Annotated in this window: 44 protein-coding genes and 1 pseudogene (1 of these 45 only partly in view); 23 read left to right on the plus strand and 22 right to left on the minus strand. The window is 67.6% G+C overall.

The window, feature by feature from the left end; translation table 11 throughout:
• The 3 genes in view from ACLARN_RS34310 to ACLARN_RS34320 are tightly spaced (each overlapping or abutting the next) and all read right to left on the minus strand, a layout consistent with a single transcriptional unit that may run on beyond the window.
• Nucleotides 1-146, minus strand: partial view of an ABC transporter permease gene (locus ACLARN_RS34310; protein ID WP_409495622.1) — the beginning only. It extends 601 nt beyond the left edge of the window; only the first 146 of its 747 coding nucleotides appear in the window; the start codon lies at nucleotides 144-146; its stop codon lies off the left edge, out of view.
• A complete protein-coding gene (locus tag ACLARN_RS34315; protein WP_409495623.1) occupies nucleotides 143-1,177 on the minus strand; it encodes an alpha/beta hydrolase family protein in 1,035 nt (344 codons plus the stop codon). Before ACLARN_RS34315 ends, ACLARN_RS34310 begins: the two co-directional genes overlap by 4 nt.
• A complete protein-coding gene (locus ACLARN_RS34320) occupies nucleotides 1,174-2,091 on the minus strand; it encodes an ATP-binding cassette domain-containing protein (protein ID WP_409495624.1) in 918 nt (305 codons plus the stop codon). Before ACLARN_RS34320 ends, ACLARN_RS34315 begins: the two co-directional genes overlap by 4 nt.
• A gap of 135 nt (nucleotides 2,092-2,226) precedes the next feature.
• Here ACLARN_RS34320 and ACLARN_RS34325 point away from each other — a divergent pair, with 135 nt between their 5' ends.
• Nucleotides 2,227-3,015, plus strand: coding sequence for an ion transporter (locus ACLARN_RS34325; RefSeq protein WP_409495625.1), 789 nt, complete (start codon nucleotides 2,227-2,229; stop codon nucleotides 3,013-3,015).
• 4 nt (nucleotides 3,016-3,019) lie between these two features.
• On the opposite strand, the gene hrpB is transcribed toward ACLARN_RS34325, so the two are convergent.
• Together hrpB and ACLARN_RS34335 are read right to left on the minus strand one after the other, a co-directional pair.
• Nucleotides 3,020-5,416: an ATP-dependent helicase HrpB gene (gene hrpB, locus ACLARN_RS34330; RefSeq protein ID WP_409495626.1), complete on the minus strand. Its 2,397-nt coding sequence runs from the start codon at nucleotides 5,414-5,416 to the stop codon at nucleotides 3,020-3,022.
• Nucleotides 5,413-6,240 (minus strand): glutamate ABC transporter substrate-binding protein, encoded by an 828-nt coding sequence (locus ACLARN_RS34335; RefSeq protein ID WP_409495627.1) that lies wholly within the window; start codon nucleotides 6,238-6,240, stop codon nucleotides 5,413-5,415. The genes hrpB and ACLARN_RS34335 overlap by 4 nt, the downstream gene beginning before the upstream one ends.
• Before the next feature lie 91 nt (nucleotides 6,241-6,331).
• On the opposite strand from ACLARN_RS34335, the gene ACLARN_RS34340 reads away from it, so the two are divergent.
• Together ACLARN_RS34340 and ACLARN_RS34345 are read left to right on the plus strand one after the other, a co-directional pair.
• Nucleotides 6,332-6,820 (plus strand): MauE/DoxX family redox-associated membrane protein, encoded by a 489-nt coding sequence (locus ACLARN_RS34340; RefSeq protein ID WP_409495669.1) that lies wholly within the window; start codon nucleotides 6,332-6,334, stop codon nucleotides 6,818-6,820.
• 2 nt (nucleotides 6,821-6,822) lie between these two features.
• A complete protein-coding gene (locus tag ACLARN_RS34345; protein ID WP_409495628.1) occupies nucleotides 6,823-7,617 on the plus strand; it encodes a thioredoxin domain-containing protein in 795 nt (264 codons plus the stop codon).
• 286 nt (nucleotides 7,618-7,903) lie between these two features.
• Here the strand turns inward: ACLARN_RS34345 and ACLARN_RS34350 are convergent, their stop codons facing one another.
• The 3 genes from ACLARN_RS34350 to ACLARN_RS34360 form a co-directional block, all read right to left on the minus strand.
• A complete protein-coding gene (locus tag ACLARN_RS34350) occupies nucleotides 7,904-8,788 on the minus strand; it encodes a LysR family transcriptional regulator (RefSeq protein WP_409495629.1) in 885 nt (294 codons plus the stop codon).
• Nucleotides 8,789-8,877: 89 nt separating this feature from the next.
• A complete protein-coding gene (locus ACLARN_RS34355) occupies nucleotides 8,878-9,585 on the minus strand; it encodes an RraA family protein (RefSeq protein ID WP_409495630.1) in 708 nt (235 codons plus the stop codon).
• Between the two features lie 9 nt (nucleotides 9,586-9,594).
• Nucleotides 9,595-10,542 (minus strand): hypothetical protein, encoded by a 948-nt coding sequence (locus ACLARN_RS34360; protein ID WP_409495631.1) that lies wholly within the window; start codon nucleotides 10,540-10,542, stop codon nucleotides 9,595-9,597.
• A 181-nt stretch (nucleotides 10,543-10,723) separates the two neighbouring features.
• Between ACLARN_RS34360 and ACLARN_RS34365 the strand changes: the two genes are divergently transcribed.
• The 5 genes from ACLARN_RS34365 to ACLARN_RS34385 are packed head-to-tail and all read left to right on the plus strand — an operon-like array spanning nucleotide 10,724 to nucleotide 15,303.
• Entirely contained in the window at nucleotides 10,724-11,917 is a 1,194-nt protein-coding gene (locus tag ACLARN_RS34365; protein WP_409495632.1) for a lipid-transfer protein, read from the plus strand.
• Nucleotides 11,918-11,937: 20 nt separating this feature from the next.
• A complete protein-coding gene (locus ACLARN_RS34370) occupies nucleotides 11,938-12,369 on the plus strand; it encodes an SRPBCC family protein (RefSeq protein ID WP_409495633.1) in 432 nt (143 codons plus the stop codon).
• Nucleotides 12,366-13,211, plus strand: a complete 846-nt coding sequence (locus ACLARN_RS34375; protein ID WP_409495634.1) for a MaoC/PaaZ C-terminal domain-containing protein — start codon at nucleotides 12,366-12,368, stop codon at nucleotides 13,209-13,211. The genes ACLARN_RS34370 and ACLARN_RS34375 overlap by 4 nt, the downstream gene beginning before the upstream one ends.
• 11 nt (nucleotides 13,212-13,222) lie before the next feature.
• The gene (locus ACLARN_RS34380; protein WP_409495635.1) at nucleotides 13,223-14,092 is read left to right on the plus strand and encodes an SDR family oxidoreductase; all 870 of its coding nucleotides are present in this window, start codon (nucleotides 13,223-13,225) and stop codon (nucleotides 14,090-14,092) included.
• Nucleotides 14,089-15,303 carry an acyl-CoA dehydrogenase family protein gene (locus tag ACLARN_RS34385; protein ID WP_409495636.1) on the plus strand — a complete coding sequence of 405 codons (1,215 nt, stop codon included), beginning with the start codon at nucleotides 14,089-14,091 and terminating at the stop codon, nucleotides 15,301-15,303. Before ACLARN_RS34380 ends, ACLARN_RS34385 begins: the two co-directional genes overlap by 4 nt.
• A 597-nt stretch (nucleotides 15,304-15,900) precedes the next feature.
• Here ACLARN_RS34385 and ACLARN_RS34390 read toward each other — a convergent pair.
• From ACLARN_RS34390 to ACLARN_RS34400, 3 genes and pseudogenes are all read right to left on the minus strand, one after another.
• Nucleotides 15,901-16,778 (minus strand): annotated as a pseudogene (locus ACLARN_RS34390) (IS5 family transposase).
• 114 nt (nucleotides 16,779-16,892) lie between these two features.
• Complete coding sequence (locus ACLARN_RS34395) at nucleotides 16,893-19,379, minus strand: DNA topoisomerase (ATP-hydrolyzing) subunit A (protein ID WP_409495637.1); 2,487 nt, start codon at nucleotides 19,377-19,379, stop codon at nucleotides 16,893-16,895.
• Between the two features lie 29 nt (nucleotides 19,380-19,408).
• On the minus strand, nucleotides 19,409-21,460 hold the full coding sequence (locus ACLARN_RS34400; RefSeq protein ID WP_409495638.1) for a type IIA DNA topoisomerase subunit B: 2,052 nt from the start codon (nucleotides 21,458-21,460) through the stop codon (nucleotides 19,409-19,411).
• Between the two features lie 278 nt (nucleotides 21,461-21,738).
• Here ACLARN_RS34400 and ACLARN_RS34405 point away from each other — a divergent pair, with 278 nt between their 5' ends.
• Nucleotides 21,739-22,632: a hypothetical protein gene (locus tag ACLARN_RS34405; protein WP_409495639.1), complete on the plus strand. Its 894-nt coding sequence runs from the start codon at nucleotides 21,739-21,741 to the stop codon at nucleotides 22,630-22,632.
• Here the strand turns inward: ACLARN_RS34405 and ACLARN_RS34410 are convergent.
• Nucleotides 22,616-24,040 (minus strand): glycoside hydrolase family 76 protein, encoded by a 1,425-nt coding sequence (locus tag ACLARN_RS34410; protein ID WP_409495640.1) that lies wholly within the window; start codon nucleotides 24,038-24,040, stop codon nucleotides 22,616-22,618. The two genes, ACLARN_RS34405 and ACLARN_RS34410, sit on opposite strands and share 17 nt — an antisense overlap.
• 135 nt (nucleotides 24,041-24,175) lie before the next feature.
• Here ACLARN_RS34410 and ACLARN_RS34415 point away from each other — a divergent pair, with 135 nt between their 5' ends.
• Entirely contained in the window at nucleotides 24,176-25,255 is a 1,080-nt protein-coding gene (locus ACLARN_RS34415; protein WP_409495641.1) for an LLM class flavin-dependent oxidoreductase, read from the plus strand.
• Nucleotides 25,252-25,839 carry an FMN reductase gene (locus ACLARN_RS34420; protein WP_409495642.1) on the plus strand — a complete coding sequence of 196 codons (588 nt, stop codon included), beginning with the start codon at nucleotides 25,252-25,254 and terminating at the stop codon, nucleotides 25,837-25,839. The genes ACLARN_RS34415 and ACLARN_RS34420 overlap by 4 nt, the downstream gene beginning before the upstream one ends.
• A 487-nt stretch (nucleotides 25,840-26,326) precedes the next feature.
• Here ACLARN_RS34420 and ACLARN_RS34425 read toward each other — a convergent pair whose 3' ends face one another.
• The 3 genes from ACLARN_RS34425 to ACLARN_RS34435 all read right to left on the minus strand — a co-directional run bounded on the left by ACLARN_RS34425 (nucleotide 26,327) and on the right by ACLARN_RS34435 (nucleotide 28,793).
• On the minus strand, nucleotides 26,327-26,668 hold the full coding sequence (locus ACLARN_RS34425; protein WP_409495643.1) for a YciI family protein: 342 nt from the start codon (nucleotides 26,666-26,668) through the stop codon (nucleotides 26,327-26,329).
• Nucleotides 26,668-27,897: an MFS transporter gene (locus ACLARN_RS34430; protein ID WP_409495644.1), complete on the minus strand. Its 1,230-nt coding sequence runs from the start codon at nucleotides 27,895-27,897 to the stop codon at nucleotides 26,668-26,670. Before ACLARN_RS34430 ends, ACLARN_RS34425 begins: the two co-directional genes overlap by 1 nt.
• Before the next feature lie 68 nt (nucleotides 27,898-27,965).
• Complete coding sequence (locus tag ACLARN_RS34435; RefSeq protein ID WP_409495645.1) at nucleotides 27,966-28,793, minus strand: NmrA/HSCARG family protein; 828 nt, start codon at nucleotides 28,791-28,793, stop codon at nucleotides 27,966-27,968.
• A gap of 86 nt (nucleotides 28,794-28,879) precedes the next feature.
• Here ACLARN_RS34435 and ACLARN_RS34440 point away from each other — a divergent pair, with 86 nt between their 5' ends.
• The 4 genes from ACLARN_RS34440 to ACLARN_RS34455 all read left to right on the plus strand — a co-directional run bounded on the left by ACLARN_RS34440 (nucleotide 28,880) and on the right by ACLARN_RS34455 (nucleotide 31,678).
• Entirely contained in the window at nucleotides 28,880-29,518 is a 639-nt protein-coding gene (locus ACLARN_RS34440; RefSeq protein WP_409495646.1) for a TetR/AcrR family transcriptional regulator, read from the plus strand.
• Between the two features lie 89 nt (nucleotides 29,519-29,607).
• Nucleotides 29,608-30,021 (plus strand): PGPGW domain-containing protein, encoded by a 414-nt coding sequence (locus ACLARN_RS34445; RefSeq protein WP_409495670.1) that lies wholly within the window; start codon nucleotides 29,608-29,610, stop codon nucleotides 30,019-30,021.
• Between the two features lie 29 nt (nucleotides 30,022-30,050).
• Nucleotides 30,051-30,734: a TetR family transcriptional regulator gene (locus ACLARN_RS34450; RefSeq protein ID WP_409495647.1), complete on the plus strand. Its 684-nt coding sequence runs from the start codon at nucleotides 30,051-30,053 to the stop codon at nucleotides 30,732-30,734.
• An 86-nt stretch (nucleotides 30,735-30,820) separates the two neighbouring features.
• Nucleotides 30,821-31,678, plus strand: a complete 858-nt coding sequence (locus ACLARN_RS34455; RefSeq protein ID WP_409495648.1) for an oxidoreductase — start codon at nucleotides 30,821-30,823, stop codon at nucleotides 31,676-31,678.
• A gap of 59 nt (nucleotides 31,679-31,737) precedes the next feature.
• Here ACLARN_RS34455 and ACLARN_RS34460 read toward each other — a convergent pair whose 3' ends face one another.
• The gene (locus ACLARN_RS34460) at nucleotides 31,738-32,562 is read right to left on the minus strand and encodes an ABC transporter permease (RefSeq protein WP_409495649.1); all 825 of its coding nucleotides are present in this window, start codon (nucleotides 32,560-32,562) and stop codon (nucleotides 31,738-31,740) included.
• Nucleotides 32,552-33,448: an ABC transporter ATP-binding protein gene (locus ACLARN_RS34465; RefSeq protein WP_409495650.1), complete on the minus strand. Its 897-nt coding sequence runs from the start codon at nucleotides 33,446-33,448 to the stop codon at nucleotides 32,552-32,554. Before ACLARN_RS34465 ends, ACLARN_RS34460 begins: the two co-directional genes overlap by 11 nt.
• 154 nt (nucleotides 33,449-33,602) lie before the next feature.
• Between ACLARN_RS34465 and ACLARN_RS34470 the strand changes: the two genes are divergently transcribed.
• Nucleotides 33,603-34,061 (plus strand): hypothetical protein, encoded by a 459-nt coding sequence (locus ACLARN_RS34470; protein ID WP_409495651.1) that lies wholly within the window; start codon nucleotides 33,603-33,605, stop codon nucleotides 34,059-34,061.
• 84 nt (nucleotides 34,062-34,145) lie between these two features.
• Here the strand turns inward: ACLARN_RS34470 and ACLARN_RS34475 are convergent, their stop codons facing one another.
• Nucleotides 34,146-34,610 (minus strand): hypothetical protein, encoded by a 465-nt coding sequence (locus tag ACLARN_RS34475; protein ID WP_409495652.1) that lies wholly within the window; start codon nucleotides 34,608-34,610, stop codon nucleotides 34,146-34,148.
• Nucleotides 34,513-35,163 (minus strand): hypothetical protein, encoded by a 651-nt coding sequence (locus ACLARN_RS34480; RefSeq protein ID WP_409495653.1) that lies wholly within the window; start codon nucleotides 35,161-35,163, stop codon nucleotides 34,513-34,515. Before ACLARN_RS34480 ends, ACLARN_RS34475 begins: the two co-directional genes overlap by 98 nt.
• A gap of 391 nt (nucleotides 35,164-35,554) precedes the next feature.
• Here ACLARN_RS34480 and ACLARN_RS34485 point away from each other — a divergent pair, with 391 nt between their 5' ends.
• The 5 genes from ACLARN_RS34485 to ACLARN_RS34505 all read left to right on the plus strand — a co-directional run bounded on the left by ACLARN_RS34485 (nucleotide 35,555) and on the right by ACLARN_RS34505 (nucleotide 41,481).
• A complete protein-coding gene (locus ACLARN_RS34485; protein ID WP_409495654.1) occupies nucleotides 35,555-35,728 on the plus strand; it encodes a hypothetical protein in 174 nt (57 codons plus the stop codon).
• Nucleotides 35,729-35,818: 90 nt separating this feature from the next.
• The gene (locus ACLARN_RS34490) at nucleotides 35,819-38,431 is read left to right on the plus strand and encodes a CHAT domain-containing protein (protein WP_409495655.1); all 2,613 of its coding nucleotides are present in this window, start codon (nucleotides 35,819-35,821) and stop codon (nucleotides 38,429-38,431) included.
• A gap of 227 nt (nucleotides 38,432-38,658) precedes the next feature.
• Nucleotides 38,659-39,174 carry a lytic polysaccharide monooxygenase auxiliary activity family 9 protein gene (locus tag ACLARN_RS34495; protein WP_409495656.1) on the plus strand — a complete coding sequence of 172 codons (516 nt, stop codon included), beginning with the start codon at nucleotides 38,659-38,661 and terminating at the stop codon, nucleotides 39,172-39,174.
• 140 nt (nucleotides 39,175-39,314) lie between these two features.
• Nucleotides 39,315-40,262: a DNA polymerase domain-containing protein gene (locus ACLARN_RS34500; RefSeq protein ID WP_409495657.1), complete on the plus strand. Its 948-nt coding sequence runs from the start codon at nucleotides 39,315-39,317 to the stop codon at nucleotides 40,260-40,262.
• A gap of 64 nt (nucleotides 40,263-40,326) precedes the next feature.
• Complete coding sequence (locus ACLARN_RS34505) at nucleotides 40,327-41,481, plus strand: 4-hydroxybenzoate 3-monooxygenase (protein WP_409495658.1); 1,155 nt, start codon at nucleotides 40,327-40,329, stop codon at nucleotides 41,479-41,481.
• On the opposite strand, the gene ACLARN_RS34510 is transcribed toward ACLARN_RS34505, so the two are convergent.
• The 3 genes from ACLARN_RS34510 to ACLARN_RS34520 all read right to left on the minus strand — a co-directional run bounded on the left by ACLARN_RS34510 (nucleotide 41,401) and on the right by ACLARN_RS34520 (nucleotide 44,218).
• Entirely contained in the window at nucleotides 41,401-42,060 is a 660-nt protein-coding gene (locus ACLARN_RS34510; RefSeq protein ID WP_409495659.1) for an AAA family ATPase, read from the minus strand. The genes ACLARN_RS34505 and ACLARN_RS34510 overlap by 81 nt on opposite strands.
• A 66-nt stretch (nucleotides 42,061-42,126) precedes the next feature.
• A complete protein-coding gene (locus ACLARN_RS34515; protein WP_409495660.1) occupies nucleotides 42,127-42,792 on the minus strand; it encodes a DUF998 domain-containing protein in 666 nt (221 codons plus the stop codon).
• Nucleotides 42,793-43,066: 274 nt separating this feature from the next.
• The gene (locus ACLARN_RS34520) at nucleotides 43,067-44,218 is read right to left on the minus strand and encodes a beta-ketoacyl synthase N-terminal-like domain-containing protein (protein WP_409495661.1); all 1,152 of its coding nucleotides are present in this window, start codon (nucleotides 44,216-44,218) and stop codon (nucleotides 43,067-43,069) included.
• A 134-nt stretch (nucleotides 44,219-44,352) separates the two neighbouring features.
• Here ACLARN_RS34520 and ACLARN_RS34525 point away from each other — a divergent pair, with 134 nt between their 5' ends.
• The gene (locus tag ACLARN_RS34525; protein WP_409495662.1) at nucleotides 44,353-46,944 is read left to right on the plus strand and encodes an EAL domain-containing protein; all 2,592 of its coding nucleotides are present in this window, start codon (nucleotides 44,353-44,355) and stop codon (nucleotides 46,942-46,944) included.
• Between the two features lie 130 nt (nucleotides 46,945-47,074).
• The gene (locus tag ACLARN_RS34530) at nucleotides 47,075-47,659 is read left to right on the plus strand and encodes a hypothetical protein (RefSeq protein WP_409495663.1); all 585 of its coding nucleotides are present in this window, start codon (nucleotides 47,075-47,077) and stop codon (nucleotides 47,657-47,659) included.
• Nucleotides 47,660-48,033: the final 374 nt, after the last annotated feature.

Raw genomic sequence — 48,033 nt, forward strand, 5'->3', positions numbered from 1 at the left:
GGAGCCATCGAGCGTTCGACGCCCGCGTTCGCGGCCAGGCCCAGCGCGCCGGAGTAGGCGAGCATCAGGACGACCCCGATGCTCAGGCACCACCAGGTCGAGCGGACCGACCAGAACTTGGTCCATTCCGAAGAGATCGCGTTCATCGTGCGCTCCACTGCTTGAAGAAACCGGTCAGCCGGTCACGGAAGAAGTCCAGCGCCTTCCGCGAGTCGATCGAGCCGTACTGGTTCTCGACCTCGGCAGGCGGAACGTGCGGTCGCAGCCCCAACTGGTCGACCAGGATCGCCGCGTCCGTCACCGACGAATGGCCGCTGTCCTTGACCAGGAACTGCTCCTTGGGCCCGGTGAGCCGCGGCCAGGTCTCGTTCCAGCTCTCGCGGTAGTACTTCTCGCCGGTCGGGCTGGTCAGCAGCAGGAACGGCCGGTCGAGAGAAACGGCGCCGAAGAAGGGACCGTCGACGTTCACGCCCGCTTTGATCCGCCGGTCGGCGACCATCGTGGCGGCGGTGGCCGAACCCCCGGCGGAGTGACCGGCCATCCCGATCTTCCTGGCGTCGATCGACCAGCGCCGGTCCTTCAGCAGGGTGTCGATGACGAACGACGTGTCGATCGCGCGGTTCGCGATCGCGGCGGGCCAAGGGTCGTTCGGTCGTGTACAAGCGACGCACTGGCGCAGCCCGTCGGGGAACTCCGTCGCCCAGGCTTCGTAGGCGTGGTCGATTCCGGCGACCACGAAACCTTGCGCGGCAAGATGTTCCGCCACCGAGGTGAGGGTGATCCGGTTGTTGCCCGCACCCGGCGACAACAGCACCAGCGGGCGACGTCCGGGCAGCGAAGGCGCGTTCTCCCTCGAGTGAACCCGGACCTTGCTCAGCGTGTCCGGCGGCAGGTCGAGCTTCCGCGCGGCGACCGCCGCCGCCGACTCCGCGTGCGTCATGTACAGCGGCGCCCGCCCGACCGGGACGGCCGGGTACCAGACGTTGACCATCAGCTCGCGCCGCTTCTCGGGCACCCAAGGATCGGCTCGCTGCTGGTCGGTGAGGTGCAGCGTGCGCAACCCGATCGGGAGCGGGCCACCCGGCGCGGGCAGCGACAGATTCGGTGCCGCCGACGCGGCCGCCGGCACCCCCAGCAGGCCGGCGATCACCGCCACCATGACCATGAGTGACTTCATGCCGCGACTCCCGTTCCGTATTCGACCGACGATGCGGTCAGTTCCATGTAGGCCTGTTCCAGCGACGCTGTCCGTTCGGTCAGCCCGTGCACGCGGATCCCGAGTTCGTGCACCGCGTCGCCGACGTGGTGCACGGACAGGTCGTGCACGATCAGTTCGTCCCGATCGGATTCCGTGGTCGCGCCCAGCGTGCGCAGACGCTGGTCGAGTGCGCGCAGTTCGGCGGGAACGGGCACCCGCACCGCGACCGACGTCCGCGAATTGCCCGCGATGAACTCGTCGACCGGGGCGTCGGCGAGCAGCTTTCCCTTGCCGATGACGACCAGCCGGTCCGCGGTCAGTTGCATCTCGCTCATCAGGTGGCTCGAAACGAACACCGTGCGGCCCTCCGCCGCCAGCGACCGCATCAGGTGCCGCACCCAGCGGACGCCGTCGGGGTCGAGGCCGTTGACCGGTTCGTCGAACATCAGCACACCCGGGTCACCCAGCAGTGCGCCGGCGATGCCCAGCCGTTGCCCCATGCCGAGCGAGAAAGTCCCGGCTCGTTTGCCCGCGACGTCGGTGAGACCGACCGTCGCGAGTACCTCGTCCACCCGGCTCGCCGGGAGCCCGTTGCTGCGCGCCATCGCCAGGAGGTGCTTGCCCGCGCTCCGCCCGGGGTGCAGTGCCTTGGCCTCCAGCAACGCGCCGACCTCACGCAGCGGATACCGCAGGTCCGCGTACTTCTCGCCGCCGATGTGGACCTCGCCGCCGCTCGGCGTGTCGAGGCCGAGCGTCATCCGCATGGTCGTCGACTTGCCCGCGCCGTTGGGACCGAGGAAACCGGTCACCTTGCCCGGCTCGACGGCGAAGGTCAGTCCGTCGACCACCGTCTTCTCGCCGTAGCGCTTCGTGAGTCCTCGAAGCGTGATCATCCGCGCCCTCCTTCGTGTACCGCTAGTTTCCGACGCGGGGATACATCGGGACAGTGCTCCGAAGTCATCGGTCATCCCTTACTTTCGACAGGTGCCGCTCGGCACGAGTCACCGCGGAAAGGCAGAATCGGCGCCATGACCACCCGCGAACAACGGCGCGTGAATCCGCTCGACCTGGTGATGCTCGTCCTCGCCGTGTTCTCCGTCGGGCTGCTCGTCTACGTGACGTTCTTCCCGCATTCGGACGAGACGGCGCACACCGTGTTCATCATCGACACGACGGTGTGCGGGATCTTCGCGCTGGAATTCCTGTGGCGGTGGCGGCGCAACGGCTGGGAGAAGTGGTTCCCGCTCCGCAATTGGTACGAAATCCTCGGCATGATCCCGATCGCGCATCCGGCGCTGCGCGGGTTCCGGCTGCTGCGGATCCTGGTCGTGCTCGTCCGGCTCGCGCGCACGGCCGACCGCGCGTTCGGGGAGCGGTTCACCCAGCGGCTGGTCGAACGGCTTTCGCGGCCGATCGTGCTGGCGATCAAGAAGCCGATCACGATCGCGGTGCTCGACGAGGTCGTCAAGGTGCTGGAAACCGGGAACTACCCGCAGAACCTCGCGCGGTCACTGGGTGACAACCAGTCGCTGCTGCGGGGGATCATCGCCGAGAAGCTGAAGAACGACCCGCAGGCGGGACGGCTTTCGAAGCTGCCGTTCCACGACGAGGTGGTGCGTTCGGTGATCGACACCGCGATGCGAGTGATCCTCGAAGTGCTCACGGATCCGCGGATCGACGAATTCTTCGCGCATGTCGTGCGGGAGAACCGGGAGCAGATCCGGAGCGCGGTGCAACTCGGGCTGAACGAGAAAGAGGACGACGAGGAGCTGGCGGCGCAACTGCCGACCCGGCCGCAGCACCAGATGATGGACTGACCGCTCAGGACGACCCGCCGCCGCGGCGCGCGACCCGCCGGGTCGGAGCGGCGCTCAGCGGGTCTTCCGGCCAAGGATGCTTCGGGTAGCGACCACGGAGATCGGCGCGCACGGCCGCGTAACCGTTGCGCCAGAAAGATTCCAGATCGGCGGTGACCGCCGCGGGCCGTCCGGTGGGCGAAAGCAGGTGCAGGACGACGGGGACGCCCGCCAGTTCCGGCGTCGCGAGCCACCCGAAGGTCTCCTGCAGCTTCACGGCCAGTACCGGCTGCTCACCCGAGTAGTCGACCCGGATCCGCGAGCCCGACGGCACCTCCAGCCGATCCGGCGCCAGGTCGTCCAAACGCGACGCTTCGGGCCAGGGCATCAGCCCGCGCAGCGCCGCGCCCGCGTCCAGGGAAGCCAAGTCCGACCGGCGGCGGGCCGACCCGAGGTCGAGCCAAGAGTCCAAAGTGGACAAAAGGGCGGCTTCATCGACCGCGGGCCAAGGTGAGCCCAGCACTCGATGCAGGAAGGACAGCCGTTCGCGCAGGCGTCGACCGTCCTCCGACCACTTCAGCAGACCGAGTCCTTCGGTGCGTAGGCCGTCCAGCAGCGCGGCGCGGATCGCGTCTGGAGCGGGGGAGCGCAACGGCTTCTCCGACAGCACGATCGCTCCGAGCCGCCGCATCGAACGCGCCACCACGTCCCCGTCGGCCCAGTGCACTTCGTCCACCGTCGTCACCAGATTCGGCGCCGCGCGCACGGCGAGGGCCTCGTCTGCGGGCGCGGCCAGCCGGATGATCCCCTGCGCGCGGCCGGGATCGCGGGTCGCTTCGGCCACCGCCAGCCATTCGACGTCCGCCAGCCCGCTGCCGCGCGGCAGTTCCGCCGCCGTGCCACCGGCCATCAGATAGACCGGCGTACCCGTGGAACGCCGTCGCGCGAGCCGTTCGGGATGCGCCAGCGCCACGACCAGTGCCGGATCGGACACGTTGCCGCCGTCGGGCACCAGTTTGGAAAGCCTTCGCACGTCGGACTTCCAGCGTCCGTCGTCCCGCACACGCCGCAGTTCGGCTTCGAGATCGGTCAGCGTGCCGCCGCTGTCCAGCAGTGCGACGACCTCGGCCGCCGAACGCGCGTTGGTCCGCGCCGCGCCGTCCAGCAACGCCCGCGCCAACCGCGGATGCAGGCCGAGCCCGGCCATCTTCCGGCCGCGTTCGGTCACCGTCCCGTCCTCCGCGGTCGCCCCGAGCGTGGTCAGCAACGCGCGGCCGGCGGCCAGCGCGCCTTCACCCGGCGGATCCCACCAGGAGAGGCCGGAACCGTCCGGAGTGGACCAGCACGCGAGTTCGAGCGCGAACCGCGCCAGTTCCGCCGTCCGGATCTCGGGCTCGGGATAGGCGGGCAGGGAACCCTGTTCGTGCGCCGCCCAGCACCGGTAAGCGCGCCCCGGCGCCTCACGTCCGGCCCGGCCGGCGCGCTGTTCCGCGACCGCGGCCGAAACCCGGACCGTCGCCAGCCCCGGCAGGCCACGCCGGTGATCGACGCGGGGCACCCGGGACAGCCCGCAGTCCACCACCGCGCGCACGCCCGGCACGGTCAGGCTGGACTCGGCGACTGACGTCGAGAGCACCACCCGGCGGCGGGCGCGCGGGCGCAGCGCGTCGTCCTGGCTCGCCACCGAGAGCCGCCCGTGCAGCGGCAGCACGTCGGCGTCCAGGCCGTTGAGCATGCCGCTCACTCTGGCGATCTCGCCCGCGCCGGGCAGGAACGCGAGGACGTCTCCGTCCCCTTCGGACAGTGCTTTGTGGATCGTGCGGACCACGGTCGCCTCGACCCGCTCGCCGCGCGCGGGCGGGGAATACGAGACGTCGACCGGATATGTCCTCGCGTGCGCGGTGATCACCGGCGCGTCCCCGAGCAGCGCGGCCAGCCGTCCGGCCGCCACGGTGGCGGACGTCGCGAGTAGACGCAGGTCGTCTCGCAGCCCGGCGCGCACGTCCAGCAGCAACGCGAGCAACAGGTCTGCGTCGAGGTGGCGCTCGTGGCATTCGTCGAGCAGGACGGTCGAAACCCCGGTCAGTTCAGGATCACCTTGCACCCGCCGGACCAGCAACCCGGAGGTGACCACTTCGATTCGCGTCGAAGAAGACACCTTCCGGTCGCCGCGCACCGAATAACCGACCGTCTCACCGACCCGTTCACCCAGCAGGGATGCCATTCGCGCCGCCGCGGCCCGCGCGGCCAGTCTCCTCGGTTCGGCGACGATCACCCGGCCTTCACCGTTGTCCAGCGCGAGCGGGACCAGGGTGGTCTTGCCGGTCCCCGGGGGCGCGACGAGCACGGCGGTGCCATGGGCGTCGAGAGCGGCTTGGAGTTCGGGTAGGACGGCGCGGACCGGCAGATCGGGAAGGATCACTGTTCGGTGACCTGCGGAGGAGGCGGGATCCGGTAACCGGACGGTCCGATGTTGCGGTTCAGCGATGCGAGCCATTCGCCCGACGAGATCATCTTCTGGATGGCCCTGGCCACCGCCGCCCGCCCCTCGTCGTCACCCTTGCGCAGGCCTACACCGTATTTCTCGGCGGAGAACGGCTTGCCGACGACCCTCAGCAACTCCGGGTTCTGCGCCACGTAGCCGGCCAGGATGACGTCGTCGGTGGTCACCGCGTCGACCTGCTGCGCGAGCAACGCCGTGACGCAGTCCTGGTAGCGCGGGTACTCGACGAGCTGGACGGCCTGAGCGAACTTGTCGCGCACCTGCTCGGCCGAGGTGGTGCCGCCCACCGCGCACAGCTTGCGGCCGTTGAGGTTCTCGGGACCGGTGATGTCGGTCGACCGGAGCCGGACCAGCAGATCCTGGCCGGTGTTGAAATAGGGTCCGGCGAAGGCGACGACTTGTTTGCGTTTCTCGGTGATCGAATAGCTCGCCACCATCAAATCCGCGGTCCCCGATGTTATGTCGGTCTCACGGGACGACGGTTTGGAGTCGTGCCAGGTGATGTGATCCTCGTCGACGCCCAATTCGGCCGCGACGTACTTCGCCACGTCGACGTCGAAGCCGACGTACCGGCCGTCGACCGTCCGCTTGGAGAGTCCCGGCTGGTCGAAGCGGATGCCGATGGTGAGCTTGTTCGATCCGACGGCCCGCGCGACGAGGGAATCGGCCGGACCGGTCTCCTGGCTGCAAGCCGTCGCTGTGACCAGCATCAAGCAGGCTGTCAGCAGGGTGCGTCCCCTCATCGGGTGCCTCCGTCCGCCGCCTCACATTGTTCTCAGGGTGGACGGCTAGCCTAGGCCCGTGCGTAGACCGCCCCAAGTCGTGCTCGACGCCGTGGGCACCCTCGCCCGGCTCGGACTGGCCGCAGTCTGGTTGATTTCCGGAGCGCTGAAGATCAGCGATCCGGGGCAGACCTATATCGCCGTGCAGGCGTTCGACGTCCTGCCGGACGGGCTCGTCCGCCCGGTGGCGATCGGGATGCCGATCGTCGAACTGGCGCTCGGCCTGCTCCTGCTCGCCGGGTTCGTGACCCGCTGGGTGTCGGTGCTGTCGGTGCTGCTGCTCGCGGTGCTCATCGCCGCCATCGCCCAATCGTGGGCGCGTGGCCTGAGCATCGATTGCGGCTGCTTCGGCGGTGGCGGTCAGATCGCCGCGGATCAGACGCAGTATCCGCAGGAGATCGCCAGGGACCTCGGGTTCGCCCTGCTGGGTGTCTGGCTGATCGTGCGGCCGCGGACCTGGCTGGCGGTGGACGGCTGGCTCGGGAACTCCGGGGCCCCCGCCGACGACGACTATGTGGGTATCGCTGAAGGGAACGAATAATCGTGGGTGGAGCTGAGCGCAACGCTCGGAAACGCAAGCAGCAGCAGACGGCGGCGCGTTCGGTGGCACAGGCCAGGGGCGTCGCCGGCGGCGACAAGAAGAAGGTCGTCGTGATCACCGTCGCGGTGATCGTGCTCGCCGCGCTGGTGATCGGGGGCGTCGTCTGGTCGACGTCCAGCAAGGACAGCACTGAGGGCAAGGTGATCGCGGCGCAGGCGGGTACCTGGGGGCCAGGTGTCGTCGAGAAGCGCGACGGCGTTGTGGTGAGCGCCGGCAAGCCCGAGGCGAAGAAGTCCATCGACGTCTACGCCGACTTCTTGTGCCCGGTCTGCAAGCAGTTCGAGGAGACGTTCAAGGAGCAGATCCACGAGCAGGTCAACAACGGGACCCTGCAAGTCCGCTACCACATGTTGCCGATGCTCAACCAGCGCTCCGACCCGCCGGGCTACTCGCTGGACTCGGCCAACGCCGCACTGGCCGCGGCCGACGCGGGCAAGTTCCTCGCCTTCCACGACGCGCTGTTCAAGGACCAGCCGGCGGAGGGCGCGCGCGGGTTCGACAAGGCGCAGCTGATCAAGCTCGGCCAGGACGTCGGCATCACCGACCCGGCCTTCGCCACGTCGATCAACACCGGCGTCTACGAGCAGCAGATCCAGGACGAGTACAAGAAGACCTCCACGGATCCGTCGTTGCAGCAGGACTTCGGCAACGGTCCGGGCTTCGGCACGCCGACGGTGGCGTCGAACGGGCAGGTCGTGAAGCTCGACGAAGGCTGGCTTCAGAAGGTCATCGGCTAGTTTTCGGATGGTGCCGTGAAGGCCCCCTTCCCTCGGCTGAGCCGAGGGAAGGGGGCCTTCACGCTGTTCGGGGGCGGTGATAGCAAAGGTCCCTTGCTCCCTTCAGCGGTGACCGTGTGGATTTCGGGACATCTGACGTCAGCATCGCTACGCCGAGTGCGGGGTGTGTGGAAATAGGGACACTCAACGTCCCTATTTCCACACACCCCCTGCCGCCCGCGATAGCAAAGGTCCCTTGCTCCCTTCCTCGGCGACTACCGCATTTAGAGGACGAAATGCGGGGTGGTCAGGGGCGCGAAGGGGAGGCGACGGCCGCGAAGGCCTGTACGCGGGCTGTCTCGGCGGAGCGCGGCCAGACGAGGCCCCACTCGACGTCGGGGGAGCCCGCGAAGGGCACGAAGCGGATCCGGGGATGCGAGAAGTACTCCTGCGCGTGCGCGGCGAGCGGGCAGATCCCGGCACCGGTGGCGATCGCGGCGAGCAGTTCCTGAAACGTCGCGAAGGGCTTCCCTCGGGTCACCGGGTGCCCGGCGGGCGTCAGCCATTGCTTCGGCTCCTCGACCCAGTACGGCTCCGGCGGATGCGCCGCGCGCAGGACGGTGTCGCGGGCGAGGTCGTCCAAGGTGGCTGACTTCCGTCGTGCGAAAGGGTGTTTCGAGGACACCGCGAGCACCATCGGTTCGGAGTACACGGCCGGTCCAGTGGTGAGATCGGTTTCGTCAGCCGGAAGCAGGGTCACCAGGACGTCGATCTCACCCGATCGCAGCATCGCGAACGGGTCGGCGAACTCGGCCTCCCGGATGAGCAGTTCCGTTTCCGGGTATCGCTGCCGGAAGCGGTCCAGCAGGTCTTCGGTCAGATCCGCGACGCCAGGTGCCTCGAAGCCCAGCCGCAGTACGCCGCCGATCCCGCGTCCGGCCGCGACCGCGCGTTCGACGCCTTCGTGCAGCGCGCGGTAGGCCGGGCCGAGGTCGGCCCGCAGCCGCTCTCCGATCGCCGTGAGCTGGACCCGCCTGCTCGTGCGGGCGAACAGCGGAGCGCCGATCCGGCGCTCCACTTGTTTGATCGTCTGGCTCACCCGTGCCTGCGAGACGTGCAGCCGTTCCGCGGTGCGGCCGAAATGCAGTTCGTCGGCCAGCGCCAGGAAGATCTCGATGTCCCGCAGTTCCATAATCCCCAGGTTATCGATTTACGGCGGTGCCGGTTGTCGGGAACCGCATTCCCCTGGTCAGGCCGTCGGGTGATAGCAAAGGTCCCTTGCTACTCCTCGATGGCGCCGCCCACCGCCCGCAGGTGCTCGCGGAACGTCAGCGAAGGCGTCTTCGCGCGCTCCGCGAGGAAGTCGGCGAAGCGCACCTGCTCGCGAAGGGACTCTCCGGCGCGGATCCGGTCTGCTTGCAATCGTTCGGTGTCGCGGATGGCCTCCGCGCGGTCCAGGACCTCGTCGGCGCGGTCGACCGCGACGAACAGGACGCCGTCCTCGTCGCCGAACACGAGGTCCGCGCGGCTCACGGTCCACTCGCCGACGACGGCCGATTCCAGCGCGCCGTCGGGGCGGGCGGCGACCGAGAGCGGACCGGTCGGGATCGAGCCGAGGCTGAACACCGGCAGGCCGATCTTCACGATGTCGGCGGTGTCGCGGTGCAGACCCCAGATGACGACGCCCCCCAGCCCGGCCGACTGCGCTTCGAGGACCGCGAGGTCTCCGACGCAGCTTTCGTCGAGCCTGCCGCCGTTGTCGACGACGAGGATGTCACCGGGGTTCGCGGCTTCGTACGCCTCCAGGAAGACGTCGACACTGCCGACGTGCCGGGCGGGGGAGACCCGCCCGGCCAGCCTGCTACCGGGAACGACCGCGCGCGTCCCGGCGGGCGCGCACCGGACCGGGACGCCGGCGCGGACGCAGCCGTCGGTCAGATGCGCGGTGGTCAGCAGTTCGAACCGCTGCCGAAGCTCCTCGAGATCCATGCCCCGACTTTAGCCACGGCGCCATACGACGAGCTTGTCGTAGTACTCGTCGTCCTGGAGAGTGCCCATGATTTCACCGTTCGCGCCCGCGATGGCGCCGCAACCGCTGGACGGCGCGGGAAGCGTCTCGACCGGGCCGCCCAGCGACCACACCGCGGGAATCGTTTCGGTCCCCATGGTCCGCAGGCAGCCCGTGACGAGTCCCGACCCGTTGAGCGCGGTCGCCGTCATGCCATCCGGCACCGGAACCGAGGTGTCGTAGGCCGTCCACACCCGGGCGCCGCCTTCGACGTCGGCCAGCACCTTGCCGTCCCGGATCGCGAGGGCGCGGGATTCGCGGATGCCCTCGGGGAGGACGAGCTCCTGCGCCACGCCGTCCTTCCACAGCCAGGTGCCGCCGAACTGTTCCTGCATCAGGATCGTGCCGTCGTGGTCGATGTCCACCGGCTTGAGCAGCGGCGGGGAGTCCAAGACCACCGGGTGCGCACGGTCGCCGCCCGGCCAGAACGCCGCCCAAGAGCCGAACCGCGGATCGTTGTACACGTGGCCGACGATGTCGCCCCGATCGTTTATGCCGGTGACGACCGTTTGGGAGTACCCCGGCGCCTTCTCCAGTAGCTGGAATCCGCCGTTCTCGAAGACGAACGAACGGCGGGTGTTCGTCGAGATCGCGTGGCCGTTCGCGAGAACCGCCTTCGACGCGTTCTGGTCCACGGCTTCGACCGTGTTGTAGCCCGCCGGGATGCCGTGGTTCCACACCCGCCAGCCCGACCAGGTGAGCAGGCCCCCGTCGAAGTGTCCCGCGTAGTTTCCGGCCCCGTCGGTGGCCACCACCCGGATGGCGTCGCCACCCGGCGGCCGTAGGTAGCTCATCGTCCATCCGGTCGCCGACGCGGTGCCCGCCGACAGCAATCCCGCGGCGACGGTGGCCACCAGGACCAGGCTCGTACGTTTCATCGAAACCCCCTGTGAGTCGTGTTCTCCCTGTTTAACGGGGGTGCGAGCCGTCTGTCTGCGTCACCTGACACTCACCGCGCCGGAAGTAACATCCGTGCAGACCTGTATGTAAGGGGTTGATAAATACAGACCTGTCTGTATCTTCAGGATCAACAGCGACCCGGCAACGACAAGGAGCGTCGTGGTGGCGAACAAGGTGTACGTCGTCGGCGTGGGCATGACGAAGTTCGAGAAGCCCGGACGCCGCGAGGACTGGGACTACCCTCAGATGGCCAAGGAGTCCGGGACGAAGGCGCTCTCCGATGCCGGGATCTCGTTCGACGAGGTGCGGCAGGCCTACGTCGGCTACGTCTACGGCGAGTCGACCTCGGGGCAGCGCGCGGTCTACGAACTGGGCATGACCGGCATTCCGGTGGTCAACGTCAACAACAACTGCTCGACCGGCTCGACCGCGTTGTACCTGGCCGCGGAGGCGATCCGGGGCGGGCGTGCAGACTGCGTGCTCGCGCTCGGGTTCGAGAAGATGCAGCCCGGCTCACTCGGCTCGACCTACGATGACCGCGAGCAGCCGATGGGCAAACACCTCCAGGCGCTCGCGGAGATCTCCGAGGTGCTCTTCCCGCCCGCGCCGTGGATGTTCGGCGCGGCGGGCCGCGAGCACATGAAGACCTATGGCACGACAGCCGAGCACTTCGCCAAGATCGGCGAGAAGAACCACCGGCACTCGGTGAACAACCCGTACGCGCAGTTCCAGGAAAGCTATTCGCTGCAAGACATCCTGGACTCGCGGATGATCTACGACCCGCTCACGAAGCTCCAGTGCTCGCCGACCTCGGACGGTTCGGGTGCGGCGATCCTGGTCAGCGAGTCCTTTGTGGACTCTCATGGGCTGGCGGGACAGGCCGTCGAGATCGTCGGGCAGGCGATGACCACCGACTTCGCCAGCACCTTCGACGGTACCGCGAAGAACATCATCGGCTACGACATGAACGTCCAGGCCGCGCGCCAGGTGTACGACCAGGCCGGGCTCGGCGCGGAGGACTTCCAGGTCATCGAGCTGCACGATTGCTTCTCCGCCAACGAACTTCTGCTCTACGAAGCACTCGGCCTTTGCGCCGAAGGGGACGCCGGGAAGCTCGTCGACTCCGGCGACACCACCTACGGCGGCAAATGGGTCGTCAATCCGTCCGGTGGGCTGATCTCCAAGGGGCATCCGCTCGGCGCCACCGGTCTCGCGCAATGCGCCGAACTGACCTGGCAACTGCGCGGGACCGCGGACAAACGCCAGGTCGACGGCGTCGAAGCCGCGCTACAGCACAACATCGGACTCGGCGGCGCCGCCGTCGTCACCGCATACCAGCGCGCCGAGCGCTGATCTCACCGAAAGGACGAACCATGGGCAAGATCAGTGCCTCCGTCGAACTCCCCGCCGCTCCCGGCAAGGTCTGGGCGGAGTTCTCCAACCCCAACAACTTCGAGAAGTGGCTGACCATCCACACCAAGTGGAAGGGCGAGGTCCCGGCCGAGTTCTCCAAGGGGGCGCAGGCTTCCGAGATTGTCACGATGCTCGGGATGCCGAACACGATCACCTGGACCGTCGACGAGTTCGAGGCACCGTCGAAGCTGGCGATCTCCGGGACCGGGATGGCCGGGGTAAAGGTCAAGTTCGAGCTGTCCGTCGAGGCGTCCGGAACGGGCTCGCTCGCCAGCATCGACGCGGAGTTCGCGGGTCAGATGATCGTCGGCGCGCTCGGCAAGGCCGTCGAGAAGGACGGCAAGAAGAACCTGGACGCGTCGCTGGAGAACTTCAAGGCGCTGGTCGCGTGACGGACGAGCGGTTCGATCCCGGCGGACTCGGCAAGTGGACCGACGAGTCCCGGTTCGAGGTGACCCGCGAGCGGCTGATCGAGTACGCCAAGGCCACCAACGACCCGATCCCGGCGCATCTCGCCGGAGACGTCGCGGGCCCGGTGTTCGCGATCGTGCCGGTGTTCGAGTCGCTGATGGAACCCGCGCTGGAGGTCGTGCCGGTCGGGTTGTTCGGCCGGATCGTGCACGGGGAACAGGAATTCCGGTTCCACCGGCCGATCCGCCCCGGCGACAAGCTCGTTTCGCGGGCGCGGATGACCGGCTACGAAGGCCTGCCGAACGGCACCCGCGGCACCATCCACCTCGAATGCCGCACCGAAGACGGCGAACTCGTCAACGAGCAATACGTGACGTTGTTCGTGCGCGGATTCGACACCGGTGAGACGCGGGGCGAACTCGGGCCGGAGCACAAGTTCGAAGACTCGCTGCGCTCGCAGGCGCCGGTGGCGGAGGTGCGTCAGCACGTCGACAACGACCAGACGTACCGATATGCGCCCGCGGCGGGTGACCCGATGCCGATCCACCTCGACGAAGAGGTCGCCAAGGATTCGGGATTGCCGGGCATCATCGCGCACGGTCTGTGCACCATGGCGTTCACGTCGTGGGCGCTGCTGACCGAGGTCGCCGGGTCCGATGTGGACAGACTGAAGCGGCTCGCCGTCCGGTTCGCCAAACCGGTATTGCCCGGCCAGGACCTGACGACACGTGTCTGGCACGCGGGCGCAGGGAGCTACGCGTTCGAAACCACCGTCGGCGAGACCGTCGTGATCAAAGACGGTCTCGCGGAATTCGCGGAGTAGGAGCAAAAGCCATGGGAGCACTCGACGGGCGGGTCGCCGTCATCACCGGCGCCGGCCGCGGGATCGGCCGCGAGCACGCGCTGCTGTTCGCGCGGGAAGGCGCGAGCGTCGTGGTCAACGACCTCGGCGGGGCGAACGACGGCAGCGGTGCCGACGTCGGCCCGGCACAGGAGGTCGCCGACGAGATCCGGGCGGCGGGCGGGAAAGCCGTGGCGAACACGGCCAACGTCGCCGACTGGGCGGGCGCCGCCGAACTGGTCGCGCAGGCGGTGGACGAGTTCGGCAGGCTCGACGTCGTCGTGAACAACGCGGGCATCCTGCGCGACGCGTTCATCGCCGGACTCGAGGAGTCCCAGTGGGATTCCGTGATCGCGGTGCACCTCAAGGGGCACGCGGCGGTGCTGCGGCACGCGGCCGCGTACTGGAAGACGGCGAGCAAGGCCGGTGACCGGGTCGCCGGTTCGGTGATCAACACCGCCTCGGCGTCCGGAGTCACACTGCCGAACGCGGGGCAGGCGAACTACGGCGCGGCGAAAGCGGGGATCGCCGCGCTGACCCTGGTCGCCGCCGAGGAACTGGAACGGTACGGCGTACGGGTCAACGCGATCGCGCCGATCGCGCGCACGCGGCTCACGCTGGCGACGCCGGGCATGGGCGTGATCTTCGCGCAGGAGGTCGAAGAAGGGGAGTTCGACGCGTTCTCGCCCGCCAACATCTCCCCGCTGGTGGCCTATCTCGCGACCGAGAAGTGCCCGCTCACCGGCAAGGTGTTCGCGGTGCAGGGCGGCGCGATCTCCGAACTCGCGGGCTGGCACGACGTCAAGGTGATCGAAACCGAGGCAGCGTGGGAGATCGACGACATCGCGGCCAGGCTGCCGTGATCGAGTGGTCCGAGACCGAACTGCTGATCCGGGACGCGATCCGCGAGTTCGTCGACAAGGAGATCCGGCCGCAGCTCGACGCGCTGGAAAGCGGGACACTGCCGCCGTACGACATCATCCGCAAGATGTTCGCGTCCTTCGGGATCGACGCGCTCGCGCGGGAATCGGTGACGAAACTGCTGGCGAAGTCGCCTGAGTCCGGGTCGGGTGGCGGTGGCCTGGCGTTCGGTGGGCAGGAGGCGATGGCGCTCATCGCGGTGAGCGAACTGGCCGGGGTCAGCCTCGGCATCGTCGCCTCGCTCGGGGTGAGCCTCGGGCTGACCGCGCAGACGATCCTGACCAAGGGCACGCAGGCGCAGAAGGAACGCTGGCTGCCCGAGCTGGCGACGTTCGAGAAGATCGGCGCGTGGGCGATCACCGAACCCGACTCCGGCTCGGACGCCTTCGGCGGCATGAAGACGTCGGTGCGGCGTGACGGCGACGAGTATGTCCTCAATGGACAGAAGACGTTCATCACGAACGGGCCCTACGCCGACACGATCATCGTCTACGCGAAGCTCGACGACGGCGCGGACGTCCGCGATCGCAAGGTGCTGACATTCGTACTGGACAAGGGGATGCCCGGGCTCACGCAGGGCAAGCCGTTCAAGAAGATGGGCATGATGTCGTCGCCGACCGGCGAGCTGTTCTTCAGCGACGTCCGGCTCGGGCGCGACAGGCTGCTCGGCGAGTCGGAGACCGGCCGCGACGGCGACAGCAAGGCCGAGGTGAAGTCCGGGTTCGCCGTCGAGCGGGTCGGTGTCGCGGCGCTGGCGCTCGGGATCATCAACGAATGCCACCGGCTCTGCGTGGACTACGCGAAGAACCGGAAGCTGTGGGGCCAGGAGATCGGGCGGTTCCAGCTGATCCAGCTGAAGCTGGCGAAGATGGAGGTCGCGCGGATCAACGTGCAGAACATGGTGTTCCAGCTGATCGAGACCCTGCGCGCGGGCAAGATGCCGACGCTGGCCGAGGCTTCGGCGATGAAGCTGTACTCGTCGGAAGCGGCCACCGAGGTCGCGATGGAGGCCGTGCAGCTGTTCGGCGGCAACGGGTACATGGCGGAGTACCGGGTGGAGCAGCTGGCGCGGGACGCGAAGTCGCTGATGATCTACGCGGGGAGCAACGAGATCCAGGTGACGCACATCGCGAAGGGGCTGTTGGGCCGCTGATCGCGGTGGTCCGGTATGAGATGAACGGGACTTTCATGGCGAAATTTGCCATGAAAGTCCCGTTCATCTCATTGGCCGGGGGTCAACGCGGGGTGGGCGGCTCGCGTCCGAGACCCGCAATCAGGGCGTGTCTCGCAACTCGGGATCGGTGTCTCCCGCGTTGACGTTCGTGGTTTCGCTGGCAAATGGCGATCACGTGTGACTAGAGGGCGATCATGCGTGATTGGGAGGCGATCACACGTGATTGGGGGGCGATCATGCGTGATTGAGGGAGACGCCCGCCTGGTCACGTGAGTTGTCCGGCTGGACCAGGCCGACCTACTCGGTACCGGCGCCTTGGTCGCCTTCATGTACTGGGGGAAGGTGTGAAGGTCGCGTTTCTTCGGCTGAGCCGAGGGAAGGGGGCCTTCACGCGCTGTCGTTGTGGCTGGTGATGCTGCTGGGGCGCAAGGGATTCTGGCGGAATCCGTGAAGGCCTCCTTCCCTACCTTCAGAGTAGGGAAGGAGGCCTTCACGGACCGGCCTTGCGACCAGCCGAAGCCCGAATCCAGTAGGCACCTAAGACACGGTTGGCTCTAGGGCGTGTCCTGCGGATCTTCATCGGAGGTGCAGGATGATGCAGGCGAGGATGATCTCGGCGCGGTGGTAGGCAGCTCGTTTGGCGTATCGGGTCGCTAGGCCGCGGAATTGTTTGAGCCGGTTGAAGCATCGCTCGACCACGTTACGCAGCTTGTAGAGGTTGGGGTCGAAGGCCGGTGGCCTGCCACCGGCCTTGCCCTTCGCTTTGCGGCGGGCGATCTGGTCGGCACGTTCAGGAATGGTGGCCTTGATCCTGCGCTCCCGCAGCGCCTTCCGGGTGCTGGGGTGGGTGTAGGCCTTGTCGGCCAGCACCCTCCCGACCCGCACTTTCTGCCCGTCCACCTCGATGTCCCGGATCTCGTCCAGCAGCGGCAGCAGTTGCGGGTTGTCCCCGGCCTGACCGGGCGTGAGGATCACCGCCAACGGCAGACCGGCCGCGTTGACGGCCAGGTGGATCTTGGTGGTCAGCCCTCCCCGGGAGCGTCCGAGGCATTCCCCGTCGATCGCGAGGTCTTCGATCCAGTCCGCGCAGCCCCCTTTTTCCGGGCACCGGCCGCGTGCTGATGCGCCCGGACACTCGTGGAATTCACACTGATCACGAACTCGACGTTGTCCTCCAGTGTTCCCAGCGAGTCGTCCTTGACGATCACCTGCTCCAGGACCCGATCCCACGTCCCGTCCGCGGTCCACTTCCGCAACCGCTCATGCGCGGTCTTCCACGGCCCATACCGCTCAGGCAGATCACGCCACGGCGCACCCGTCCGCTCATGCCACAGAATCGCGTTGATCACCTGCCGGTGACTACGCCACCGCCCACCCCGCTGCCCCGTCTCCGCAGGCAACAACGGCGCGATCACCGCCCACGCCTTATCCGTCAACTCACCACGACCAACCACAACCCAATTGTCAGCACACGATCATGAACAAGATCCGCAGGACACGCCCTAACCCGAAACGCCACTCACGACCAGCTGGGTGGCCGCAAGTAGGTGACTAATTGCGGCAGGGGGTCAGGTGCGTTCGATTAGGTGGCCGACGACCTCGGGACCGGGGTGGGCGTGGCCGGAGCCGTCGCGCCGCGGGTCGATTTCGGGCAGTTCCACCGGGTCGCCGTTGCGGGCGGCACCGGCCGGGCGCGGGCCGATCCAGCCGACGACCAGTCGCGTTTCGCCCTTCAGGAACCGTTGCGCCCGGACACCGCCGGTCGCGCGGCCCTTGGCCGGGTACTCGCTGAACGGCGTCACCTTCACGCTCGCGCCGGTCGCGGTGACGACCATCGGCTCGCCGTGCTCGGCGTCGTCCGTGCGGATGGCGGCGAAGAAGACCACTTCCGCCTCGCCGCGCACGGCGATCCCGGCCATGCCGCCGCCCTTGAGGCCCTGCGGCCGCACCAGCGAAGCGGGGTAGCGCAGCAGGGACGCTTCGGACGACAGGAACGCCAGTGCCTCGTTGCCGTCGGTGAGCCAGGTGGCGCCGACGACCTCGTCGCCGTCCTTCAGGCTGATCACGTCGAACTCGTCCGAGCGGACCGGCCATTCCGGCGCGCACACCTTCACGACACCGAGTTTCGTGCCGAGCGCGAGACCAGGGGAGCCGGCGGCCTGCTCGCCGAGCGGCGCCAGGCCGATGACGTGCTCGCCCTTCTCCAGCGGTACCAGTTCCTTCGCGGCCATCCCGCCGCGCAAGGAGACGGTGCCCGCCTGCTCAGGCAGCACTGGCAGCGGCAGCACGTCGGTCTTGAACGCGCGGCCGCGGTTGGTCACCAGCAGCACCTGACCACGCGCGGTCGAGTGCACGACAGCGGACACCGAGTCGTGTTTGACGCGGCCGTTGCGGCGCCGTACTTCCGACGCCTCCTCCGATTCCGCCGCGGTCCGCGCGACCAGCCCGGTGGCCGACAGGATCACCTGGCACGGGTCGTCGGCGACCTCCAGCGGGCCGGACGGCTTCGACGCGGCGAGGACCTCCTTGAGGTCGCCGTCGATCAGCGCGGTGCGGCGTTCGGTCGGGGAGTCCTTGGCGACCTTGGCCAGTTCGGCCGAGACGACCTTCTTCAGCACCGACTCGTCGTCGAGGATCTTCGACAGCTCGGCGATCTCCTCGCGCAGCTTGTCCTGCTCGGCCTCGAGTTCGATGCGGTCGTACTTCGTGAGCCGCCGCAGCGGGGTGTCCAGGATGTAGGTCGCCTGGATGTCGGAGAGCTTGAATCGCTTCATCAGGCCGTCCTTCGCGGCCGCGGCGTTCTCGCTCTCGCGGATCAGCTTGATCACCTTGTCGATGTTGAGCAGGGCCACCAGCAGGCCCTCGACCAGGTGCAGGCGCTCCTCGCGCTTGCGGCGGCGGTAGCGCGTGCGGCGGGTGACGACCTCGTAGCGGTGGCTGAGGAAGACCTCCAGCAGCGCCTTGAGCCCCAGCGTCCGCGGCTGCCCCTCCACCAGCACCAGGTTGTTGATGCCGAAGGACTGCTCCAGCGGCGTCAGCCGGTACAGGTCCGCCAGCAGCGCCTGCGGGTTCACGCCGACCTTGCATTCGACGACCAGCCGCGTGCCGTTCTCGCGGTCGGTGAGGTCCTTGACGTCGGCGATGCCGGTGAGCCGCTTGGACTTGTTGACCTCGTCGGTGATCTTCTCGATCACCTTCTCCGGGCCGACGCCGTACGGCAGTTCGGTGACGGTGATCGCCTGACGGCCGCGGCTGCCCTCCAGCGGGCCGGTTTCGGCGCTGGCACGCATACGCACCACGCCGCGGCCGGTCTCGTAGGCGCGGCGGACCTCGTCGAGGCCCAGCAGCGATCCGCCGGTCGGCAGGTCGGGGCCGGGGACGAACTCCATCAGCTTGTCGAGGGTGGCGTTCGGGTGGTTGATCAGCCACCGCGCCGCGCCGATGACCTCGGTCAGGTTGTGCGGGATCATGTTGGTCGCCATCCCGACCGCGATCCCGGAAGTGCCGTTGACCAGCAGGTTCGGGAACGCCGCCGGCAGCACCGTCGGCTCTTCGAGCGAACCGTCGTAGGTGGGCCGGAAGTCGACGGTGTCCTCGCCGAGTTCGCCGACCAGCAGCATCGCCTCGGGGGACAGCCGCGCCTCGGTGTACCGCGAGGCGGCCGGGCCGTCGTCGGGGGAGCCGAAGTTGCCGTGCCCGTCGACCAGCGGGACGTTGAGCGAGAAGTCCTGCGCGAGGCGGACCATGGCGTCGTAGATCGCCGTGTCGCCGTGCGGGTGGTACTTGCCCATCACGTCGCCGACCACGCGGGACGACTTCACGTACGCGTGCGTCGGCCGGTAGCCGTTCTCGTTCATCGAGTACATGATCCGGCGGTGTACCGGCTTCAGCCCGTCCCGCGCGTCCGGGAGCGCCCGCGAGTGGATGACCGAGTAGGCGTACTCCAGGTACGAGTCCTCGATCTCCGTCTTCAGCGAGTTGTCGAAGACGTTCGCGCCGGGCTGGTCGAACGCGGAGGGGTCGACCTTGGTGGTGGTGCCCTTACGGCGTGCCATTGCTCAAAGCTCCTTGAATAGCAACGAAATCAGGCGTCGATGGCTTCGCGGTCGACCCGGTCGGAGGATTCGACCAGCCAGTTGCGGCGCGGTTCGACCTTCTCGCCCATCAACAGTTCGAGCGCGTTCTCCGCGGCTTCGACGTCGTCGAGCGTGATGCGGCGGACCGAGCGGGTGGCCGGGTTCATCGTGGTGTCCCACAGTTCGTCGGCGTCCATCTCGCCGAGGCCCTTGAACCGCGGCACCGGCGTGACGATCTGCTTGCCCGCCCGCTCCAGCGCCGCGAACTTGGTCTCCATCTCCTTCTGGGAGAAGGTGAAGTGGGTTTCCGGGTTGCGGCCCTTGGTGACGAGTTTGTGCAGTGGCGGCATCGCGGCGTAGAGCCTGCCGTCCTCGATCACCGGTCGCATGTACTTGGCGAACAGTGTGATCAGCAGCGTCCGGATGTGCGATCCGTCGACGTCCGCGTCGGCCATCAGGATCACCCGGCCGTAGCGCATGGTCGTCAGGTCGAACGTGCGCCCGCTGCCCGCACCGAGCACCTGCACGATCGAGGCGATCTCGGCGTTCTTCAACGTGTCGCCGAGCGACGCCTTCTGGACGTTGAGGATCTTGCCGCGCAAGGGAAGCAGCGCCTGGTATTCGGACACGCGCGCCATCCGTGCCGAACCGAGCGCGCTGTCACCCTCGACGAGGAACAGCTCACTGCGGGAGACGCCGGTGGTGCGGCAGTCGACCAGCTTCGGCGGCATGGCCGCGCCTTCGAGCGCGGTCTTGCGCCGGGCGGCGTCCTTCTGCTGCTTCTGGGTGAGCCGGACGCGCGCGGCGTCGACCACCTTCTGCAGCACGATCTTGGCCTCGGACTTGGTCTTGCGTTCCTCGGTCCAGGCGCGGATGTGCTTGTCGACGACGCCCTGGATGACCCGGGTGATCCCGGCGGTGGACAGCTCGTCCTTGGTCTGCGAGGTGAACTGCGGCTCCGGCAGCCGGACGTGCACGACCGCCGTCATGCCTTCGAGGACGTCCTCGACGGTCGGCATGTCCTCCTTGGGCTTCAGCAGCCCTCGGGTCTTGGAAATGGCGTCCTGCAAGGCTTTCAGCACCGCGCGGTCGAAACCGCGGCGATGGGTGCCGCCGTGCACGTTGCGGATGGTGTTGGTGAAGCACTCCACCGTGCGCTCGTAGCCGGTGCCCCAGCGGAGCGCGACCTCGATCTCCGCGTGACGCACCACATTGGACTGCATGACTCCGCTGGCGTCGGCGGCGTTCTCCTTGTACGTGCCCTCGCCGTTGATGATCAGCGTGCCGCAGACAGGTTTCTCGCTGTCGGGGGCGAGGAAATCGACCATGTCGGCGAGGCCGTTGGGGAAGTGGAAGGTCTCTTCGCTGATCGAGTCGTCGACGGCGGTGCGCAATATGTACGTGACGCCGGGGACCAGGAACGCGGTGTTGCGCATCTTGGCGCGGACGCCTTCGACGTCGAGTACGGCACCGGTCTCGAAGTAGCGCGAGTCGTACCAGTACCGGATCGACGTGCCGCCGCGCTCGCCGCGCTTCATCTTCCCGGTGATGTTCAGCCCGGACTTGCGGGTGAACTTCGCTTTCGGGCCGGGCCCGTCGAAGACGCCGGGGACGCCGTGCGCGAACGACATCTGGTGGACCTTGCCGTCTTGCTTCACCGTGACGTCGAAGCGGTGCGACAGCGCGTTCACCGCCGAAGCGCCGACGCCGTGCAGGCCGCCGGAGGTCTTGTAGCCCGAGCCGCCGAACTTCCCGCCGGCGTGCAGCCTGGTCAGCACCAGCTCGACACCGGACAAACCGGATTTGGCGTGCGTGCCGGTGGGGATGCCGCGGCCGTCGTCGTCGACCTGGACGCTGCCGTCGGCGTGCAGGGTGACCACGATCTTCGCGGCGTGACCCGCCACACCTTCATCGGTCGAGTTGTCCACGACCTCGGAGAACAGGTGGTTGATACCGCGGCTGTCGGTGGAGCCGATGTACATCCCGGGACGCTTGCGGACCGCTTCCAGACCCTCGAGATGCGTCAGGTCGTCGGCCCCGTACAGGGTCTCAGCAGTCACTGGGTCTTTCTCCTGGAGTCGTGGCTCGCGAACTTGCTCGTGACGGTGGCGTTCAACGCGACACCGTACTGGAGGATATCCGGCCGCCCCGACAGTTAGTCTTCTCCAAGGCCCTCGGTGTGGCGAACCACCTGTCCCGATGGCCGGGTCACGGCTGGGGAAAGCGGCTTCCTCACGGCGTGGATGAGGCGTTATCGTTCCCGGTGTCACAGGGTGACGGGGGGAAGGCAGTGGTCGTCGGACTCGACCCAACGCGCGTATCGACCGCACAACGCGTCGTGAGTCTCTGGTATTTCGTGGTGGTCCTCGCGTCACTCGGGCTGCTCGCGCCCTTGCCGTTCGTGCACGCGGCGATCCGGCTGCGCCGTGCGTACCTGTTGCTGTTCGTGTTTTTCTACGGTGCCTGGTCCTACGGGCTGCTCTATCTGCTCGAGCCCGTGGAGATCGAAGAAGAAGTCGAGACGGCCCCGGCCATGTTGTGGTTCTTCGGCACGATCCTGTTGATCGCGGTGTCCTGCGTCCACCTCGCCGTGCTGCGGAAGAAGATCCTCTACCCGCCGCGGACGGCGTGGGTCGAATCCGGCATGCACTGCGGGTTGTTCTCGATCGACATCGCCGGCTTCGGCCAGGTCGGGCGCAGCAGCGAGATCTTCGTCCAGGTCCGGCGGATGCTCTTCGGCCTGCTCGCGACCGCCTTCGAGGCTAGCGGCATCGCCTGGGACGTCTGCCTCAAACGGGACACGGGGGACGGCATGATCGTCGTCGTCCCGCCGCATTTCCCGAAGTTCCGGCTGCTGCTCCCGCTGCTTTCGCAACTGGCGGCGGAACTGGCCAAGTACAACGTGGTCACCGAGCCGGCGCTGCGGATCCGGGTACGCGTGGCGATCCATGCCGGAGAGGTCACGCTCGACGAGTACGGCGTGACGGGACGGCCGAAGGTGCTGCTCGCCCGGCTGCTCGACTCGCGGGTGCTGCGTGACGCGCTCGCCGAAGCCCCGGACAGCTCGCCCGTCGTCGTACTCGTCTCGGACCGGTTTCACGAGGACGTCCAGGACCAGGGAGGCCCCGGCCTCGACACGATGAGCTACCGGCAGGTGCTCGTGCACGAGAAGGAGACCGAGGTCCTCGCCTGGCTGCATGTCCCGACGCCGGTGATCAGAGGGCTGCGGTGAGGACCTCCAGCGCGCTGTGCTGGCGGGCGGCGTCGATCTTGTCGACCGGCCCCGCCCAGTGCAGGCCGTGTTGGTCGAGCGACGTGCGGTTGGTCGCGATCGTCGAGTTCGCCTGGCGGGTCAGGTAGGCACGGTACGGCCTGCCTGCCAGCGCCCGGTCCAGTTCGCCGAGCCCCCTGGCGTACGCGCCCTTGAACGACGGCCCGTCGGCGCCGCAGTCGCCGGACTCGCACGGGTCGCGCAGGATCCCGTTCGAGTGCAGCAGTGACGTCGTGGTGGAGGCGTTCGCGAGCCGGCGGGCACGGGTGAGGAGGGCGGCGTCACCGGTCGCGCGGCTCAGTTCGACCAGCGCACCGAGGACGATGCCCTGGTTGTAACTCCAGACGGGCTGCCCGTTGTTGGCGCAGGAGGAGTTCAGGCCGTCGTTGACCAGGTCGTTCCCGTTGATCATGCCGCTCGCGCGGAACCAGTCCCAGACCTCGCGTGCCCGCGCGAGCTGGAGCGTGTCGCCGGGGAGACGGTTGTGCAGTGACGCGGCGACCTTGACGTACAACTCGTTGGTGACGGCGTTCTTGTACGTCTTCGCCGTCGACCACCAGAGGCCGCCGCCGCAGGTGCCGTCGCGGTAGGAGTACATGTAGTTCGCCGCGATGACGGCGGTGTCGAGGTAGCGGCGGTCCTTCGTCAGGTCGTAGGCGCGGATCCAGGCCAGCGCCCACCAGCCGGTGTCGTCGATGTAGGAGTTGGTGAAGTTGTTGCCACGGTTGCGATCGAAGGTGTTTCCGATGGCGTGGCGGTAGTTCTGGGAGCCGGTCCGGGTGCTGTAGTCGAGGATCGCGGTGAGCGCGTTCGCCGAATTCCACCAGCCCGTGGTCTGCCAGAGTCCGGTGCCGTTGTCGTAGAACTGCATGAGCGCGGTGGCCGCGGCTTCGGTGCGGTCGTTCGCGGCGACCGTGGTGCGGAACCACGGTGTGCAGGCGATTTCCGGTCGGTTGGCGGCCTTTCCGCAGGCGCGCAGGGCGCCGAAACGGTGGGTGGCTGGGTCATCGGCGTTGAACATCAACGTCCGCCAGCCGCGTTGACCGGCGGGGATCTTCGTGTCGCCGATCCGGCTGTCGCCCGCCCAGGTGCGGCCGCCGTCGAAGGACCGATCGAGCCAGAGTTCGTCGCCGGGGTCGCCGTTGGCGATGCTGCCCCAGCCCATGTCGTCGCCGTCGGAGAGATGCAGCGTGATGCCGCGGCCCCAGACGGTCGCCGTGCTGGGTCTTCTGTCGCCGACGGCCAGTGCGGGATCGCGGCTGTCGCAGTACTTCGCGCAGATGGTCGCGGTGATGGCGGGTTCGGGAGTGGTGGTGGCCGGCGTGAGAGCGAATGTCAACGTTGTCACAAGCAGGGAAGTGAGCCACATGGATTCGAGTGTGAGTGCGGTCACTGCGCGAGCCGATCAAGTCACCCTTTCGGCCTGCGTCGATGGTCTGGAATACTTCTTGCGCGCGTGAGGTTGAACACTCAAGCAACAGTAACCCGGCCCAGGGAGCAGGTCATGCAGTTCGGAATCTTCACGGTGGGCGATGTGACGACCGACCCGGCCACCGGGGAGGCGCCCAGCGAGTACGAGCGGATCAAGGCGATGGTGCGGATCGCGCTCAAGGCCGAAGAGGTCGGCCTCGACGTCTTCGCCACCGGTGAGCACCACAACCCGCCGTTCGTACCGTCCTCGCCGACGACGATGCTCGGCTACATCGCCGCGCGGACGTCGAAACTCATTCTTTCCACCTCGACAACGCTGATCACCACGAACGACCCGGTGAAGATCGCCGAGGACTTCGCGATGCTCCAGCACCTCGCCGACGGGCGCGTCGACCTGATGATGGGGCGCGGCAACACCGGCCCGGTGTACCCGTGGTTCGGGCAGGACATCCGGCAGGGGATCCCGCTCGCCATCGAGAACTACCACCTGCTGCACCGGTTGTGGCGTGAGGACGTGGTCAGCTGGTCCGGCAAGTTCCGGACGCCGTTGCAGGAGTTCACCTCGACCCCGCGGCCGCTCGACGGTGTCCCGCCGTTCGTCTGGCACGGCTCGATCCGCAGCCCGGAGATCGCGGAGCAGGCCGCCTATTACGGCGACGGGTTCTTCGCGAACCACATCTTCTGGCCGAAGGAACACTTCCAGTCGCTGATCGACCTGTATCGCGAACGGTACGAGCACTACGGGCACGGCAAGGCGGACCAGGCCATCGTCGGCCTCGGCGGCCAGGTCTTCCTGCGGCCGAAGTCGCAGGACGCGGTGCGGGAGTTCCGGCCGTACTTCGACAACGCGCCGGTGTACGGGCACGGACCGTCGCTGGAGGAGTTCACCGAGCAGACGCCGCTGACCGTCGGCAGCCCGCAAGAGGTGATCGACAAGACGCTGACCTTCCGCGAGCACTTCGGCGACTACCAGCGTCAGCTGTTCCTGATGGATCACGCCGGGCTGCCGTTGAAGACCGTGCTGGAGCAGCTCGATCTGCTGGGCGAACACGTGATCCCGGTGCTGCGCAAGGAACTCGACTCTCTTCGTCCCGCTCACGTGCCTGAAGCTCCTACACACGCTTCGCTTTCAGCTTCGGAGGTTTTGGCATGACGACGGTCGCTGTCGTGACGGCGGGGTTGAGCCAGCCGTCCTCGACCCGGTTGCTCGCGGACAAACTCGCCACGGCGGTTTCCTCGGTGCTGCCGGATGTGGAGATCGAGGTGATCGAACTCCGTGACCTGGCCATCGACGTCACGAAGAACATGCTGACCGGGTTTCCGTCCCCGGCCCTGCGCGCGGCCATCGACACGGTGACCACCGCGGACGGCCTGATCGCCGTGACGCCGGTGTTCACCGCGTCGTACAGCGGACTGTTCAAGTCGTTCTTCGACGTACTGGACCAGAAGGCGCTCGACGGGAAGCCGGTGCTGATCGGCGCCACCGGCGGGACCGAACGGCACTCGCTGGTGCTCGACTTCGCGCTGCGTCCGCTCTTCGCCTACCTTCGCGCCGAGCCTGTCGCGACGGCGGTGTACGCGGCTTCGTCGGACTGGGCGTCTCCGGGCGATCTCGACACGCGGGCTTCGCGGGCCGGGCGGGAGTTCGCGGCTCGGCTGTCTTCGGAGAGTGCTCCCGTGGCAGCTTCGGATGGCGGGTTTGTGCCGTTCGAGCAGCTGCTGGCCGCGGGGGAGTGAGCAAGGGACCTTTGCTATCGCCGGGCACGGCTGTGGCGGTGATCGTTCGGTCCAGGGAGTGGCGATTCGGGTTTAGAGCCAACCGTGTCTTAGGTACCTACGGCGGCTCAGCCGAAGAAACTCGCCCAAGTACATGAAGGACCCCTTCCTGTACCTAGGCGCCAAGGTCCCGGCAAAGTCGAGATCTTGCAGGTCAGGCGACTATTCGCCGCCTGCGTGAGGCTGACGGTGAAGGAATTGGGACGTTGAGTGTCCCAATTCCTTCATCGTCAGCGGGCACACCGGTTGCGGAGCCCCCTTGAGCGGGGAGGATTCCGGACGTTCAACGTCCGGAATCCTCCCCGCTCGACCCTTTCGGGCACCAGCGATGCCAAGCCCGGATCACCAAGAGCAGCACTGACCAGCAGCTCTGCGCCTTTGCCGGGACCCTGACCTAGGCGCAAGCAAGGGGGCCTTCATGTACTTACGGCGGCCAGGGCGCCGACGCTCAAGGGGTCGGCCAGATCGGCCGGATCTCGATGGTCGCGAACTTCGTGACCGGATGCTTCGACGCGACCTCGATCGCCTCGTCGAGGTCGGCGCACTCGATCAGGTCGTAGCCGAGGATCTGTTCCTTCGTCTCGGCGAACGGCCCGTCCGAGACGAGCAGTTCGCCCTCGCGGTGGCGCACGGTGGTCGCGGTGGCCGTCGAGCGGAGCCTGCTGCCGGACAGCCGGATCCCGCGAGCGGTCATCTCGTCGACCCACGCCTGCGTCTTTTCGTCGAGCGGGTCGTCGCAGCCGTCCGTGCCGGGGTCCGGGCTCCCGCAGATCAGCAACATGTAGCGCATCAGTCCTCCATCGACAGGGCTTTTTCGGGCCGCAGCGCCGAAAGAGCGATTGCCAGGCCCAGTGCCGCGAAGCAGGCGGCGGCCACGAATCCCGCGCGGAAGCCACCGGTCACGGCTTCCGCCGACGTCGCGGTCCCGGTGACGGCCGCCGACACGGCCGAGGCTACCGAGACGCCGAGCGCGCCGCCGAGTTGGAAGGCGGCGGTGGTGATGCCGGACGCGAGCCCGGTGTCCCCGGCGTCGACGCCGCCCAGCGCGGCCATCGGCCCGGCGACCGTGGCCGCGCCCAGTCCGAGCCCGAAAGCGGCGAGGCCGGGCAGCAGATCCGTCAAGTAGGTGCCGTCCGGGGAGACACCTGCCAGCGTCAGACAGCCGGCGCCGAGCAGCACCGTGCCCGCGACCGCCAGACCCCGGACGCCGATCTTGGGGATCAGCGCCTGCCCGCCGTACGCCCCGACGACCGCCATCACCGGCAGCACCGCGGTCGCGACGCCGAACAGCAGCGGCGAATAGCCGAGCACTTCCTGGGCATAGCGCGAAATCAGGAACGAGACCGCGAACGCGCCCATCGCGCTGGTGAGCATCACCAGGTTGCCGCCGGTGAGCATCCGCGACGAGAAGATCCGCAGCGGGATCAGCGGTGCCCCGCGCCGGGACGCGTCACGGCTCTCGTTCAGCAGCGCCGGTGTGGCCACGAGCAGGATCAGCGCGACCGGGATGTTCAGGAAGAACACCCACTCCCAGCCGAACGCCCGCGTCAGCGTCCCACCGATGAGCAGCGCCGCCGTGGCGCCGAAGCCGCCGACTCCCGACCACGCGGCGAGTGCTTTGGTGCGTTCGCCGTCGTCGGTGAACGTCGTCATCACCAGCGATAGCGCGCTCGGCGCCATCAACGCGGCCGAAACCCCCTGAAGGACGCGCGCGGCGATGAGGACGTCGTCGCTCCAGGCGAAGCCGCACAACAACGAGGAGAGCAGGAACAACGCCGTGCCCGCCGAGAACGTCCGGCGGCGGCCGAGGAGGTCGGCGGCGCGGCCACCCGGCAGGAGCAGGAGGCCGAAGCTCAGCAGGTACGCGCTGAGGACCCAGTGTGTCCCGCCACCGGCGAAACCGAGATCCCGCTCGATCGACGGCACCGCGAGCACGACGATCTGCGAGTCCAGGATGACCATGAAGTTGGCCGTGCAGAGCAGGGCCAGCGCTCGCCATCGGCGCGGGTCGGGGTGCATGCGTGCCTCCGTCCTTCGGGGGTTGATTCACCACCCCGACGAACGGTCTCGCGCGAAACAGACAGGTCTTAAAGGTTCTTTTCGAGAAAGTCCCCGAACCTGGTCAGCCCCGGATGGCGCGCTCGCAGCCCCGCGACATCCGCCTGGTAACCGCTCTCGGCGAACCACTCGAACATGCGCTCCTCGATCGGCTTCGGCACGAATCGGGTCGGCACTCTGGTGACTCGTTCGTAAGTGGCCGCGACTTCGGGGAAGGTGAGTTCGTCGCCCGCGATCTCGAGTTCTCGCCCAAGAAATCCTTCGCGATCGTCGAACGCCGTCGCGGCGAAGAAGCCGATGTCGTCGGCGGCGATCATCTGCATCGGTTTCGCGGGATCCACAGGGAGTTCCAGTACTCGATCTTCACCCGACGGCGGGGTGGCGTAGTGCAACAAGTTGTTCATGAAGAACACCGGTCTGAGCACGGTCGCGGGAAGGCCGAGAGCGGCGATGTGCCGTTCGATCGCGGCCTTGCTTTCGAAGTGGTCGATGCCGGTTTCGCGCTCGGCGCCGCCGACCGAGCTGTAGACCAGGTGGCCGACGCCGGTCTCCGCGGCGATGTCGGCCACCGAGCGGCCCCGCCGGACCTCGGCGGCGAGGGTTTCCTCCTCCCACGCCAACGGCTGGACGCTGAAGACGCCATCGACGCCGGTCATGGCCTCGCGCAGGGAATCGGGGGCGTCGAGATCCCCCTCGACCAGGACCGCGCCCAGCCTTTCCAGTTCCTTGGCCTCGGTTTTGGTGGCATCGCGGACAAGAGCGCGCACCTGTCGGCCTCGGGTGAGCAGGTGCCGGGCGGTCGCGCCGCCTTGATTGCCGGTCGCGCCGAGCACGAGCACGACTTCGGATCGGGGCATGGGGTTCCTCGCAAGCTCTATCGGAGTGGTTCGCTCCGATAAAGGTATATCGGAGCGAACCACTCCGCAAGGGGTAGAATCCGTTCATGACGAGTTCTCCTCCGCCGCGTCGCGGACGGCAGGCGGAAGCCGCCCGCAACAGCCACAAACTGCTCGAAGCCGCGCGTGAGGTGTTCATCAGCCGTGGGTTCGACGCACCCGTCTCCGCTGTCGCCGAACGCGCCGGGATCGGAATGGGCAGCCTTTACCGGCGCTACCGCACCAAAGACGAACTGCTCCAGCGGCTTTGCGTCGACTCGCTGGCACGGGTCGCGGAGGCTGCTCAGGAAGGCCTGGCCATCGACGATCCTTGGCAAGGCCTCACGCGGTACATCGAGCGCTGCGTCGAATTCGGGTTCGGCGCGCTCGCCCCGCTGGCCGGGCGGATCAAGGCCACCGAGGAGATGTGGCTGGCCACCGGGATCGCGCAGAAGCTCAGCGACCGGGTCGTCGCCCGTGCGCACGCCGCCGGGGTCCTGCGGGTCGACGTCACGACGCTGGACATCTCGTTGCTGATCGGCCAATTCAGCAGGAGAAGCCCGCTTCCGGCGATGGACGAGGACGAGAACGTCCGGCGGCGGCTGGTCGCCATCGCCGTCGCGGGTCTGCGGGCCGGAGCCGCCGAGCCGCTTCCGGGTGTCCCGCCCGAACAGCGGGAATACGAGTCACTTTGGCGGAACCCGTAGCGGGCACCCGGTCGGGACCAGCGTGTTCCCGGCGAGAACGGTGCGTGACCGGCACAATCGACGGGAACGACGACGGCGAGGAGAAAACGGTGGGCATCGGAAAACCCGTGAGGCAGGTGCTGATCCTGGTCGCGGGCGTCATTCTCCTGCTGGTCGGCATCGCGCTCCTCGTGCTGCCCGGACCGGGCCTGCTGCTCGTGCTCGCGGGTCTGCTCGTGCTGGCCTCGGAATTCCCGACGGTGGAGAAGTACGTCGACCCCATCCGCGACAGGGCGATGAAGGCGGCCGAGGACAGCGTTTCCTCTCCGCTGCGCATCGCCGGGTCGGTGCTGGCCGGGCTGTGCTTGCTGGCCGCAGGGGTCGTCTGGGGACTCGTGCCCGGTCTGCCGCTCGGCGGCTGGAGCACCGGTTCGAGCCTGATCCTGTCCGGGCTCATCCTGTTCGCGTTGCTGATCTGGAGCTACAAGCGGGTGCAGACCAGGAGGGCCGCGAAGGCCGAATAACAGCCGGGTGGTCTGGTACCGTGCGGCGCGTGTCCCCCGATTTCCTGCGCGCCCGGCGTCCGGAACAGGTGGAGGCCCGGCGCGCGGCGATCCTCGGGGCCGCGCGCGAACTCCTGGCCGAGCGGCCCGTCTCCCGGATCAGCCTGCGGGAACTGAGCGACCGTGTCGGCCTGGCGAAGTCGAACGTGCTGCGGTATTTCGACAGCCGTGAGGCGATCTTCCTGGAGGTCCTCGACTCGATCTGGGTCGCGTGGCTCGACGAGCTTGAAAGCGAACTAAGCATCCCTGACGACGCGAAGGCTGGTTACGAGCGCGAAGTGCGCGTCGCGACCGTCATCGCGACGTCGATCTCGCGGCAGCGCCTGCTGTGCGAGTTGATCAGCACGATGGCCGCCGTGCTCGAACGCAACATCTCCGTGGAGACCGCCAGGGCGTTCAAGACCCGGGCGGGTGAACGGACCGAACGGCTCGCGGACGTCGTCCGCTCCCAAGTCACCTTGGACGCCGAAGCGGCCGGACACTTCGCGAAGGCCGTCTTCATCCTCGTCGCGGGACTGTGGCCCTACGCGAACCCGGGCGAGGCCGTCGCGACGGTCCTGGCCGAACGGGGAGCGCCCGCCGGCCGCGAGATGTTCGTCGACGGGCTGACCGAAGGGCTGGCGAACCAGCTGGTCGGACTGGTCGTTCGCGCAGGTCAGAGCGCCGGGCGATAGCAAAGGTCCCTTGCTCCCTTCCCGCACGCGCAGGGTCGGCAGGTCCTGCTTAAGGTGAGGGGAGCCCACTCGGACAAGGAGCAATCATGAGCCCAGGCGGCACCTTCACCCTCGGCGATCTCACCGTGAGCCGGATGGGCTACGGCGCCATGCGGCTGTCCGGCCCCGGCATCTGGGGGCCGCCGAGTGACCGCGAAACCGCGATCGCCGTGCTCCGCGAGGCGGTCGAACTGGGCGTGACCCATATCGACACCAGCGACTTCTACGGCCCGCACACGGTCAACGAGCTGATCCGCGAAGCGCTGCACCCGTACCCGGAGAACCTGCACATCGTCACGAAGGTCGGCGCGAAGCGGACTCCGGACAAAGGGTGGCCTTCGGCGCTCTCGCGTGAGGAGCTGACCTCCGCGGTCCACGACAACCTTCGCAACCTCGGCGTCGACGTGCTCGACGTCGTCAACCTGCGGCTCGCGGGGGAGCACGGCGTCTTCCCGATCCCGGTCTCGATCACCGAGCCGTTCGAGGTCCTCGCCGAACTCCAGCAGCAGGGCCTGATCCGGCACCTCGGCCTGAGCCACGTGTCGGCGGAACAGGTCAAGGAAGCCCGTTCCATCGCGCCGGTCGTCTGCGTGCAGAACGAGTACAACGTCGCGAACCGCGCCAACGACGGCCTGCTCGACGCCCTCGCGGCCATCACCATCCCGTTCGTGCCGTACTTCCCGCTCGGCGGGTTCACCCCGTTGCAGTCCGGCGTGCTCGACGACTGCGCCCGCCGCGTCGACGCGACGCCGATGCAGGTCGCGCTCGCGTGGCTGCTCCAGCGGTCGCCGAACATCCTGCTGATCCCTGGCACGTCCTCACTGCTGCACCTGCACGAGAACATCGCCGCCGCGAAGCTCGAGTTGCCCGCGGACGTCGTCGCGGACCTCGACGCCCTCGCCTGATCCCGCGTGAAGGCCCCCTTCCCTCGGCTCAGCCGAGGGAAGGGGGCCTTCACGCGCTTTCAGAGCACATCCCGGCGCCGCAGCAGCCAGCCGCCGAGACCGGCGAAGACCACCAAGTATCCGGCGACCACCAGCGTCGCCTGGGAGACTCCGACGAGTTCCCCGACCCCCGGCGTCGCACCCGAGGCACCGAGCGAAGCGGCCAGCGAACCGGCATTGGCTCCCGGCAGGGCGCGCTGGAGCGTGTCGACCCACTCCAGCAGCGGGGCCGCGACCCCGAACAGCAGGTTCTGGACCACCAGCAGCCACACCAGGCCGAGCCCGATCGGCAGCGCCACCCCGCGCATCGCGATCGCGAGCGCCGCGCCGAACACCGCCCAGGTCATCGCGATCAGCCAGCCCGCGCCGACCCCGGTGACGATCTCGCCGAACGCGGGCCAGTTCATCGGCTCGCCCTCCGAGGAAGCGATGATCGCGCTCGTGACCGCACCGGTCACGAAGCTCGTCAGCACGACGGCCAGCGTCGCGGCGGCCAGCGCGAACAACTTTCCACTGTAGACGGTCAGCCGTGAAGGGCCTTGTGTCAGCACGGTCTTCCACGTGCTCCAGCCGTATTCGGTGCCGACGGCCAGCACCCCGATCACGAGCATGATCGCGCCGAGGAACACCGGCAGCCCGCCGATCGAGTTGCCGACCAGGTTCGACGGCATGGTCGCGGCCAGTCCACGATCCGTACCGGGTGCCCCGCTCGACGAGCCCGCCGCGCCCGCCAGCGGCAGCAGATAGGTGAACGTCAGCCCGAGCACGACCGCGATCCCCACCATGAACCAGTTCGCCGGACGCTTGACGAGTTTCGCCAGCTCGGCGGTGCAGCTACCCCACATGACCTGCCACCTCTCCGGTGAGCTCGAAGAAGACCTGTTCCAGATCCCGTTCGCGGACGTGCAGTTCGCGCACCGGAATTCCTTCCGTGACGAGTTCGCGGTTCAGCCACGACGCGCGCTCCGGATCGACGGTCAGATCGAGGCCGGTCCCGCTCGCGCGCACGTTCTCCGCGCCGATCCAGTGCTTCACCAGATCGGCGGCCCGCAGGATCTCGTCGGTTTCGATGTGCAGCACCGTGCCGCCGCGGAGTTCGGCGACCGTGTTCTCGGCGACCAGCCGTCCGTGGGAAACGACGCCGACGCGGTCGCAGATCTGCTGGACCTCGCCCAGCAGGTGGCTCGACAGCAGCACGGTGCAGCCTTCCGCGCCGAGCCGCCGGATCAGCACACGCATGTCGGCCATCCCCGCCGGATCGAGCCCGTTGGTCGGCTCGTCGAGGATCAGCAGCCGCGGATCCTTCAGCAGCGCTGCCGCGACACCCAGCCGCTGCTTCATGCCGAGGGAGTAGGTCGAGTACCGGTCTTTGCCGCGATCGGCGAGATCGACCAGGGCGAGCACCTCGCCGACGCGGAGCGGATCCGTTCCGCTGTACCGGGCCAGCACCTTCAGATTGTCCGAGCCGGACAGATACGGGTAGAAGCCGGGTGATTCGATCAGCGCGCCGACACCGTCGAGGTCGCCCGGCGGCCTGCCGAACAGCCGCACGCTGCCGGACGTCGGGCGGACGAGCCCCAGCAGCATCCGCAACGTCGTCGTCTTGCCCGCGCCGTTCGGGCCGAGGAAGCCGTAGATCTCGCCGGGCAGCACGGTCAGCTTCATCCGGTCGACGGCGAGATGCTCGCCGTACCGTTTCGTGAGTTCGTCTGTGTCCACGGGAATGTTCATGGTGACCAAGGGTGATCCATGCGAGGCCGCCCCACATCCGTTCCCAGGCGGCACTTGCCGTACGTCATCGGGCGTAGGGCATGTCCGGAATCCTGCGGCATCTGTCGAATACACCCGTATCGGACATCGGGGTGTCGATCTTAGGCTCGGCAGCGTGTCGAAAGTTCTCTTGATCCTTCATGTGCTGGCCGCCGTCATCGCGATCGGTCCGGTGACCGTCGCGGCGAGTATGTTCCCGGCCGCCGCCCGGCGCGCGTACGCCGAACCGGGTTCCGGGCTGTCCGTGCCGCGTCTGCTCAACCGGATCTGCCGGGTCTACGCGATCTTCGGGCTGGCGGTGCCGTTCTTCGGGCTGGCGACCGCGGGCAGCATGCGGGTGTTCGGTGACGTGTGGGTGCTCGTGTCGATTGTCCTCACCGCCGCGGCCGCCGGTGTGCTGGCGTTGCTCGTGCTGCCGGGGCAGAACGCGATCCTCGCGGCACTGGGCGCCGAGCAGCCGTCGGAACCGCTGACGGCCGGGCGCGTGGCGATGTACACCGGGGTGTTCAACCTGCTGTGGGCCGTGGTGACAGTGCTGATGATCGTGCGGCCGGGATCGACCACCGGCGCGTGAGTGGCGTGTCGCCTGCTCCAAGTCCGTGAAGGACTCCTTGAGGGAATCTGGGTCCCTCAAGGAGTCCTTCACGGACCGCAGGTGTTACGCCTTGAGCAGCTGATTGAAGAACGAGCGGTAGCGGCGCAACGCGATCCGGAGGTCTTCGGTGGCCGGTTCGCCCTGGCTCCACGCGGATTCCAGTTCCTTCTTGTGGTCCGCGAACGTCGTGGCCAGGTTCTGGATCACGACGGCGACCAGTTCGTCGGCTTCCTTGACCGCCCGCCGCGGATCGTCCACGAAGGCCGTCTGGATGCCCTGCCAGCTGTCCCGGAACCGGTCCACGTCGACGTTGTCGAACAACGTCTGCGCCTCGTCTTCGTCATGGCGTTCGGGCGCCGCTTCGGTGGTGCGCTCGGGATCCGCCGCCACCAGGTCCTCGGTGCTCAAGGTGTGCCCGGAGTGGCCGTCGTCAGCGGTCCGTTCCTCGTCGAGCCGATCCGTCGTCCCCGCGACGCTTTCCGTTGTCCGCGGTTCCGTTCCCTCGGTTCCCAGAGGCCTGCTTTCCATGACTCTTCGCTCCTTCGCCACCGTCGTCGGTCAAAAGATCTTCGAACACCTCTCGGTAGTGCTTCATCGCTTCACGCATGTCCTCTGTGGACATTTCGGATTCCCGATGACGCTCCAGCGTGTCGTGCCCGGCGCGGTAGTGCCGCAACGCGTTCGCGTGCCGGACGGACAGATCCGCGAGCTGCTGGTCGTACCCTTCGGTCGGGTAACCGCGCTCGGCCATCAGGGAGACCAGTACCCGGTCCGCCTCCACGACGGCGCCGGACGGACGGTCGACGAACTGTTCCTGGATCAGTGCCCATTCCTGCGCATACCGGTCCTTTGTGGACGACGGCAGCGGCCGGATGTCGAGATCCGAATGACGTTTCATCCGCGACGTGAGATCGCGTTCCGCTTCCCGCGGGTTCTCGTGTTCCTTGACGGCCCGCTCGTACTCGGGCCCGAACGTCTCTTGCAATCGCCGCCTGCGCTGTCCCTGGATGACGAACCAAGCAGCGGCTCCCACCACCAGGACCGCGGCGATGACGATGATGATGACCAACCACGTTGGCATCGTTATCTCCTCCGGATATTTGCCGGTCAACCCCCGACACGCCGTGAGTTCCCTGGCAGTTGTGGCCGGAAACCCTTGTGGCACAAGTATTTTTGGATCTTAGGCCGGATGGCTCAGTGGCCTTCGTCCCGTCGGCGCGGTTCCGGTGGCTCTTGCGGAGGGCAAGGTGAGCCGCGTTCCGCCGGTCAGGCCAAGTCGTGAGGTTCGCTAACGAAGCGTCCCTCTTTAGGGTGCCTGAGATGACTCAGTGTAGGTAAATACTCCCGATCACTGCTCCGTTGTGGCACTATTGCCCCATTCGCAGGAAGAGGGCCTGCGATTCGAGGGGACCCGGTGCGACGGGGGTCGCCTGGCACGACAAAGAAGGATCATCAGGGGAGGAGATCGTTATATGTCGACGCCTACGGACGTCAAGGATCCCATTGGCGAGGAGGAGCCTGTCGACCCGGCTCAGCCCAAGCCTGACCTGCCTCAACACGAGCACAGCCCGGATTGCGAGCACTACCGCAACCGGCTGATGGAGTGCTCCGGCGGCTGCATTCAGACCCCGCCTCCGGTGAACTGACCGGGTGAGCTGAAATGTTCGCTCCGCCCGTCGAGGTGATCCTCGGCGGGCGGGCGGCTTTTCGGCTACGGACTGTGCTGTCATAGATCAGTGGCTGTAACAGAACTCGGGGTCACCGAGGCCATCCGCAAAGCGCGTGCCCTCCAGCGGGCAGGCGTCGACGCTGTCTGTTCGTCGCGGCCGCGTGAAGGTTTGAAGCTGCTCCACCGGGGTATGTCGGTGCTCGATTCGGTGGAGCCCGCCGATGAAGGTGCCCGGTGGGAATGGCTGGCCGCTCGTATCCGGCTCACGAACTCACTCGTCGCGCTCGGCACCGAGACCGGAGGCGAGGTCGCCGCCGGTCTCGCCGAGCTGGACGAAGTGCGGTCTCTCCTCGACGAGGTGGGCGATCCGAAGCTGCACGCGGAACTGAGCGGCGCCATCGATCACAACTACGGACTCCTGCTCATGGCTGTCGGCCGGAACGAAGAAGGCATCGCTTACTTCGACAGGTCGATGGAGCACAAGGAGTTCGTTCTCGACTCGGCGCCGGATCCGGTTGCCCTGCTCGGCCCTTACCTTGGCACGATGATCACTCGCGGGCTCGCGTATACGCGCCAGGGTGATGTCGGCAGGGCTCGCGAGGATCTGACTCATGCGATGGATATCGCGGAGAAGTACGAACTGCGCTTGCAGGCGGCGGATGTCCGGCGGCCGCTCGGCTCGCTCGAGCTGAGAATAGGAAATGTTCCCGTCGCGCTGAGGCTTTACGAAGAAAGTGAAAGCATTTATCGGGCTCTCGAGGTCGAAACCCATCCGATCCTGCGTCTCGAACAGGGAAAGGCGCTGCTCGCCGCGGGGCTCGCCGATGAAGCGGCCAGTCACCTCGATGACGTACTGGTGATGATGCGTGAGCAGACCAGTATCACCCGCGACCTCGCCGACGTGGAGTTGTACCGCGCTTCCGCCGCGCTGATGAGCGACGATCTCGAACTCGCCCGCGGCTACGCGGCTTCGGCGCGACGCAGAATGCTTCGCTGGGGATGTCAGACCTGTGTCGCCAACGCGACCATCGTCGGTCTTCGCGCTGACGTGCTGGATGCCTTGCGTACCAACGAAATCCCGCTCACCCTGACCGCTCGCGCGTTGCGCGCGGCGAACGGGATGCCGATGCCGCGGCTCGCCGATCAGGCGGCGCTGGCGCGCATGCTGGCCGTCCGGGTCGAGCTGCGGAAGGGAAAACGCAAACGCGCCGCCGAGTTGCTGGCGCGGATTCCTCGGCCGGGCCGGCTGACTTCCGTCGATTACCGGATGCTGCGGCGTCTGTGCCGTGCGGAACTCGCGGTCGCCGAGGGGGACAAGAGCAGGGCGCTGGCCGAGATCAGGGCCGGGCTCACCGAACTCGACCGGGTCCGCGACCGGATGGGCGGCTTCGAACTGGTGTCCGGGACGGCGTTGCACGGCCGGGAGCTGGCGGACCTCGCCGTCAAGATCGTGCTCGAACGGGCCGACGCGGCCCGGTTGTTCGGCTGGATGGAGCGGACCCGCGCGCAAAGTTACCGGTACGAACCTGTTGCGGCGACCGATCCGGATCTCGCCGAGCGGGTCGGTGAGGTCCGGGGGCTCGATCAGGCGATCCACCAGGCGCAGCACGACGGGCATCCGACGGCTGCCTTGCGCGCGAGGCACGCGGAGCGGTTGCGTGAGGCGCATCGGCTCGGGTGGCACACCGGGCGCTGGGGCAGTCCGCGGCCGATCGCGCGGCTCGCCGAGGTCGCCGACGAGCTGGGCGAACGCGCGCTGGTGAGTTTCGTGTCCTCCGGGGACGACCTGGTGGCCGTGGTGGTCGCCGGCGGGCGGTGCGAACTGGTGCGGCTCGGCTCGGCGGCGTCGGCGGCGGAGTCCGCGCGGATGCTGAACGTCGACCTCGACGCCCTCGCCCCCGATCACCTGCCCGCACCACTGGTCCAGTCGGTTCTCGGTTCGGCACGGAAGCAGGCCGAACGGCTCGACGCCCAGCTGATCCGGCCGCTGGAGGAGCTGCTCGGGGACCGCGACCTGGTCGTCGTGCCGACCGGCCCGTTGTACGCCGTTCCGTGGGGGGTGCTGCCCGCGCTGCGCTCGCGGCCGATCGTCGTCGCCCCGTCGGCGACGGCGTGGCTGGGCGCGGAGCGCTCGACGGTGTCACGCGCGCGGAAGGTCGTCCTCGTTCGCGGTCCCGGTCTCGTCGGGACCAGGGGTGAGCTGGACAAACTCGCCACGCACTACCGGACCGCGCACACCTTGGCCGGGGCGGAGGCGACGGTGAAGTCGGTTCTGCGCGCGCTGGACGGCGCGAAGCTCGCGCACATCGCCGCGCACGGGGCGCACGAGCCCGAGAACGCCTTGTTCTCCCGGCTGGAACTGGCCGACGGCACCCTCTTCGCGCATGAGATGGCCGGGCTCGCGCAGCCGCCGTCGCAGGTCGTCTTCGCGGCGTGCGAACTGGCGCTCAACCGGATTCGACCCGGCGACGAAGTCCTCGGTTTCGCCAGCGCGCTGCTCGCGAGCGGTTCGCGGACGGTGATCGCGCCGTTGAGCCGAGTCGGTGACGAGGCCGCCGCGGCCGCGATGGACGATTACCACCGCGGACTCGCCGAAGGCGCCGGACCGGCGACGGCCTTGGCGGACACCATCGCGGTTGATCCGTTCCGGCGACCGTTCGTCTGTTTGGGTGCGGGCTGATCGTACGACTTGACAACCCCTGTTCGATCTTCACGGGCACAAGTGCCCGGTTGGTTACTCTTGACCGAGTCGTCTGAACCAATTATGGTCTAGACCACATTCGCCTGCTTGACGCTTTGGCGGATGTGGTCCCAACCGTCATTGGTTTCGCTCGCTGTGGCCCAAGAACCTCGTGTCAGCTGACGGTTCTGCCACCGGGTCAGCGGTGGGTGTCGAAAGGGGTAGGCATGAGCTTCAAACGAAGGCTTTTGACCCTGGCCGCAGGTGCGGCAATGGTGCCGGCTGTTCTGGTCGCGATTCCGGCGGGAACCGCCAGCGCGCACGGCTACGTTTCCTCGCCTGCGAGCAGGCAGGCGCAGTGTGCCCAGAACACCGTTTCCTGTGGTGAAATCAAATGGGAACCGCAAAGCGTAGAGGGCCCCAAGGGGCTCATGAGCTGTAACGGCGGTGTCGGCCGTTTCGCGGATCTCAACAACGACAGCAAGGGCTGGAAGGTGCATTCCCTCGGCCGTACCACCACGTTCCGGTGGACGATCACGGCTCGCCACCGCACCAGCACGTGGGAGTACTTCGTCGACGGCGCCAAAGTCGCGACCGTCAACGACGGCGGCGCACAGCCTGGTGCCACGGTCACGCACAGCGTGAACCTGCAGCAGAGCGGGCGGCACAAGATCCTCGCCCGCTGGAACGTCTACGACACGGCGAACGCGTTCTACGCCTGCATCGACGCGAACATCAGCTAGGCGTTTGATCGCGGGTTCGGTCCGTGAAGGTTTCTTCATAACTGCCTAGTGGCCGTGTCGCGAAAGCCACTTTCGGGACGTCAGACGTCTCGAAAGTGGCTTTCGCGACGCCCTGGACGGCGAGCCTTTAGGCTCACCCCATGAGCGATGACGAGCGCGACGGGGTCAAGCTGAGCAACCTCGACCAGCCGTTGTTCGAGGACGCGACCAAACGTGACCTGGTCGACTACCTGGACGCTGTCGCGGGCCGCATCCTCCCGGTACTGGAGAACCGGCCGCTGTCGGTGATCCGGATCCTGCGCGGCCAGGACCCGTTCATGCAGAAGAACCTGCCCAAATACACGCCCGACTGGGTGAAGCGGTACGGCATGTGGGCGGAGACCTCGAAGCGGCAGGTGTCGTACGCCCTGTGCGACGACCGCCGCACGCTGTTGTGGTTCGCGAACCAGCGTGCCGTCGAGTACCACCCGACGCTGATGCACGCGGGTGACGTCGCGGGCCCGACCCATCTCGTCCTCGACCTCGATCCGCCCGTGGGCGACGATTTCTCGCACGTCGTGAAGGCCGCCGGGCTGGTGCGGCAGGCCCTGTCCGACTCCGGTCTCGCCGGGGCCGTGAAGACCAGCGGGTCCAAGGGAGTGCACATCTTCGTCCCGCTGGTGCCGGGGCAGGCCTTCGACGACGTCGCGGCCGCGACCCGCGCGCTCGCCGCTCGCGCGGAACAGGTCGATCCTTCCGTCGCGACGACCGCGTACATCGTGGAAGACCGCGAGGGGAAGGTGTACCTCGACTCGACCCGGGCGGGCAGCAACACGGTCGCGGCGGCCTACAGTCCGCGGTTGCGGCCGGGACTGCCGGTGTCGTTCCCGGTGGACTGGGACGACCTGGCGAACGTGCTCCCCGCCGACTTCACCGTCTACACGGCGCCCGCTCTCCTCGGGGACAGGGATCCGTGGGCCGAGGCGATGCCCGAACCGCGGGCCCTGCCCGCAGACCTCGTCGAACAGGGGCACACGATCCCCGTCGCCCGCGTCGTGGCGATGCACGAAGGGAAACGCCGGGCGAGATTACGTGCCCAGAAGGGCTGAACCCCCACCCCGTCAAAGCGATTTGTGTACCTTGGACCGCAGGGGGCGGTATTGGGGGGCTTTCGTGGGAAAGAACGACGCTGATGTACTGATCGTGGGCGCAGGCCCGGCCGGGCTGGTGCTCGGAAACCTCTTGCGCGCGGCCGGAATCGACTGCCTGATCCTGGAACGGAAGAGCCGCGAGCAGGTCGAAAACCGTGCCAGGGCGGGGTTTCTCGCCGCGAACAGTGTACGTGTACTCGACGCGAACGGGCTCGCCGACGGACTTCTCCGCACCGGTGTCCAGCACGACACTTGCGCTTTTCGTTACGAGCAGACGGAATTCGAGCTCAAGTACAGCGAACTCGCCGCCGGTGAGGTGCACACCGTCTATCCGCAGCAATTCCTGGTCACCGATCTGATCGCGGAATTCCTCGCGCGTGGCGGGGAGATCAAGTTCGGGACCGAGGTGTCGTCGGTGTCGGGGACGGAAGCCACCGTCATCGCCGATGAAGTTCTCTTGCGTGCCAAGTACATCGCCGGTTGCGACGGTCAGCGCGGTGCTTCCCGGAGATCCGTGCCCGCCCGGGTCTTCCAGCGGGACCACGCGATTTCCTGGCTCGCGATCCTCGCCGAAGCGCCGCCCAGTATGTCCGCGGTCGGGTACGCGATGCACGAACGCGGATTCGCCGGGCATATGGCGAGGACGTCGACGGTGACGCGCTATTACCTTGAAGTCCCGCGCGGCGAGGATTCGGAAATCTGGACGGACGACCGGATCTGGGACGAACTGCATCAGCGGATGCGCGCCGACCAGTACGGTCCGCTGAAACAGGGCGCCATCATCGAGCGCCGCATCGTGGACCTGGGTTCGCATGTGATGGACACGATCCAGCGCGGGAACCTGTTCCTCGCGGGCGACGCGGCGAGCCTGATCAGCCCTTCCGCGGCGAAAGGCGCGAATCTCGCGCTGATGGAGGCCGAGATCCTCGCCAGTGCGTTGATCGCCGCCCACGACGAGCACGACACGACAGCGCTCGATCGGTACTCCGCGGAGTGTCTGCCGCGGATCTGGCGGGCGCAGGAATTCTCGCACTGGCTGATCACCCTCCTGCACAGTCCGGCAGGCTACGACGACGAGGCCGTCTTCCAGCGGGCGCTACGGGACACGCGCCTGGAGAGCCTGCGGACTTCCCGCGCGCACCAAGACTTCTTCGCCGAGAGCTACGTGGGTATCTGACTGAACTCGGTGCCCGGCCTCTCTCCCCGGTTCTTCCTCGGTGACGAACCGCAGCGCCCCGGTGACCTCACGGGTCACCATCCGCGCGCCGTGCCAGCCGGCCGGGACCCAGCCTGCCCGCAGTTCACGGCGCAGCTTCTCGGCCCTTCTGACATGGCGGGCGAACGAATGCCGCCGGATGACCCGCCCGCGCGCGATCTGGCCGGCGCGGGCCTCCTCCGGCGAGACGTCGAGCCACAGCAGCCGGACCGGACGGCGGCTCAGCAGGCCGAGCAGGGCCAGCAGCCCGCGGGTCGTCGCGCGGGTCGACGGCTCGTGCACGACCAGCGGACCGTCGTCCGCCAGCGCGAACCCGACGACCCGCGCGCGGTGCCACAGGTGGACGAGTGGCCGGTAGAACCGGTACGGCAGCGCGGCGGGCAGTCTCTCGCGTAGCCGCGCGCGGACCTGGTCGGAGTCGAGCACCGGCATCGCGCCGGTCGCCGCCCGGGACAGCAGGGTGGTCTTGCCCGCCCCGGGAATTCCCGCGACCACCAGGAGATCGCGGCGGCCGAGCTGGAGTGCGATGCGCTCAGTCATATGGCGTCAACGACCCGGCCGATGATAAAGGTTCCTTTACCTTGATCCGTCCGGCTCCGGTACAGGTCAGGCCGTCACGCGCGTTCCCGCCGGCACCGTCTTGTCCGGCAGCAGCGTCCCGCCCTTGGTGAGCCACGCGACACCGAACGCGAGGATCGCCGCCGATTCCAGCCACAGTGCCGGGTAGAGCGACTTCGTCACGTCGTCGAAGACCAGGCCGCAGAGCACGATCAAAGCGAGGCACGCCAGCATGATCACGCCCGAGGTGACGTACAGCCGGTTCCGTGCGGGCTTGCGGGCGCCGGGGATCTCCTTGTCCGACTTGGTGAACAGCACGATGCAGAAGAACGCCAGTGTCAGGAAGAAGACCGAGGCGAAGGCGAGGTGCAGCATGCCGATGATCTCATCGGTGCGGTCGCCGTTCGACGGTGTGGTGGGGAAGAGCGCCACCCCGACCGCGGCCACCGCCGCGATGTTCCCGGCGATGTCGTCGACCCGGCCGTAACCCCGGTAGGACAACAGGAAGACGCCGATCGCGCACATGACGCCGACCCAGACGTCACGCATCCCCGAGTAGTAGTAGCCGCTGATCGAGTTGAGCAGGCCACCGCCGTCGACGGCGATCTTCCCGAAGATCAGCACGAAGGGCAGCCCGATCCCGAGGAATCCGATGGCACGCCGCAAGAACAGGTAGTTGTGGACGAGATTGTCGGATGCCGTTCTCGGGCTCATGGCCGCCTCCGTGCTCGGTGCGTGTCGCTACTTGGGAGTATCGACCACTTGAGCACGGAGTATGACACTTCGTGACGATGTTGGTACCGTGTGTTATCTAGGCGGTATCTCTCAAAGCGCGCTTTCGGATTTCCGCAGCCGGGCCGCGGCACCAGCTGGTCACTCACCCAGCCGTGTCAGCGGCCCGCCTCCGCAAATCCGAGGCCTCCGGCCGAAAAGAAACGCGCGCGCGTGTCCTCGCCCAACCTGCCCACTTCAGTTCGGGAGACACGCTCTAGGCGGTATCCAAGACGACGGCGGTGACATAGCCGCCCATCCCGATCGACGTCTTCACGGTGAGCCCGCTTTCCGGCCGGGACGGCCCGCCCATCAGCTGCGGATGCCCGTCCGCCACCGGTTTCGGCGCCGGGACCAGGTCGCGCTGCGCCGCGAGGCAGGTCGCCGCGATCTCGGTCAGCGCGCTGCCCGACTGACTGTGGCCGGTCAGCGGTTTGATCGAGTAGATCTCCGTGCTGCGCGGGAAGACCGTGTCGAGGATCCGGGATTCCGAGCGGTGGCACAGTTTCGTGCCGGTTCCGTGCGCGTTCAGGTATCGGACGTCGCCCGGGGCGGCGTCCGCGTTCTCCAGTGCGTCGGCCACCGCCGCGATCGCTGTCGTCGCGTCGGGGTCGAGCGCCATCGCGTTGTGCGCCTCGTGCGCCATGGCGCCGCCCCGCACGGTCGCGTACGCGTCGGTCTTCCGCTGGGTCAGCACCACCGCGACCGCGGCCTCGGAGAAGGTGAAACCCCTTGTGCCCTCTTGGAAAGGACGGCATGCCTCGAGCGGGGGCGCGTCGGTGATCGCGACCCCGCAGTGCACGAAGTTACGCACCATCGTCCTGGTCGCGGACAGATCGGTGGTGACCACCACGACGTCGTCGGCCATTCCCGCGTCCAGCCACATCTTCGCGGTGAGCACCGCGGCACTGCCGGTCGCGCACATCGCGGACGTGGCCATCGAAGGACCGTGGAAGCCGAACTCCGACATCAGCGCGCAGATCGGGGTCGAGGGCATCATGCCGATGAACTCGCGCCGGTACATGAGTTCCTCGCCGAGGCCGGTGAGCCTGTCCCAGGTCCGCAGATCCTCCCGGACACCGCCGGAGATGACGCCGACCCGCCGTCCCGGCGACCAGCCTCGCGTACTGGCGTCTTCGATCGCCTCTCGCGCGGCGGCGAGCAGGGCGCGGCCGTGCAGGTTGCCGTCCTGTCGTCTGCCGCCTTCGGCGATGTGCCCGACCCAGCCGGGCAGTTCCGGGGTCTCCCCGAAACCTTCGGTGAATTGGGGGCTGGGAACGCCGCTCGCGAGGCCCTCCCACAGCGATTCGCGCCCCCAGCCGTAGGCGGTTACGGCTCCGATGCCGCAGATGTCGGTTTTGCTCCGCACGTGTTTCCCTTCAACTACATTCCGTCAACGCTGGGGTGGAAAAGCCGCACCGGTCAGCTGGACGAGGAGGACGGCTACGTCGATTTAGTGATCTAATCGGAAGCTACATCAGTCGAGTAGGGGGTTTGGATCAGATGGATCCTGACGATCTCGACGGTGGGACTCCCGACACCCACCGGCCGGATCAGGATTCCTCGCCAGCGAACGGCACCGCGACCTGCACGGTTGGAGAACCCGGCCCGCCCGGAACCGCTTACCGGCATACGTCGCTCGTCCGTTTGCTGACCGAGTTGTCCGCCGAGAGGGATCAGCGCGGTGAACCCGCACTCGCCTTTCTCGGCAAGGGGTACCGCCTTTTGGAGCAAAATTCCGACGGCGGTGCATTGGGTACGCAATACCTCACGATGGTCGAGGCGAGCCCTTATGGCATCTGTGTTCACCAGCGCGGCAAAGTCGTGTTCGTGAACTCGGCCACGATGCGGTTCGTCGGCGCGAACGTGTCGACCGAGATCATCGGGATGCACATCACGGACCTCGTCGACGCCGACTCGCGGGACGCGCTGCTGGAGCGGATCGGGTCGCTGGTCACGCCCGGCTCCTTCAGCGAACCGACCGAGATGACCTTGCAGACCCTTCAAGGCGGCAAGGTCGCCGTCGAATCCCAGGCGGTGCTCACCACCTGGGAGGGCAAACCCGCCTATCAGGTGATCATGCGCGATCTGACCACGCATAAGGCGGCTGAAGCCGGTCTGCGGTTTCAGGCCGCGCTGGTCGGCCACGCGAGTGACGCGATCATCGCGACCTCGCCCGATGGGCTGGTGACGAGCTGGAACCCGGCCGCCGAGGCCGTCTACGGACATGATCTCGACCAGGTCATCGGGGTTCCGGTGTCCGAGGTCGTCGGCGCGCCGATGAGTCCGCGGCAGGTCGTCGCGGCGGGCGGTGTCGTGCAGGCCACGCATTTCAGCGCCGACGGCACGGCGCTGGCGGTGCGGGTCTCCGCGGCCGAGATGTTCGACGGCTACGTGCTGCTGTGCGCCGACGAGACCGCGCAGCGCCGGGCCGAGGCCGAATTCGCCACCGTCGTCGAGACCCTCGACGAAGGGGTGCTGGTGGTCGGCCCCGGTGGGCGGATCGAGCTGGCGAACTCCGCGGCGCACCGGATCTCCGGGGTGCCGGACGGTTCCCTGGTCGGCCTGGAGAGCCGGACGCTGCGGCTGCACGACGAGTACGGCGTCCCGGTGCCTGTCGACGATCTGCCGTCCGCGCGCGTGCGGCGGTCCGGGAAGGTCGAGACCGGGCGGGTCGTGCAGGTGCGGCGGCGCGACGGTGCGCACCGGTGGCTTTCGCTGACCTCCGGCCCGCTGATGGCGCCGGGGCAGAGCGTCCCCTCGGTGCTGACCTCGTTCGCCGACATCACCGAACGGCGCGCGATCAGCGAGCGGCTGGCCTACGAGGCGACCCACGATCCGCTGACCAGACTCGCGAACCGCACGCTCGCGCTGAACCACCTCGGCCGCACCATCGCCGATCCGGCGGGGACGACCACGGTGATGTTCATCGACCTCGACAAGTTCAAGATCATCAACGATTCGCTCGGTCATACCGTCGGTGACCAGGTGCTGCGCATCATCGGCGAGCGGCTGCGGGCCGCCGCCGGGCCCTCGGACCTGGTCGGACGGCTCGGCGGGGACGAGTTCCTGGTCATCACCACCGGTTATACCGAAGCCGCCGAGGTGCGGGCGCTGGCGGATCACCTCCAGCGTCATCTCGCCGAATCGCTCACCGTGCACGGGCGCGAACTGCATATCAATACGAGTATCGGAATAGTGATCGCCGAACCCGGCGATACCCGCAGTGCCGATGAATTGCTGGAAGACGCCGATTTGGCGATGTATCAGGCGAAAACATTCGGACCCGGCCGATACGCTTTCTATGCGTCGATCATGCGGGAACGGGTTCACGATCGTTTCATCCTGGAGCAGGATCTGCGGAACGCCGTCGCGGCGGGCCTGATCGAGACCGTTTATCAGCCCGTCGTCGATTTGCGGACCGGTGAGATGGTCGCGGTGAAGGCGAAATCCCGCTGGGATCACCCTGTCCGCGGGCCGATCGATCCGGCGGAATTGGTCGAGATCGCCGACGACGGCGATCTCTTGACCATCATCGGTGCGGAGGTCCTCTCCAAGGCCGTCGGTGAGATCTCCCGATGGCGTGCCGATCATGGTGTGCACTGTAATGTGAATGTGAGCCTTTCGGTGCGCCAACTGGGCGATCCCATGTTGCTGCAAGTGGTCCAGACAACCCTGGAGAGCGCGGGGCTGAGGCCGCACGACCTCAGTCTCGACGTCGACGAAACGGCGCTGAAGGACGCGGCCGACGCCGTCGACGCGTTGCGGAAGACCGGGGTCAAGGTGACCGCGGAACGGTTCGGCGCCGGGTATTCGTCGCTCGCCCAGTTGTGCCGGCTCGATCTGAACGTGATCGAAATCGACCGGTCGTTCGTGGCCGATCTCGGCAGGTCGAGCGACGCCGAGCCGATCGTCGCCGGAATCATGGCGATGGCGCACGCCGTCGACCTCGTGGTGGTCGCCGAAGGAGTCGAGACCGCGCGGCAGCTGGAAGTGCTGCACGAACTCGGCTGCGACTGGGCGAAAGGGCCACTGGTCGCGCCGCCGGGTCCGGTGGAGGACCTGCGGTCCACGTACGAACACGTCGTGCGATGAACCAGGCGGCCTCCGCGCACGTGGTCCCGGACGAGAACGTTCCTCGCCGCTGACAGGACCAAAGCCTCCTATTTCTCCGGCTCTTCGCGACGCAGTCTTGTCGGTGGGGAACCGGTGAAGGAGGCCCGTCGTGTCGCTTCTGTTCCTGTGGCGCCGGATCCACCCCGGCCGGAACCCACTCGCCCGGATCTGGGATCGGATCGAGGCGGCGATCCTCGTCGGCGGCGTCGCGGCGGCATTGCTCGGCGTGCCGCTGGCCGCGGCGGCCGGTTCCGAGGCTTACGCGACCATGATGGCGCGCTCGGCCCTCGAGACGGCCACGCGTCATTCGACGACCGCGTTCCTTCTCGAAGACACTCCTTCGGTGCGCTTCGGCGTCGACGGGACCCCTTCCGTCGACACCGCGGAGGTGCCGGCTCGCTGGGCGTTGCCGGACGGGACGTATCGGGAGACGCTCGCCTCCGCCGACCTCGGCGCTTCGGCGGGCGACGGGGTGACGGTGTGGCTCGACGAGTCCGGCGCCGTCGTCGCTCCGCCGGTGATGCCTGTCGACGCGACCAGCACGGGTGTCGGCGTCGGGGTGGGGGCGTGGCTGATCGCGGTGACGGTGCTGGCGGCGGGATTCCTGCTCGCGCGGTCCCTGCTGAACCGGGCGCGGCGCGCGGCTTGGGAGCGGGAGTGGGAGCGGGTGGGGCAGGATTGGACGCGTTCTTGAGGGTGGTGTCGCGTTTAGTCGACTACTTGCGGCGTTGGAGCGCGTCGCGTCGCGTCTCGCAAGTACGTGAAGGGGTCCTTACTTGCGCTAGGCGCAAGGAAAGGGGCCTTCATGCGGCTCGGTCGTGACGCTTGGGGTCACTGAGGTCGATGTGGCGAACTGGCGAACCGGCGGCCGTGAAGGCCTCCTTCCCTACCCTCAAGGTCAGGGTCCCGGCAAAGTCGAGGTCTTGCAGGTCAGGCGGCTGTTCGCCGCCTGCATGAGGCTGACGATGAAGGAATGGGGACGTTCAGTGTCCCCATTCCTTCACCGTCACGGGTCACACCGGTTGCGGAGCCCCCTGAGCGGGGAGGATTCCGGACGTTCAACGTCCG

It is taken from the genome of Amycolatopsis sp. cmx-11-12 (genome assembly GCF_046269425.1).
GTDB lineage: Bacteria > Actinomycetota > Actinomycetes > Mycobacteriales > Pseudonocardiaceae > Amycolatopsis.

Bases quoted from the DNA above. Each gene is read 5' to 3' on its own strand.
- ACLARN_RS34315 (WP_409495623.1), bottom strand. From the start codon at position 1,177: ATGAAGTCACTCATGGTCATGGTGGCGGTGATCGCCGGCCTGCTGGGG.
- ACLARN_RS34320 (WP_409495624.1), bottom strand. From the start codon at position 2,091: ATGATCACGCTTCGAGGACTCACGAAGCGCTACGGCGAGAAGACGGTG.
- ACLARN_RS34325 (WP_409495625.1), top strand. From the start codon at position 2,227: ATGACCACCCGCGAACAACGGCGCGTGAATCCGCTCGACCTGGTGATG.
- ACLARN_RS34335 (WP_409495627.1), bottom strand. From the start codon at position 6,240: ATGAGGGGACGCACCCTGCTGACAGCCTGCTTGATGCTGGTCACAGCG.
- ACLARN_RS34350 (WP_409495629.1), bottom strand. From the start codon at position 8,788: ATGGAACTGCGGGACATCGAGATCTTCCTGGCGCTGGCCGACGAACTG.
- ACLARN_RS34355 (WP_409495630.1), bottom strand. From the start codon at position 9,585: ATGGATCTCGAGGAGCTTCGGCAGCGGTTCGAACTGCTGACCACCGCG.
- ACLARN_RS34360 (WP_409495631.1), bottom strand. From the start codon at position 10,542: ATGAAACGTACGAGCCTGGTCCTGGTGGCCACCGTCGCCGCGGGATTG.
- ACLARN_RS34370 (WP_409495633.1), top strand. From the start codon at position 11,938: ATGGGCAAGATCAGTGCCTCCGTCGAACTCCCCGCCGCTCCCGGCAAG.
- ACLARN_RS34380 (WP_409495635.1), top strand. From the start codon at position 13,223: ATGGGAGCACTCGACGGGCGGGTCGCCGTCATCACCGGCGCCGGCCGC.
- ACLARN_RS34395 (WP_409495637.1), bottom strand. From the start codon at position 19,379: ATGGCACGCCGTAAGGGCACCACCACCAAGGTCGACCCCTCCGCGTTC.
- ACLARN_RS34410 (WP_409495640.1), bottom strand. From the start codon at position 24,040: ATGTGGCTCACTTCCCTGCTTGTGACAACGTTGACATTCGCTCTCACG.
- ACLARN_RS34415 (WP_409495641.1), top strand. From the start codon at position 24,176: ATGCAGTTCGGAATCTTCACGGTGGGCGATGTGACGACCGACCCGGCC.
- ACLARN_RS34420 (WP_409495642.1), top strand. From the start codon at position 25,252: ATGACGACGGTCGCTGTCGTGACGGCGGGGTTGAGCCAGCCGTCCTCG.
- ACLARN_RS34425 (WP_409495643.1), bottom strand. From the start codon at position 26,668: ATGCGCTACATGTTGCTGATCTGCGGGAGCCCGGACCCCGGCACGGAC.
- ACLARN_RS34430 (WP_409495644.1), bottom strand. From the start codon at position 27,897: ATGCACCCCGACCCGCGCCGATGGCGAGCGCTGGCCCTGCTCTGCACG.
- ACLARN_RS34435 (WP_409495645.1), bottom strand. From the start codon at position 28,793: ATGCCCCGATCCGAAGTCGTGCTCGTGCTCGGCGCGACCGGCAATCAA.
- ACLARN_RS34440 (WP_409495646.1), top strand. From the start codon at position 28,880: ATGACGAGTTCTCCTCCGCCGCGTCGCGGACGGCAGGCGGAAGCCGCC.
- ACLARN_RS34455 (WP_409495648.1), top strand. From the start codon at position 30,821: ATGAGCCCAGGCGGCACCTTCACCCTCGGCGATCTCACCGTGAGCCGG.
- ACLARN_RS34460 (WP_409495649.1), bottom strand. From the start codon at position 32,562: ATGTGGGGTAGCTGCACCGCCGAGCTGGCGAAACTCGTCAAGCGTCCG.
- ACLARN_RS34465 (WP_409495650.1), bottom strand. From the start codon at position 33,448: ATGAACATTCCCGTGGACACAGACGAACTCACGAAACGGTACGGCGAG.
- ACLARN_RS34475 (WP_409495652.1), bottom strand. From the start codon at position 34,610: ATGGAAAGCAGGCCTCTGGGAACCGAGGGAACGGAACCGCGGACAACG.
- ACLARN_RS34480 (WP_409495653.1), bottom strand. From the start codon at position 35,163: ATGCCAACGTGGTTGGTCATCATCATCGTCATCGCCGCGGTCCTGGTG.
- ACLARN_RS34485 (WP_409495654.1), top strand. From the start codon at position 35,555: ATGTCGACGCCTACGGACGTCAAGGATCCCATTGGCGAGGAGGAGCCT.
- ACLARN_RS34495 (WP_409495656.1), top strand. From the start codon at position 38,659: ATGAGCTTCAAACGAAGGCTTTTGACCCTGGCCGCAGGTGCGGCAATG.
- ACLARN_RS34500 (WP_409495657.1), top strand. From the start codon at position 39,315: ATGAGCGATGACGAGCGCGACGGGGTCAAGCTGAGCAACCTCGACCAG.
- ACLARN_RS34510 (WP_409495659.1), bottom strand. From the start codon at position 42,060: ATGACTGAGCGCATCGCACTCCAGCTCGGCCGCCGCGATCTCCTGGTG.
- ACLARN_RS34515 (WP_409495660.1), bottom strand. From the start codon at position 42,792: ATGAGCCCGAGAACGGCATCCGACAATCTCGTCCACAACTACCTGTTC.
- ACLARN_RS34525 (WP_409495662.1), top strand. From the start codon at position 44,353: ATGGATCCTGACGATCTCGACGGTGGGACTCCCGACACCCACCGGCCG.